Source organism: Rathayibacter sp. AY1C2, assembly GCF_002931195.1.
Taxonomy (GTDB): domain Bacteria; phylum Actinomycetota; class Actinomycetes; order Actinomycetales; family Microbacteriaceae; genus Rathayibacter.
Genome location: NZ_PSWG01000006.1, coordinates 55,713 through 113,383 on the forward strand (window position 1 = coordinate 55,713; position 57,671 = coordinate 113,383).

Consider the following 57,671-nt stretch of genomic DNA (forward strand, 5'->3'; position numbering starts at 1 on the left):
TCGACGGCATGGTCAAGGGCATCCCGATCGTCGGCACCTGGATCTCGTTCCTGCTCTTCGGCGGCGAGTTCCCGGGCACCGACATCGTCGGCCGCCTCTACACGCTGCACATCCTGCTGCTGCCGGCGCTGGTGCTCGCGTTCATCGCCCTGCACCTCGTGTTCGTGGTCGTCCACAAGCACACCCAGTTCCCCGGTGCGGGCAAGACCGAGCAGAACGTCGTCGGCTACCCGGTGCTGCCGGTCTACGCCGCGAAGGCCGGTGGATTCTTCTTCATCGTCTTCGGCGTCGTCGTCCTCATCGCCTCGCTGTTCACGATCAACCCGATCTGGAACTACGGCCCGTACGACCCCTCGCCCGTCTCCGCGGGAACCCAGCCCGACTGGTACATCGGGTTCGCCGACGGCGCCCTGCGCCTCGTCCCGCCGGGACTCGAGTGGGCCATCCCGGGCATCGGAACCCTGTCGTTCAACATCCTGATCCCGCTCGTCGGTCTCGGACTGTTCATCGCCGTGGTCATGCTCTACCCGTTCCTCGAGGCGTGGATCACCGGTGACAAGCGCGAGCACCACCTGCTCGACCGTCCGCGCAACGCCGCGACCCGCACCGCGATCGGCGCCGCCGGAGTCAGCTTCTACGCCGTCCTCTGGGCCGCCGCCTCGTCCGACCTCATCGCGACGCACTTCCACCTCACGATGGAGGGCGTGATCCACAGCCTGCAGTTCCTGCTCATCGCGGGTCCGTTCATCGCGTACTTCATCACCAAGCGCATCTGCCTGGCGCTGCAGAAGAAGGACCGCGAAATCGCGCTGCACGGCTTCGAGTCCGGCCGCATCGTCCGCCTCCCCGGCGGCGAGTTCATCGAGGTGCACCAGCAGCTCGACGAGTACGAGCGCTGGAAGCTCGTCGGTCAGGACGAGTACGAGCCCCTGATGATCCGTCCGGACTCGCGTGGCCGCATCACCGCCCCGCAGCGCGTCCGCGCCGGCCTCTCCCGCTGGTTCTTCGAGGACCGGATCACCCCCGTCACCCAGAAGGAGCTCGAGAGCTCGCACAGCGAGCACTGATCCTCCCCCGAAGGGCCCGGACGTTCATTCGTCCGGGCCCTTCGTCGTTCCCGCAGCGGGGCGGCGCCTGTCCTCCGGCGCGGTTGGAGGTCGGCGGTGGACCGAGAGCCGGTGAGACCGGATCACAGCGCCTCGACGGCGACAAGCCGGCAGGAACGTGAGGCGATCCTCCGGACGGCGAGGCCCCCGCTCCGCGGATCACGAGATGCCATCTGACCGCCGAGCTGGAGACGTCCGCCTCCCTCGGATCACCGAGTGATTCAGCCTGTCTCCGTTGTCGCGGCGTCGTCGTCCGGTGAAGTCCCCGTCCCCGTCCACGTCGAGACACTCGGCATCGGTTCGAGGGCACCCGTCCCCAGCAGGCCTATCAGGACTGCCCTCCCCCCACTCACGGTCGAACCCTCTGTGATCGGCGACGGCGACGCTCGCCGGTGCGACCGAGGAGGCGACCTCCGGACATCGACGACCGTCGCTGCAGCGGCGTCTCAGGCTCCCTGTCGTCGCGCCGACCGGCACACAACCCGTTAGCAAGTACCGAGGAGCTCCACGAGCTGCAGGGGCGCGCGCGGTTCCGTCGGGGTGCAGGCTCCACTGGGTTCAGAACGGTGTGCAAGAGGCCCGCAGGGCGGCGCAGGCGCCAGAACAGGCGCAGCAGCCCCAGTACAGCCGCAGGCGCAGCAGTATCCGCGATCCGTAGCGCGCCACCGCCGTCGGCACGCCGACAGGCGCACAGGAGAGCCGCCACAGGCGTAGCCCGCTCACCCGCGACCGGAGCAGGAGCCGTCGCAGCGCAGACCCGTAGGGGTGATGACGCGGGCCGACGCTCCTGCTCGGCGCCGCCCGCTGCACTCCCCTGCGAGCTTCCACGTCGCGGGCCGTCGGGATGTGCCCCGACGAGTTCCTCCGCGCAGGACGCCTCGGTGTCCCGCCAGCATGACACCGCGAGAGATCCAGCTCACCTCGTCATCCCTCACTGAGCGGTCCCGGCCCTCACCGGGAGGTCCCGGCTCTCACCGGGAGGCCCGATCCGCCACCGATCGGCGAGTGCCGCCCCTGCACGAAGCCGAATGGCCGAGCCGACCGGGCCCCGACCGCGCGTCGCTTCCTCCTGGATAAGCGAAAGGGCCGGGTGCACAGAGCCGAAGCCCTCGTGCACCCGGCCCTCGGCCGTGCGATGCGCCCTAGCGGGCGAAGTATCCGCGGTAGTACTCGTACACCCAGCCGGCGATGGCGACCAGGAAGAGCCCGACGGCGATGTAGGTGATCCAGAACCCCACGGCAAGGCCGAGGAATCCGAGAGCCGCGGAACCGCCCAGGATCAGCGGCCACCAGCTCCACGGGCTGAAGAAGCCCAGCTCGGGGTCTCCGTCGTCGATGTCCGCATCGAGGCGGTCCTCGGGGAGCTCAGCACCCTGCGCCTTGTGGACGCGGCCGACGTAGAACGCGATGAACGCGCCCAGCACGGCCGAGAGGCCGATGCCGACGGTGCCGACCCACTCCACCTGGCCCGTGTCGAGCAGCGACCACACGATGTACGTGATGTCGGCGAGGAGGAAGAAGCCCGCGAGGAGCCAGAAGAGATTGACGTTGGCGCGCATGGCCCTACTTCACCGTGCCTTCGGACTTGTCGTACGTGGGGGCGTCCGGAGCGTCCTTCGCCGGACCGATTCCGACGGGGATGCCGGCCTCGGGGTGGTTGAGGTCGAACGCCGGGGCCTCGCTGCGGATGCGCGGGATCGAGGTGAAGTTGTGGCGGGGCGGCGGGCACGAGGTGGCCCACTCGAGCGACCGGGAGAAGCCCCACGGGTCGTTCACCGTCACCTTGGGCGCCTTGCGGGCGGTGATGTACACGTTCAGGAAGAACGGGATCAGCGACACCGCGAGGATCATCGCTCCGACCGTCGACACCTGGTTCATCCAGGTGAAGCCGTCCTCGGGCAGGTAGCTGGCGTAGCGGCGCGGCATGCCGACGACGCCCAGCCAGTGCTGGATGAGGAAGGTGGTGTGGAAGCCGATGAACAGCAGCCAGAAGTGCCACTTGCCCAGCGTCTCGTTCAGCATCTTGCCGGTCCACTTGGGCCACCAGAAGTAGAAGCCCGAGAACATCGCGAAGACGACGGTTCCGAACACGACGTAGTGGAAGTGCGCCACCACGAAGTACGAGTCCGAGACGTGGAAGTCGAGCGGGGGCGACGCGAGGATCACGCCGGTGAGTCCACCGAAGGTGAAGGTGATCAGGAAGCCGATCGCCCAGATCATCGGGGTCTCGAAGGTCACCGATCCGCGCCACATGGTGCCGACCCAGTTGAAGATCTTCACGCCGGTCGGAACCGCGATGAGCATGGTCATCAGCGAGAAGAACGGCAGCAGGACCGATCCGGTGACGTACATGTGGTGCGCCCACACCGTCACGGAGAGGGCGGCGATCGCGATGGTCGCGTAGATCAGCGTCTTGTAGCCGAAGATCGGCTTGCGGCTGAAGACCGGGAAGACCTCGGACACGATGCCGAAGAACGGCAGCGCGATGATGTACACCTCGGGGTGGCCGAAGAACCAGAACAGGTGCTGCCAGAGCAGGACACCGCCGTTGGCCGCATCGTAGATGTGGGCGTCGAACACCCGGTCGGCGCCGAGGGCGAACATCGCGGCGGCGAGCACCGGGAACGCGAGCAGCACGAGGATCGACGTCACCAGGATGTTCCAGGTGAAGATCGGCATCCGGAACATCGTCATGCCGGGGGCGCGCATCGTGATGATCGTCGTGATGAAGTTCACCGCGCCGAGGATCGTGCCGAAGCCCGAGAGCGCGAGGCCGAAGACCCAGAGATTGCCGCCGAGCCCTGGCGAGAACGTCGTGCTCGACAGTGGCGCGTACGCGAACCAGCCGAACGACGCCGCACCCTGCGGGGTGACGAATCCGGCGACCGCGATGAGCGAGCCGAAGCTGTAGAGCCAGTACGCGAAGGCGTTGAGGCGGGGGAACGCGACGTCGGGGGCGCCGATCTGCAGCGGCATCAGGACGTTGGCGAACCCGGCGAAGAGCGGCGTCGCGAACATCAGCAGCATGATCGTGCCGTGCATCGTGAACAGCTGGTTGTACTGCTCGCGCGTCTCGACCACGTTCAGGCCGGGCTCGAACAGCTGGGCGCGGATGACGAGTGCCATCACGCCGGCGATGCAGAAGTAGATGAACGACGTGATCAGGTACATGTACCCGATGACCTTGTGGTCGGTCGACGTCATCCAGCGGACGAGGACGTTCGCCTTGCGCTGGACCGGCGGAGTGCCGGCGGTGCGCGTCGGGCGGGGTGCCGTAGCGGTGCTCATGCTCCCTTACTCCTCGTTCTCGCGGGCCGGCGCGCCGGTTCCGGGAAGGTTCGAATTGCGGTTGTACTCGGCGCCGAGCTGACCGGTCTGGCCCGCGTCGCGCAGCGACTGGATGTAGTCGTCGTACTCGCCCTGCGAGACGACCTTGACGTTGAAGAGCATCGCGGAGTGGTACTCGCCGCAGAGCTCGGCGCACTTGCCCGCGTAAGTCCCCTCCTTGAGAGGCGTGACGTACATGTAGTTCGTCTTGCCGGGGATCATGTCCTTCTTGTAGAGGAAGTCGACGACCCAGAAGGAGTGGATCACGTCGCGCGCGTCGAGCTGGATCTTGATCTTCTGTCCGACGGGCAGGTAGAGCGTGGGGATCTCGGACTCGACGAGCGAGCCGGCGGCGTCTCCGCCCTCCTGGTACTGGCCCTGGATACCGGCGGAGTAGACGTCCTCGTCGACGTAGTTGAAGTCCCACGCCCACTGCTTGCCGTACACCTGGATGGTCTCGTCCGGGTCGTCGTAGGGCTGCTCGATAGCGGCCTGGTCGCGCGCGGTGAAGGCGAAGAAGCCGATCACGAGGATCAGCGGCACGATCGTGTAGAAGATCTCGATCGGCATGTTGTAGCGCAGCTGGACCGGCAGGCCGGTCTGCCCCTTGCGACGGCGGTAGACGACCACCGCCCAGATGGTGAGACCCCACGTGACGACGCCGACGGCGAGCAGGACGATCCAGGAGGTGACCCAGAGTCCGATGACGCGGTCGACGTGGTTCGTCGTGCCGGGTTCGGTGGGGAGCCAGCCCTGGAGCTGCTCTTGCGTGCAGCCCGCGAGGACGAGGGCGAGGGCTCCTGCGACGGGGGCAGCGACCCATCTGCGGATTCGGCGATTGAAGCGCACCGGTGACCTTTCGGAAGACTGGGGACCAGTTCACACGAAACTGTATTAGACCGGCTCCAGCCTACCCTTCCGCTCCGGCGGCCCGGTGCACGACGACCCGCTCTTGACGTCCCGGCCGAGTGGTGCAGTCATGACGAACGGCGCCCGACGGGCCACCGGGGTGGACTGTCGGACGCCGTTCGGAGGCGCTGCGGCCCGGGGCCGCGCGGCGTCAGTGGAAGCTGTCGCCGCAGGCGCAGCTGCCGCCCGCGTTGGGGTTGTCGATGGTGAAGCCCTGCTTCTGGATGGTGTCCTCGAAGTCGATCGAGGCGCCGTCGAGGTAGGGGACGCTCATCTTGTCGACGACGAGGCCGACGCCCTCGAACTCCACCGCGGCGTCGCCGTCGAGGGTGCGCTCGTCGAAGTAGAGCTGGTAGATGAGGCCGGAGCAGCCGCCGGGCTGCACCGCGACGCGCAGGCGCAGGTCGTCGCGGCCCTCCTGCTCGAGCAGGCTCTTGACCTTGGCGGCGGCGGTCGGGGTCATCGAGACGCCGTGGGCCGCGCTGGGCGGGGTGGCGAGGGGGGTCGCCGTCTGGTCGGTCAGTGTGTCTGACATGTCACTCCTCAGGGGACGGGCGGAACGGTCGTCGTGCCTTCCGGGATTCTACGGCTGCAACCCGGGTGGTCACCCGGGTATTCCACGACCGGTGGTCAGTCGCGGTGAGCGGCGGCGCGGAGCAGGAACAGCGCCTCGGTCTGCGCGGCGCGCTTGAAGACGCCCAGGTGAAGCGACTCGTTGGGGCTGTGCGCGCGCGAGTCGGGGTCCTCCACACCGGTGACGAGGATCTGAGCCTCGGGGAACTCGCGCACGAGGTCGGCGATGAACGGGATGCTCCCGCCGATCCCGGTCTCGAGGGGCTCGCGTCCCCACGCGTCGGCCATCGCGCCCTTCACCAGGTCCACGGCCCAGCCGCTCGCGTCGACCAGGAAGGGGCTGCCGGTGTCGACGTCCTCGACCGCGAGGTGTGCGCCGAACGGGGAGTTCGCCCGCAGGTGGCTCTCGATCGCGGCGAAGGCCTCCTCCGCGTCCTGGCCGGGGGCGATGCGGGCGCTGATCTTCACGCGCACGGACGGGACGAGGGTGTTGGAGGCGTCGACGACGCTGGGCGCGTCGATCCCGGTGACCGTGACGGCCGGCTTCGACCACAGGCGCGAGAGGATCGCGCCGGTGCCGATCGGCGAGACCCCGTCGAGCAGCCCGGAGTCGCGGCGGAGGTCCTCCTCGGTCGTCTCGGGCACCGCTCCGTCGTGCTCGGTGAGGCCGGCGACGGCGACCGAGCCGTCCTCGTTCCAGAGCGTCGCGAGCAGTCGGACCGCCGCGAGCATCGCGTCCGGGACCGCTCCGCCGAGCATGCCCGAGTGCGAGGCGTGCGCGAGAGTGCTGACGGTGAGGGTGAAGGTGACGTTGCCGCGCAGGCCCACCGTCAGCGAGGGGGTGTCGACGTCCCAGTTGTCGCTGTCGGCGACGATGATCGCATCCGCGCGGAGGGCGTCGTGGTGCTCGCGGAGGAAGGTGGGGAACGAGCGCGACCCGAACTCCTCCTCCCCCTCGATGAAGAGGACGAGCCCGAGGTCGTGGTCCTCGCCCGCGACCTCGCGGAGTGCGCGCACCGCGGCGAGGTGGGACACGACTCCCGCCTTGTCGTCGGCGGCACCGCGCCCGTACAGGCGGTCGCCGCGCACGGTCGGCTCGAACGGAGGCGTCTCCCACGCCGACTCGGCGCCCTGCGGCTGCACGTCGTGGTGGGCGTAGAGGAGGACGGTCGGCGCTCCGTTGCGGGCGGCGCGGGTGGCCAGGACGGCAGGCTGGCCGAGCACGTCGGTGCCGTCGATCGTGGCGCTGTGGATCGCGACGTCATCGAAGACGCCCGTCTCGCGCGCGAGCTCGGCGATGGCCTCGGCGCTGGCGGCCACGCGGGTCGCGTCGAAGCCGTCCCACGAGACGGACGGGATCCGCACGAGCTGCCCGAGCTGGGCGAGCGAGCGCGGCAGATCGTCGCGGACGGCGGCGAGGACGGCCTCCTCGTCGGAGGAGAGTGCGGGCGGAGTCGGAGCGTCGTGAGCCATGGAGGTAATCTTAAGAGACCCCCGATTCCAAGGACGTTCCCCGTGGCCAAGCACCCGATCGCAACCGACACGCCCGACGACGCCGGCTCCCCCGGCCCCGGGAAGGGCCGGCCGACGCCGACCCGGCGCGAGCAGGAGCTGGCCCGCAAGCGTCCGCTGGTCGTCACCGACCGCAAGCAGGCCGCCCGCGACGCCCGCGAGAAGGCCGCCGTGTCACGCGAGCAGGCCCGCATCGGCCTGGCCGCCGGCGACCAGCGCTACCTGCCGCTGCGCGACAAGGGTCCTCAGCGCAAGTTCGTGCGCGACTGGGTCGACGCACGCTTCAGCCTCGGCGAGTTCCTCATCCCGGTGATGGTCGTCGTCCTGCTGCTGAGCTTCTTCCCGCAGCCGGAGCTGCAGTACGCGACGCTCGTCATCCTCTGGGTGTTCTTCCTCCTCGCGGTGATCGACTGCATCCTCCTCGGCATGCGGATGCGCCGGAAGCTCGCCGAGCGCTACGGCGCCGACAAGGTCGAGAAGGGCATCCGCTGGTACGCCGCGATGCGCGCCCTCCAGCTGCGCGTCATGCGACTGCCGAAGCCCCAGGTCAAGCGCCGCGCCTTCCCCGAGTAGTCGGACGGCGGACCACGAAGGGCCCCTGCGGTCGCGCCTCGCGCGGCTCCGGGGCCCTTCGTCGTGCACGGCGGGTCAGGAGGCGCGGGCCAGTCCCCGGTTGATGTCCCGAGCCCACAGGGGCCCGCGGTAGATGAAGGCGGTGTAGCCCTGGACGAGGGTGGCGCCCGCGTCGAGGCGCTCGCGCACGTCCTCGGCCGTCTCGACTCCTCCGACGGAGATCACGCAGAAAGCCGCGGGGACCACGCCCCGGATCACGCGGAGCACCTCGAGCGAGCGCGCGGCCAGCGGGGCACCGGAGAGGCCGCCGGCGCCGGCCGCCTCGACCACGGCACGATCGGTCGAGAGGCCCTCCCGGGAGAGCGTCGTGTTGGTCGCGATGATCCCGTCCAGACTCAGGCGGACGGCGAGCTCGGCGACCCGGCCGACCTCGTCGTCGGAGAGGTCGGGGGCGATCTTGACCAGCAGGGGCGTCGTGTCGGCGGCGTCCTTGACGGCCGCGAGGAGCGGCTCGAGGCGGTCGATCTCCTGCAGGCCGCGGAGCCCGGGGGTGTTCGGCGAGCTGACGTTCACGACGAGGTAGTCGGCGAGCGGCGCGAGAAGGCGCGTGCTGATCAGGTAGTCCTCGATCGCGTCGTCCACCTCGACCACCCGGCTCTTGCCGATGTTGACGCCGATCACGGGGCGGCGGCGCGCGCTGCGCAGCCGGATCAGCCGCAGCGCCGCGGCCTCGGCCCCGTGGTTGTTGAAGCCCATCCGGTTGACGACGGCGCGGTCCGCGATCAGCCGGAAGAGGCGCGGCCGGTCGTTGCCCGGCTGCGCCCGCGCGGTCAGGGTCCCGACCTCGACGTGTCCGAAGCCGAGCGCACCGAAGCCCAGGACCGCGGTGGCGTCCTTGTCGAAGCCGGCCGCGACGCCGAACGGGGTCTCGAAGCGGAGCCCGAGCGTCTCGACCGCGGGCGTTCCGCGCGGGACGGTGGTCCGGCGCAGGACCGGAGCGAGGGCTCCGAGGGCCCGGATCACCGGGAAGCTCAGGTGGTGCGCCCGCTCCGGGTCGAGGCGGCGCAGGACGGTGCGGAACAGGAGCGGGTACACCCGGGCCTCAGATCTCGTCGGCGCTGTGGGGCACGGAGGTGCGCTCGGCGCGGAGCAGGGTGATCGCAGACTCGAAGTCGTCCAGCGAGTCGAACGCCTGGTAGACGCTCGCGAAGCGGAGGTAGGCCACCTCGTCGAGCTCGCGCAGCGGCGGCAGGATGGCGAGGCCGATGTCGTTCGCGTCGATCTGCGACGCGCCCGTGGAGCGGATGCTCTCCTCCACCCGCTGCGCGAGGACGGCGAGATCGGTGTCGGTGACGGGCCGGCCCTGGCAGGCCTTCCGGACGCCGCTGACGATCTTCTCGCGGCTGAACGGCTCCACGACTCCGCTGCGCTTGATCACGACGAGGCTCGCGGTCTCGGTCGTCGAGAAGCGCCGGCCGCACGACGGGCACTGCCGGCGGCGGCGGATCGAGAGGCCGTCGTCGCTCGTGCGCGAGTCGATCACTCGGGAGTCGGGGTGCCGGCAGAAGGGGCAGAACATCGAGGGCCTCTCGGTCTCAGGCGAAGCGGGCGTCGACGGCGTCGCCGTGGGCGGGCAGCGCCTCGGCGTCGCTGAGAGCGCGGATGTGCGGGGCGACGCGCTCGAGCGCACCGCGGTCGTACGAGATCAGCTGCTGCGGCCGGAGGAAGGTGTAGGCGCCGAGCCCGGAGGAGAAGCGCGCCTGCCCCAGCGTCGGGAGCACGTGGTTGGAGCCGGCGAGGTAGTCGCCCAGGCTCACCGGGGTGGTCGGACCGAGGAAGATCGCGCCGGCGTCGTGGATCCGCTTGGCCGTCGCGACGGGGTCGGCCGTGTGCAGCTCGAGGTGCTCGGGGCCGTAGGCGTCGCTGAACGCGCAGGCGAGCTCGAGGTCGTCGACGATCACGAGCGCGGACTGCGGGCCGTCTAGTGCGATGGCCACGCGCTCCGCGTGGTGGGTGGCAGCGGCCTGGGCGGCGACCTCGCGCTCGACGGCGGCGGCGAGCTCGGCGCTGTCGGTGACCAGGACCGCGGAGGCGGCCTCGTCGTGCTCGGCCTGGCTGACCAGGTCGGCGGCGACAAGGCGCGGGTCGGCGGAGTCGTCGGCGATCACGAGGATCTCGGTCGGGCCCGCCTCGGAGTCGATGCCGACCTGGCCGAGCACCTGGCGCTTCGCGGTGGTGACCCAGACGTTGCCCGGCCCGGTGATGATGCTGACGGGATTCAGCCCGATCGAGTCGACGCCGTAGGCCAGTGCGGCGACGGCTCCGGCGCCCCCGACCGCGTAGACCTCGTCGATGCCGAGCAGAGCGGCCGCCGCGAGGATCGTGGGGTGGACGGAGCCGCCGAACGCCTTCTGCGGCGGCGAGACCAGGGCGATGGAGGCGACTCCGGCGGCCTGCGCGGGCACGGCGTTCATGACGACGCTCGACGGGTAGACCGCCTTGCCGCCGGGGACGTACAGCCCGGCGCGGGCGACGGGCTGCCAGCGCTGGGTGACCGTGGCGCCGTCGTCGAGCTCGGTGGTGCGGGGCGGGGGGATCTGTGCGGCGCTGGCGCGGCGGACGCGCGCGATCGCCTCCTCGAGTGCGCTGCGGATGGCCGGATCGAGGCGGTCGAGCGCCTCGGCGATCTGCTCGGCGGGCACGCGGAGGTGCGGGGGGCGCACGCCGTCCAGCCGCTCCGCCTGGTCGAGGAGCGCCTCCGCGCCGCGTTCTCGGACGTCGGCGATCAGCTCGGCGACGACGGGCCCGACGGAGGCGGACGTGCCCGGATTGCGGGGCACGAGGGCGAGGAGCTCGGCGGAGGAGGGACGACGGCCGCGGAGGTCGAGAGTCTGGATCATGGCCGCCCCAGTCTACGCGCCGCCCTCCCCCGCTCCCTCGCCGCGCGCTCCCCCGCCCGGACCCCGTCCCGCCCGACCCTCGCCCGGTCTCGATCCGCCGCTCCGCGGCTACTCGACCAGCATCTACGGGCGCTCGCCCGGTCTCGATACGCCGCCGCGCGGCTACTCGACCACCAGGAGGACACCGGCGGCCGCAGGCTCGCCCTCCGATCCGCCACCCTCTCGCCCGACCCTCCGAGGCGAACCGGCGATCCTCGTTCGAGTGGATCGCCGTAGCCGTACGCACGACGCTCTTGAGAACCCGGCCACCCTGCCCAGCCGACCGCGCCGAGCCGGGCAGGGACCGGCTCGCCACAGACACCGCGAACCGGCGATCCGCGTGTCAGCGGATCGTCGTAGCCGTACGCACGACGCTCTCACCGACCCGGCCACCCTCCCCAGCCGACCGCGCCGAGCCGGTCGGGGACCGGCTCGCCACAGACACCGCGAACCGGCGATCCGCGTGCCAGCGGATCGTCGTAGCTGGACGCATGACGCTCTCACGAACCCGGCCACCCTCCCCAGCCGACCGCGCCGAGCCGGTCGGGGACCGGCTCGCCACAGGCACCGCGAACCGGCGATCCGCGTGCCAGCGGATCGTCGTAGCTGGACGCATGACGCTCTCACGAACCCGGCCACCCTCCCCAGCTGACCGCGCCGAGCCGGGCAGGGACCGGCTCGGAATTCAATACAGACAGTTCGGCCCCAGCAGGCTCTTCAGCTCGCCGAAGAGGTCCGGGGTGATGCGCACGGGGAACGGCACCTCGAACACGCGGGCCGTGTCGCCCTTGATGAGCTTCAGCCGCACCTCGGTCTGGCCGGAGTGGCGGATGAGCACGTCGCTGAGCTGCGAGACCGTGTCGGTGGTCGCGCGCGACTCGGGCATCGAGACGGTGAGCGGTCCCGAGTCGCCGTCCTGGCTCATCTCGGGGGCGAACAGGCTGAACGCGTGCAGGTTCATCCCGTCGTCGCGCATGCTGACGCGGCCTCTGACGACGACGATGGAGTCGTTCGTGAGCGCCGGGGCGAACTCCTGGTACGCCTTCCCCATGAACATGCAGGTGATCTCGCCGCCGAAGTCCTCGACCTGGATCATCCCGTACTGGTTGCCGGAGGCCTTGGCCATGCGGTGCTGGACGCTCGTGACGAGGCCCGCGACGACCACGGTCTCGCCGTCGGCGATCGTCTCCGAGATCAGCAGGTCGGCGATCGTGGTGCTGTAGTGCTTGGCGAGCTCGGTCTCGAGTCCGGCGAGCGGATGGTCGGACACGTAGAGCCCGAGCATGTCGCGCTCGAAGGCGAGCTTGTCGCGCTTGGCCCATTCGGGCCGCTCGGGCACCTGGATCGCGGCCTGCGGCTCGTCCCAGAGGCTGTCGAAGTCGAAGCCGACCTGGCCGTTCGCCTCGTTGCGCTTCTCCCCCACCGCCGCCTCGACGGCGTCCTCGTGCACCTCGACCAGGGCGCGGCGCGTCGAGCCGAGCGAGTCGAAGGCGCCGGCCTTGATCAGCGACTCGATGGTGCGCTTGTTGGTCACCTGCAGCGGCACCTTGCGGAGGAAGTCGTGGAACGTCTCGAAGCGGCCCTTCTCCTCGCGCGCGGCCCGGATGCCCTCGACGACGTTCATGCCGACGTTGCGGACGGCGCCGAGGCCGAAGCGGATGTCGGTGCCGACTGCGGTGAAGAAGCCGATCGACTCGTTGACGTCCGGCGGGAGCACCTTGATCCCCATCCGCCGGCACTCGTTGAGGTAGGCGGCCATCTTGTCCTTGGAGTCGCCGACGCTGGTGAGCAGCGCGGCCATGTACTCCGCGGGGTAGTGCGCCTTGAGGTACGCCGTCCAGTAGGAGACGACGCCGTACGCCGCCGAGTGCGCCTTGTTGAAGGCGTAGTCGGAGAAGGGCAGCAGGATGTCCCAGAGGGTCTTGACGGCCTCCATCGAGTAGCCGTTGGCGATCATGCCGCCCGAGAAGCCCTCGAACTGCTTGTCCAGCTCGGACTTCTTCTTCTTGCCCATCGCGCGCCGCAGCAGGTCGGCCTGTGCGAGCGTGAAGCCCGCGAGCTTCTGCGCGATCGACATGACCTGCTCCTGGTACACGATCAGGCCGTAGGTCCCTCCGAGCACCTCCGAGAGCGGCTCCTCGAGCTCCGGATGGATAGGGGTGATCTCCTGCACGCCGTTCTTCCGCAGCGCGTAGTTGGTGTGGGAGTCGGCGCCCATCGGGCCCGGCCGGTAGAGCGCGAGGACCGCGGAGATGTCCTCGAAGTTGTCGGGCTTCATCAGTCGGAGAAGGCCGCGCATCGGGCCGCCGTCGAGCTGGAACACGCCGAGCGTGTCGCCGCGGGCGAGGAGGTCGTAGGCGGCCTGGTCGTCGAGCTCGAGGTCCTCGAGCACGAGGTCCTGTCCGCGGTTGGCGCGGATGTTGTCGAGGGCGTCGTCGATGATCGTGAGGTTCCGCAGCCCCAGGAAGTCCATCTTGATCAGCCCGAGCGACTCGCACGCGGGGTAGTCGAACTGCGTGACGATCTGGCCGTCCTGCTCCCGCTTCATGATCGGGATGATGTCCAGCAGCGGATCGCTGGACATGATGACGCCGGCCGCGTGCACGCCCCACTGGCGCTTGAGGTTCTCGAGTCCGAGCGCGGTGTCGAAGACCAGCTTGGCCTGCGGGTCCTCGGCGATGACGTTGCGCACGTCGAGCGCTTCCTTGTAGCGCGCGTGGGCGGGGTCGTTGATGCCGCTGAGCGGGATGTCCTTGCCCATGATCGCGGGCGGCATGGCCTTCGTCAGCTTCTCGCCCATCCCGAACGGGAAGCCGAGGACGCGCGAGGCGTCCTTGAGAGCCTGCTTCGCCTTGATGGTGCCGTAGGTGACGATCTGCGCGACGCGCTCGTCGCCGTACTTCTCGGTGACGTAGCGGATGACCTCGCCGCGGCGACGGTCGTCGAAGTCGACGTCGAAGTCGGGCATGGAGACGCGGTCGGGGTTGAGGAAGCGCTCGAAGATCAGGCCGTGGCGCAGCGGATCGAGGTCGGTGATCTTCATCGCGTAGGCCGCCATCGAGCCGGCACCGGAGCCGCGGCCGGGACCGACGCGGATCCCGTTGCGCTTGGACCAGTTGATGAAGTCGGCGACGACGAGGAAGTAGCCGGGGAAGCCCATCTGCAGGATGACGCGGGTCTCGTAGTCCGCCCGGTCGCGCACCTCCTGGGAGATGCCGTCCGGGTAGCGCTCGCGCAGTCCGGCCTCGACCTCCTTCACGAACCAGGTGTCCTCCGTCTCGCCCTCCGGCACCGGGAAGCGGGGCATGTAGTTCGCCGAGGTGTCGAACTGGACGTCGCAGCGCTCCGCGATGAGGAGCGTGTTGTCGCAGGCCTCGGGGTGGTCGCGGAAGACCTGGCGCATCTCGCGCGGCGACTTGAGGTAGAACTCGTCCGCGTCGAACTTGAAGCGCTTGGGGTCGTCGAGGGTGGTTCCGGACTGCACGCAGAGCAGCGCCGCGTGCGAGGTCGCGTCGTGCGCGTGCGTGTAGTGCAGGTCGTTGGTGGCGACCAAAGGGAGGTCGAGGTCCTTCGCGAGCCGGATGACGTCGCCGATCACCCGCCGCTCGATGTCGAGGCCGTGATCCATGATCTCGGCGAAGAAGTTCTCCTTGCCGAAGATGTCGCGGTAGTCGGCGGCCGCCTGGCGGGCCTCCTTGTACTGGCCGAGGCGCAGGCGCGTCTGGACCTCGCCGCTCGGGCAGCCCGTGGTGCCGATCAGGCCCTCGGAGTACTGCGAGAGGATCTCGCGGTCCATGCGCGGCTTGAAGTAGTAGCCCTCGATCGACGCGCGCGAGGAGAGGCGGAAGAGGTTGTGCATGCCCGTCGTGGTCGAGCTGAGCAGCGTCATGTGGGTGTACGCGCCGGAGCCGGACACGTCGTCCCCTCCGCCGTCGCCCCAGCGGATGCGGGTCTTGTCGGAGCGGTGCGTCCCCGGGGTGAGGTAGGCCTCGGTGCCGATGATCGGCTTGATCCCCGCCGCCGTCGCGGTGCGCCAGAAGTCGAAGGCGCCGAACACGTTCCCGTGGTCGGTCACGGCGATGGCCGGCATGCCCTCCTCGACCGCCGCGTCGATCAGCGGCTTCACTCGCGCTGCACCGTCGAGCATCGAGTACTCGCTGTGCACGTGGAGGTGGACGAAGGAATCGTTACTCGGCAAGGATGCGCCTCCGGCGGACTGCGGGCAGGGGAGGGATGGCCGGCGACCCGGGAGGGCCCGTGGACACGGCGGGAAGAAGTCTAACCGCGCCGGACGCGGGTCCGGCCGGGAGAGCGCGGATCACTCCCCGCGCAGCACCTCGAGGGCGTGCACCAGGTCGTCGGGGTACGACGCCTCGAACTGCACCCACTCCCCCGAGCCCGGGTGGGTGAAGCCGAGCCGGACCGCGTCGAGCCACTGGCGGGTGAGGCCGAGCCGCTTCGAGAGGGTCGGATCGGCGCCGTACATCGCGTCGCCGACGCACGGGTGGCGCTGGGCGGCCATGTGCACGCGGATCTGGTGGGTGCGGCCGGTCTCGAGGTGGATCTCGAGGAGGGAGGCGAACGGGAAGGCCTCGATCGTCTCGTAGTGGGTCACCGAGGGCTTGCCGTCGGCGCGGACCGCGAACTTCCAGTCCGAGGACGGGTGGCGGCCGAGCGGGGCGTCGATCGTCCCGGCGAGCGGGTCGGGGTGGCCCTGCACGACCGCGTGGTAGACCTTCTCGACCGTGCGGTCGTGGAACGCGCGCTTGAGGTGCGTGTAGGCGCGCTCGGACTTCGCGACGACCATGAGGCCGCTCGTGCCGGCGTCGAGCCGGTGCACGATGCCCGCGCGCTCGGCCGCACCGGAGGTCGACACGGTGAAGCCCGCGGCGGCGAGGGCGCCGAGCACCGTCGGTCCCTCCCAGCCCACGGCGGGGTGCGCGGCCACTCCGACGGGCTTGTCGATCACCACGATGTCGTCGTCGTCGTGCACGATGCCGAGGCCGGGGACCGCCATCGGCACGATCCGCGGCTCCTCGCGCGGGCTCCACTCGACGCTCAGCCAGGTGCCGGCGTGCACGCGGTCGCTCTTGTCGAGGACCCGTCCGTCGGCGCTCACTCCGCCCGCCTCGGCGACCTCGGCCGCGAAGGTGCGCGAGAAGCCGAGCAGCTTCGCGACGGCCGCGTCAACGCGGAGGCCGTCGAGCCCGTCCGGGACCGGCAGCTCTCGGGACTGCGCCATCAGCGTCCGCCGGGGCGGTCGGCGTCGCGGGCCGCCTCCTCGACGGAGGAGGCCGCTGCGGGGGCGCCCGCTCCGGGGGCGGCGAGAGCGCCGTCCTCGGAGACGACCTGCTCCTGCTCGTCGCGGCCCGCGCGCTCGCGGGTGCCGTCGAGGCCGACGCCCCGCACGCTCAGGAGGACGAACAGCGCCATCGCCGTGCAGATCGCGATGTCGGCGACGTTGTAGATCGCCGGGAGCAGCCACGGCGTGAAGAGGAAGTCGACGACGTGTCCGAGCCCGAAGGAGGGCTCTCGGAACAGCCGGTCGAAGAGGTTGCCGAGGGTGCCGCCGAGCAGCAGGCCGAAGAAGACGCCCCACGCGGTGGAGCGGATCCGGCGCGAGAACCAGATCACGGCGACGACGACGCACGCCGCGATGATCGAGAAGATCCAGGTCGACCCGCTCGCGAGGGAGAAGGCGGCACCCGGGTTCTTCACGTAGTGCAGGATCAGGACGTCGCCGAGGACGTGGACGTCCTCGCCCAGGGTCAGGTTCGTCGTGACCAGGAACTTCGCGGTCTGATCGATCGCGAAGACCGCGAGCGCGACGAGGCCGAGGGTGACGAGCACCCTCGGCCTGACGTCCGCTGCGGCGGGACTACGCCCCAAAGCCCGACAGCGAGGACTCCGTCGACGCCGGCTGGGTGTCGAGGTCGCGGAGCTGGCCCTCGATGTAGCTCTTCAGCTTCTGGCGGTACTCGCGCTCGAAGGTGCGGAGCTCGTCGATGCGGTGCTCGACCGTCGCGCGCTCCTCCTCGAGCTTCGCGACCTGCTGGCGCTGCTTGGCCTCGGCCTCGGCGACGATGCGGGCGGCCGTGGCACGGCCCTCGGCGACGAGAGCGTCGCGCTTCTCGGCACCCTCGCGCACGTGCTCCTCGTGGAGGCGGCGGGCGAGCTGCAGGAGTCCGCTGGAGCTCTCGGCCTCGTCGACCGGAGCCGACTGCGAGGAGCTGACGGGAGCGACGACCGGTGCGGGAGCCGGGGTGGGCTCGGGCTCGGGCTCGGGCTGCGGCTCCGGCTCGGGTGCCTCGTCGACCACCGGGGCGGGAGCAGGAGTGCTCTCGCGCGGGGCGTCGGAGACTCGGGCGTCCGAGGGGCGGCTGTCGCCGGAGGAGAGGCGCTGACGAAGCTCCTCGTTCTCCTGGTTCAGGCGGCGGAGCTCCACGACGACCTCGTCGAGGAAGTCGTCGACCTCGTCCTGGTCGTATCCCTCACGGAACTTGGTCGGCTGGAACCGCTTGTTGACAACGTCTTCGGGAGTGAGCGCCATGGCTTTCCACCTTCGATTTCAAGTAGGTACACGTTTAACAACGCGCGACTAAAGCTAGCAACTTCAGGCGCACGGCGCAGTGCTGACACCGCGGGGAACGTCCGGACGTGCCAACGATACAGGGACGGTCAGGCGCGCTGGAGCCACGTGGCGATGTACATGCCCACGATGACGCAGAGCATGGTGAGGCTCCAGCCGAAATCGAGCGCGATCGGACCGATCGAGACCGGCTTGATCAGGCGTCGGAAGAAGCCGATCGGCGGGTCCGTGACGGTGTAGACGCCCTCCGCGGCGACGAGGCCGGCACCGCGGGGGCGCCAGTCGCGTCGGATCACGCGGACGAGGTCGAGCACGAACCGCGCCCACATCGCGAAGAAGTAGAGCAGCAGCACGAAGTACAGGACGCTCCCGAGGAGCGAGACGACGGAGGTCACCGGGGGCCAGGGCTCCCCGGGATCAGGACTTCGCGAAGAACGACGCGTCGGCGTCGCTCTCGGCGGAGGCGGAGTCGCCGGCGACGGTGATGTGCGACGGCGAGAGCAGGAAGACCTTGCTCGTCACGCGCTCGATGCGGCCGTAGAGGCCCTGCGAGAGTCCGCTCGCGAAGTCGATGAGGCGGCGGGCGTCCGCATCGCTCATCTGCGAGAGGTTGATGATCACGGGGATGCCGTCGCGGAAGTTCTCCGCGATGACCTGCGCGTCGCGGTACTGCTTCGGGTGGACGGTGAGGATCTCGTTCATCTCGGCGGGTGCCGTCGCCTTCGGGGTCTGGGGGGTGGGCTTGCGGAGCGGGGTGACCGTCGCGCGGGGCTGCTGCACCGGCTCGACGGGAGGGACGGGCTGCACCGGGGAGACCGGTGCGCGGTGGGCCGTCGCCGGGGCCGCCTCGACGGGCTCTGCGCGCTCGTACTCGACCTCTTCGTCGGCGAGTCCGAGGTAGACCATCGTCTTCTTCAGCGGGTTGGCCATGGGGTGTCCTCCGTGTCGTGTGTGCTCCCACAGGTGGGTCACCACGAGGTTAGGTGCGGGCGGGGCGTTCTCCGGTGATTGCCGATCCGATTCGCAGGTGTGTCGCACCCTCCGCGATCGCCTCGGCGAAGTCGTTCGACATGCCCGCCGAGATCGCCGTGGCGGAGGGCTCGACGGCGCGCACGCGGTCGGAGATCGACCGGAGCCGGGCGAAAGCCGGACGGGGCTCCTCGTCCAGCGGAGCGACCGCCATCACGCCGCGCAGCGTGAGGCCGGGCGCCCGGGCGAGAGCCTCGGCGAGGGGCTCGACGTCGGCGGGCGACGCTCCCCCGCGGTCGGGATCCTCGGTGAGGTTGACCTGCAGGAACACGTCGAGCGGCTCCTCCCCCGCCTCGAGCAGCGGGACGAGCGCGAGCCGGTCGACGGAGTGGACCGCGTCGGCGTAGCGGCGCACCTGGCGCGCCTTCTTGCTCTGGAGCTGCCCGATGAAGTGCCAGCGCGCAGCGGTCCCCGCCAGCTCGGCCGACTTCTCCTGCGCCTCCTGGTGCCGGTTCTCGCCGAAGTCGACGACGCCCAGCTCGAGGAGGTCGCGGAGCAGCGACACGGGGTGGAACTTGGTCACCACGATGGTCGTGACCGAGGACGCCTCGCGACCGGCCGAGCGGGTCGCGTCGGCGACCCGCTCGGAGACCTCGGCCCAGCGCGCGGCCAGCTCCGGATCCGGCACGACTACTTGAGGAAGTCGGGGATGTCCAGGTCGCTGTCGTCGTCGTCGAAGGACGGGTCGGCGACAGGGGCCGGGGCGGCGACGGGGGTGCTCGACCAGATCGAGCCGGCCGCAGGGGCGGCGGCGGGAGCCGGGACGGGCTCGGCGGCCGACTCGCTCGCCGAGCTCTGCTGCTGGCGCGGCTGGGCGATCGCGGCCTGAGCGGTCCCGCCCGGCTCTCCGCCGTCGAAGCCCGCGGCGATGACGGTGACGCGCACCTCGTCGCCGAGCGTGTCGTCGATCACGGCACCGAAGATGATGTTCGCCTCGGCGTGCACCGCCTCCTGGACGAGGCGCGCCGCGTCGTTGATCTCGAAGATGCCGAGGTTCGAGCCGCCCTGGATCGAGAGGAGCACGCCGTGCGCGCCGTCGATGCTGGCCTCGAGCAGAGGTGAGGCGACGGCCAGCTCGGCCGCCTTGATCGCGCGATCGGCGCCGCGCGACGAGCCGATGCCCATCAGCGCCGAGCCCGCGCCCTGCATGACCGACTTCACGTCGGCGAAGTCGAGGTTGATCAGGCCGGGCGTGGTGATCAGGTCGGTGATGCCCTGGACGCCGGCGAGGAGCACCTGGTCGGCGGTCGCGAAGGCCTCGAGCATCGAGATGCCGCGGTCGCTGATCTCGAGCAGGCGGTCGTTCGGAACGACGATGAGCGTGTCGACCTCGTTCTTCAGCGTCGCGACGCCGGCCTCGGCCTGCGTCTGCCGACGGCGTCCCTCGAACCCGAAGGGCTTGGTCACGACGCCGATGGTGAGGGCGCCGATCGACTTTGCGATCCGCGCGACGACGGGCGCGCCGCCGGTGCCGGTACCGCCGCCCTCGCCCGCGGTGACGAAGACCATGTCGGCCCCCGCGAGGACCTCCTCGATCTCCTCGGCGTGGTCCTCGGCGGCGCGGCGGCCGACCTCGGGGTCGGCGCCGGCGCCGAGTCCGCGGGTCAGCTCGCGGCCCACGTCGAGCTTGACGTCGGCGTCGCTGAGCAGGAGCGCCTGGGCGTCCGTGTTGATCGCGATGAATTCGACACCGCGCAGGCCGAGCTCGATCATGCGGTTGACGGCGTTGACGCCGCCACCGCCGATGCCGACGACCTTGATCACGGCGAGGTAGTTCTGGTTTGAAGTCACGTCTCCGGCCTCCGGGCTGAACCTTAAACCTGTAGTTGAGGCTTAAAGTTATGCTGAGTATGCATTTGGGGTTCGGCTCCGACGGTAGGCGGAGTCCGGTCGCGCTCCCAGCAGACACGCCCGCAACGCTCGAAAGAACGCGCGGATCCGCCGCCGGTCAGGACCGGGGCGCCACGACGGCGGCCTGGGGCGAGGACACGTCGTAGGTGCCGACGACGGCGGGGTCGGTCGCGGCCATCAGCTTCTCGAGCACGACGGCCTTGAGCGCCGACTCGTCCGACCCGCCCCAGACGACTTCCGTGCCGTTCTGCAGGGTGAGCGAGACGTCGTCGCCGGTCGTGGCCGTGGCGGCCGTCACCTGCGGAGCGAGCGACGCGGGCAGGGAGCGCAGCACCCGCGCGGTCGCGCGGAAGCCGGCTCCCGAGGCGTCGCCGGACGCGGTGGTGAGGACCGGGTAGCCGGGCTGCGCCGAGTCCGCCGTCTCGATGACGACTCCGGCCGCGTCCACGAGCTCGAAGCGGCCCCCCGCCGCGATCACGCCGAGGGGCGTGCGCTCGACGATCGACACCACGAGGGTGCTCGGCGGCCGGGTCTGCACCGAGTAGCTCTGGATGAGCGGGGACGCGCCCAGCACGCGGCCGACCTCGTCCCGGTCCACCAGGGTGAGCGGGACGCCGAGCTGGTCGTCGAGCTCGCTCTGCAGGGCGGCGGCGTCGACGCGCTGGGTGCCCGAGATCTCGATCGTGCGCACGGCCATGAGCGGCGAGAAGGCCGCGACTCCGACGATCAGGGCGAGGGCGACGAGCGACCCGGCCACGACCAGGGCGATCAGGCGGCGCCGACGCGCGCGCTTCGTGAAGCGGCGGACCTCCCCCCGCTCGTAGCGCCTCCGCTCGCGGGCGGCCCGGGAGACGGCCCGGTTCTCGGCACCGGGCAGACGCAGGCCCGAGAGGGTGCGGCGGACCGCGCCCGCGCGCGACGGAGTGCGCTCGGCCGGCTCCGGGTCCACGCGGATCGCGGAGACGATCCGGATCGGCTCGGTGTCCGGCTCCGGCTCGCCGCCGCGCGTGGGGACGCTCCGACCGGGCGCCGGAGGGCGTCCGCCGTCGGGCCGCTTCACGGCCGCTCCCCCGCTTCGGGCGCGAGGACCGCGGTCATCGTGCGACCGGCGCGGCCTCGCTCGCGCCGAGCGACTCGAGCACCTGCGGGATGATCCGGTAGACGTCGCCGCAGCCGAGGGTGATGACGAAGTCGCCCTCGCGCGCGATGCCGGCCGTGAGGCGGGCCGCCTCCGCCCAGTCCGGGACGAACGAGACGTGCGACGGGTCGGCGAACTTCTCGCTGACCAGCGCTCCGGTCACTCCGGGCTCCGGATCCTCGCGCGCCCCGTAGACGTCGAGGACGATCGTCTCGTCGGCGTAGCGCTCGAGCGTCTCGGCGAACTCGCGGGCGAAGAGGCGGGTGCGGCTGTAGAGGTGCGGCTGGTGCACGGCGATGATGCGGCCCTCGCCGACCACGGTGCGCGCGGCGGAGAGGGCGGCGGCCACCTCGGTGGGGTGGTGGGCGTAGTCGTCGTAGACGCTGACTCCGCGGACCGCTCCGTGCAGCTCGAAGCGGCGCTCCGTGCCTCCGAACGCCGACACGGCCTCGAGCGAGGCGGCCGGATCGAAGCCCAGGCCCACCAGCACTGCGAACGCGCCGGCCGCGTTGATCGCGTTGTGCCGGCCGGGGATGCGGAGGCGGGCCGAGTAGCGCCTGCCCTCGTACTCGACCGAGAAGCCGACGGGGCCGACGAGGTCGAGGTCGACGACGCGGACGTCCGCCCCCTCGGCCTCGCCGAAGGTCAGCACCCGTCCGCCGTCCAGCCGCTCGGTGACGCGGACGGCGCCGGGGTCGTCGGAGGAGATGACGACGAGCTCGCTCGCGGAGGAGGCGAAGGTGACGAAGGCCTCCTCGAACGCCTCCAGCGATCCGTAGTGGTCGAGGTGGTCCGGATCGACGTTCGTGATGAGGGCGACCGCGGTGTCGTAGAGGAGGAAGCTGCCGTCCGACTCGTCGGCCTCGACGACGAAGACTTCGCCGGAGCCGGCGGCGGAGGAGGTGCCGAGGCTCTCGATGATGCCGCCGTTGACGAAGCTGGGGTCGGCGTCGACGCCGAGCAGGCCGGTGACGATCATGCCGGTCGACGTGGTCTTGCCGTGCGCTCCGGCCACCGCGACCAGGCGCTTGCCGCGCACCAGCCAGGCGAGGGCCTGCGAGCGGTGCAGCACGGGCAGGCCGCGCTCCTTCGCGAGCAGGTACTCCGGATTGTCGGGCCACAGGGCGGAGGTGACGACGACCGCCTCGGCGTCCCCGAGGTTCGCCGCGTCGTGGCCGATGGCGACCGGGACGCCGAGCTCCCGCAGCTGCTCGATGGGGTGGGACTCGCGGACGTCCGACCCGGTGACCCGGTGCCCGGCGTGGTGGAACAGCCGGGCGATCCCGCTCATCCCGGAGCCGCCGATGCCGATGAAGTGGACCGAGCCGAGCTCGTCGGGGACGGTGATGCCGAGGTCGGGCTTGATCACGGGGCTCTCGCTTTCGGGTGGGTCGCGGCGGGCGGGAGGGGCCTCCCGCGGTGCGCCGGATCAGTGTAGACGGTGGGCGGGAGTGCTCTCACGAGCCGCGCGGAGCAGGCTCAGCGCGGAGCGGAGAGGGTCGACTCGATCAGGTCGACGAGCCGCCCGGAGCCGTCGCGGACTCCCACGCGGGCGGCCCGGCGCGCCATCTCGTCGCGACGGGCGGTGTCGCCCAGGAGCGGTACGAGCTCCCGCTGGACCCAGCCGGGGAGGAAGGCGGCGTCCTCGACGAGGACCGCTCCCCCGGCGTCGACGACGCCGCGCGCGTTGTAGCGCTGCTCGCCGTTGCCGACCGGGTACGGGACGTAGACCGCGGGCAGGCCGAGGCCTGTCAGCTCGCTGACGGTCGCCGCCCCCGCGCGGGAGACGGCCACGTCCGCGGCGGACAGCGCGAGGTCCATCCGGTCGCAGTAGGCGAGGAGGTGGTAGCCGGCCACCCCCGGGTCCGTGATCTCGGCGCGGTCGCCCGTGATGTGGAGGACCTGGAAGCCGGTGGCGACGAGATCCCGGGCGGCGGCGTGCACCGTCGCGTTGATCCGTCGAGCGCCGAGGGAGCCGCCGGTCACCAGGAGGGTCTGCCGGGACGGGTCGAGGCCCAGCGCCGCCATCGCCTCGTCGCGGCGCGCGGCCCGGTCGAGCTCGGCGATCTCGCGGCGCAGCGGCATGCCGACCACCCGCGCGTGCGGCAGGGGCGTGCCCTCGAAGGCCACGCCGACCGAGCGGGTCGCGCGCGCGCCGAGGCGGTTGGCGAGCCCGGGGCGCGCGTTGGCCTCGTGGACGGTGAAGGGGACGCCGGCGCGGCGGGCCGCCAGGTAGGCGGGTGCTGCCGCGTACCCTCCGAAGCCGACCACCGCGTCGATCCGCCGGTCGCGGATCGTCCGGACGATGCCGGCGATGGTCGCACGGAAGGCTCCGGGGAACCGCAGCGCCGCCGCGTTCGGACGGCGCGGGAACGGCAGCCGCGGGATCACCGAGAGCTCGTAGCCGCGGAGGGGGACGAGGCGGGCCTCGAGCCCCTCGGCGGTGCCGAGCACGAGCACCTCGTCGTCCGGGTTCCGCCTGCGGATCTCATCGGCCGTCGCGAGCAGCGGATTGACGTGGCCGGCGGTGCCGCCGCCGGCGAGGAGGTAGCGGGTCACTCCGCCGCCGCCTTCCTGCGGCGCAGCACGCCCGCGCCGGGCAGGGGCGCGGTCTGGGTGCGGGCGAAGGAGAGGACGACGCCGATGGCGAGGAGCGAGCTGAGCAGGGCGGTGCCTCCGGAGGAGATCAGCGGCAGCGGGACTCCCAGCACCGGGAGCACCCCCAGGACCACGCCGATGTTGACGAACGCCTGGCCGATCAGCCAGACCATGATCGCGCCGGTGCTGATCCGCACGAACGGATCGGAGGACGCGTGGATGACGCGGAAGAAGGCGACCGCGAGGACCACGAACAGCGCCAGGACGACGATCGCTCCGATCAGCCCGAGCTCCTCGCCGATGATGGCGAAGATGTAGTCGTTGTCCGCGGCGGGCAGCCAGGACCACTTGGCCTTGGAGTTGCCGAGGCCCACGCCGAAGATCCCGCCGGAGGCCATCGCCCAGGTGCCGTGCACCGGCTGCCAGCACGAGTTCTGGTACTCCTCGACGTTGGAGCAGTCGCCGAGGAAGGACATGATCCGGGTGAGGCGGTTGTCGCTGGAGACGGCGAACAGCACCGCTCCGATCGCGCCGACCACCACGATCGGCACGAGGACCTTCATCTGGACGTTCGCGTAGAAGAGTGCGGCGAGGACGATGCCCGCCATGATCACGACCGTGCCCAGGTCGCCTCCGATGAGGACCAGTCCGATCGCTGCGCCGCCGACGATCAGGACGGGGATGAGCGCGTCCTTCCAGTCCTTCGGCGACCGGTAGCGGCGGGCGAGCAGGAGCCCCAGCCAGAGGGCGAGCGCGAGCTTGATGATCTCGGAGGGCTGCATGCTGAAGGCGCCGAGTCGGATCCAGTTGCGGTTCCCGCCGACGGAGTCGCCGAGCGGCGTGAAGAGCACGAGGCACTGGAGGACGCAGCCGGCGATGAGCAGGATCGGCGTCACGCGCTTCCACACGCCGAGGGGCAGCCGCGAGACCACCAGCATCATCGGGATTCCGAGGAGGGCGAATCCGCCCTGGCGCAGGAAGCCGCCGAAGGAGTCGTCGCTCGACACGTAGGAGGTGACCGACGAGGAGGAGAGCACCATCGTCAGTCCGAACAGCACAAGGAAGAGCGTGGTGCCGAAGAGGAGGTAGAAGTTCGGCGAGTGGGAGGCGAAGACCTTCGACAGGACGATCCGCGCGGAGCGGGCCCCGCTCCGGTCCTTCCCGCGCGGCTCAGTGCGCGAGCGGCCCGCGGGGCGGCTCGTCGTCGGAGCGGTCATCGGCTCCCCCTCCCAGGTGTGTCGCCACGGCGGCCGCGAAGGAGCGGCCCCGAGCCGCGTAGTCGAGGAACTGGTCCATCGAGGCCGCGGCGGGTGCGAGCAGGACGACGTCCCCCGAGCGGGCGAGCGTCGCGGCGGCCTCGACGGCCGCCTGCATCACCGCACCAGTGTCGTCCGGCACCGCCTCGCTCACGGGGAGGGCGGGCGCGTGTCGCCGGAATGCCGCGAGCAGCGCCGAGCGGTCGGCGCCGATCACCACGGCGCCCCGCAGGCGGCCGACGTGCGCGGCCACGAGGGCGTCCACGTCGACGCCCTTGAGCAGGCCGCCGACGACCCAGACGACCGACGGGTACGCGCGCAGCGAGGCGTCGGCGGCGTGCGGGTTCGTGGCCTTGGAGTCGTTCACCCAGGTCACCCCGTCGTGCTCGGCGACGACCTGGATGCGGTGGGCGTCGAGCTCGAAGGACGCCAGCGCGGTGCGGACGGCCGTGACCTCGATCCCGCACGCTCGGGAGAGCGCTGCCGCGGCGAGCACGTTCTGGACGATGTGCGGAGCGGCGAGGTTCCGTGCGGCGAGCTCGTCCACGGTGGTGATCTCGAGGGCACTGGTGCGGCGGTCCTCGAGGAAGGCGCGGTCGCAGAGGATGCCGTCGACGATCCCGAAGTCGCTCGGGCCGGGCACGCCGAGGCCGAACCCGATCGCCCGGGCGCCCTCCACCACCTCGGCGTCGAGCACCATCTGCTCGGTCGCCGCGTCGGCGCGGTTGTACACGCAGGCGACGCGGGTGCCGGCGTAGACCTTGCCCTTGGCCGCGCGGTAGGCGTCGAACGAGCCGTGCCAGTCGAGGTGGTCGTCGGCGATGTTGAGGCACGCGCTCGCGATCGGCTCGATCGCGCCCAGGTAGTGCAGCTGGTAGCTCGAGAGCTCCACGACGAGGACGTCGAAGCCCTGCGGGTCGCGGACCGCGTCGAGCACGGGCACGCCGATGTTGCCGCAGGGGGCGGCGCGGAGGCCGCCGGCCACGAGCATCGTCGCCGTGAGCTGGACGGTCGTGGTCTTCCCGTTGGTGCCGGTGACGGCCACCCAGTCCGCCGGAGTGCCGTCGGCGCGCACGACCTTGTCGCGGACGCGCCAGGCGAGCTCGACGTCGCCCCATACGGGGATCCCGGACTCCGCCGCCCACACGAGGATCGGGTGAGTCGGCCGGAAGCCGGGCGACACCACGACCAGCTCCGGTGCGAACGCGTGCAGCTCCTCCGGAGCGGAGTCGAGGCGGTCGGCCCGGTGCAGGCGGGCGCCGATCACCTCGAGGAGGCGCTCGCGCTCCTCGTCGGCGCGGTCGGCGAGGACCAGCACCTCGGAGCCGAGCTCGGTCAGGGTATCGGCCACCGAGAACCCGGTGACGCCCAGGCCCAGCACGGCGACGCGCAGGCCGCGCCAGTCCGAGTGCCAGCTGCGGAGGGAGTCGGGACGGGCGGGATCGGTCATGCCAGCGACAGCCATTCCAGGTAGAAGAGCCCGACTCCGGCGGCGACGAAGATGCCGGCGATGATCCAGAACCGGACCACGACGGTGATCTCGGCCCAGCCCTTGAGCTCGAAGTGGTGGTGGAGCGGGCTCATCAGGAAGATGCGCTTGCCCCGGGTCAGCTTGAAGTAGATCCGCTGGAGGATGACCGAGCCGGTCACGATGACGAACAGGCCGCCGATGAGGATGACCAGCAGCTCGGTGCGGGTGAGGATCGCCAGGGCCGCGAGCGCGCCGCCGAGGCCGAGCGAGCCGGTGTCGCCCATGAAGATCTGCGCCGGCGAGGTGTTCCACCAGAGGAAGCCCACCAGGGCACCGGAGACGGCCGCCGCGATGATGGCCAGGTCGAACGGGTCGCTCACCTGGTAGCACTTGTCGACGACCTCGGGGTTGAGGTGCTGGTCGAAGCACCACTGGTTCGACTGCCAGAACCCGATGATGACGTAGGAGCCGATCGCGAGGATCGAGGACCCGGTCGCGAGTCCGTCGAGCCCGTCGGCGACGTTCACGCCGTTCGACGTGCTGGTGACGATGATGCAGATCCACAGCACGAACAGGCCGATGCCGATCCAGCCGAGGGAGGCGAAGTCGAACGGCAAGTCGCGGATGAACGAGATCGAGGTGGACGCGGGGGTGAGCCCGTTGGAGTCGCGGACCATGATCGCGATCACCGCGAAGGCAGCGGCGACGATGACCTGGCCGGCGATCTTCGCCCAGCCGCCGAGGCCGAGGCTGCGCTGGTTGCGGGTCTTCAGGAAGTCGTCGACGAAGCCGACGAGTCCGAGCCCGACCATCATGAAGAGCACCAGCAGGGCCGACGGCGCGATCGCCCGGTTGCCGAACAGCATCCCGAGGAAGTAGCCGACCACGGTGCCGATGATGATGACGATGCCGCCCATCGTCGCCGTGCCGTGCTTGACGTGGTGCGACTTCGGTCCGTCCTCGCGGATGAACTGGCCCCACTGCAGGCGGTGGAAGAGGCGGATGAACAGGGGCGTCATCAGGAGCGTGAAGGCTCCGGAGAACGCGCCGGACAGGAGGAGTGCCCTCATCGGTGACGCTCCCCGAGACGGTCGGCGAGGAAGCGCAGCCCCGCGGAGTTGGACGACTTGACCAGCACGGTGTCGTCGGGTCGCAGGTAGTCCTCGAGGAGGTCGAACGCCTCGTCGGAGGTCTCCGCGAAGACGGACTCGCCGCTCCACGACCCCTCGCGCTCGGCCGCGACGTGAATCCGGCGGGCGCCTCGGCCCACCACCACGATCTGGGAGATGTTGAGGCGCACGGCCAGAAGGCCCACGCGCTCGTGCTCCTCGTCGGCCCACTCGCCGAGCTCGCTCATCTCTCCCAGGACGGCGACGGTGCGCCCCCCGGGCTTCGCGATCTGGGCGAGGGTGCGCAGGGCGGCCGCGGTGGAGTCGGGACTCGCGTTGTACGCGTCGTTGATGACGCGGACGTCCTCGCCGCCCAGGACCTCCATGCGGCCGCGCTCGGCGAGGGTGACGGTCGCGAGAGCCTCGACGATCGCGGGCAGCGCCACTCCGACAGAGAGCGCGGCGGCGGTCGCCGCGAGGGCGTTCATCACGTGGTGCTCGCCGAGGACGCGCAGCAGGACCTCGGCGCGAGCGGCCTCGCGGCCCTCCCCCGCCGAGACCTCGATGGCGAAGCGGGTGCCGTCGGCGGTCGCGTCGATGTCGACGGCGCGGACGTCCGCGCTCTCGCCGCGGCCGAACCAGAGGACCCGGGCGGCGGTGCGGCCCGCCATCGAGGCGACCCGGCCGTCGTCGGCGTTCAGCACGGCGACGTCGTCGGCGGTGAGGTCGGCGACCATCTCTGTCTTGGCCTCGAGCGTGCGCTCGATCCCGCCGAACTCGCCGGCGTGCGCGAGGCCCACGGCGAGGACGACGCCGACGTCGGGCCTGGCCATCCGGACGAGGCGGCGGATCTCGCCGACCGCGCTCGCGCCCATCTCGGCGACGAGGAAGCGCGTCGACTCGGACACCTGGAGCATCGTGATCGGCGCGCCGACCTCGTTGTTGAAGGATCCGCGCGGAGCGACCGTCTCGCCGACCCGCTCGAGGACGGTGCGGAGGAGGTTCTTGGTCGTCGTCTTGCCGTTCGAGCCGGTGACGCCGATGACGGTGAGCCCGCCCTTCGCGCGGACGCGCCGGACGACCTCGGTCGCCAGCGCGCCGAGCGCCTCCACGGAGTCGTCGACGAGGACCTGCGGCACGTCGAGGTCGAGCGGGCGCTCCACGATGAGGAGCGCGGCACCGCGCTCGAGAGCGGCGGGAGCGAAGAGGTGGCCGTCGGTGTGCTCGCCGCGCTTGGCGACGAAGATGCCGCCGGGCGCGATCTCGCGGGAGTCGGTCTCGGTCGCTCCGTCGATCACGGTGGCGGCCGTGGCGGACGAGCCGGCCAAGTGGAGGCGTCCGGAGACGGCCTCGGCGATCTCGGTGAGGGTGAGGGCGATCATCTACAGCCAGCCCGCCTCGCGCAGCGCGTGACGGACGTCGTCTCTGGCCGAATACGGCATGTGCACTCCTGCGATCTCCTGGTGGTCCTCATGGCCGGGCCCGGCGTAGAGGATCGAGTCCCCTTCGCGCGCGAGGGCGACGGCGGCGCGCACGGCAGCGCGCGGGTCGGCGATCTCGTGGATCTCCCGGTCGGGCACGGCGGCCCGGGCGCCCTGGAGGAGCGCGGCGCGGATGGCGGCCGGATCCTCCCAGCGCGGGTGGAAGTCGGTGACGACCACGACGTCGGCGAGGCGGGCGGCGATGGCGCCCATATCGCTCCGCTTGGTCGTGTCGCGGTCCCCGTCCGCCCCGAACACCATGAACAGGCGGCCGGGCGTGATGGTCCGCAGCGCCTCGAGCGCGTTCTGGAACGCGTCGGGGGTGTGGCCGTAGTCGACGTAGACGCGCGGTCCGCGCTCCCCCGAGACGAGCTCGGCGCGGCCCGGGATGTAGACGTCGAGACGGCTGTCCTCGAGCGCGTGCGCGACGGCGTCCAGGTCGAAGCCCGACTCCACCAGCATCACGATCGCCAGCGCCGCGTTGGACGCCATGTACCAGCCGATCAGCGAGACGGTGACGACGACGGAGCGGTTCTCGGGCCCCTCCAGGCGGAAGGTGGTGCTGTCGGGCGTCGCGTCCAGCACCGTCATCGACCAGTCGGCGGGCGTCGTCGGGGCGACTCCGACGACCGGCGAGCCGGCGAGCGTCGCGACGGGGATGCGGCTGCGCTCGGCGAGCTCGCGCCCCCAGGCGCTGTCGACCGTGACGACGCCGCGGCGTGCGCGCTCCGGCTCGAAGAGGTCCGCCTTGGCCTCGAAGTACTCGCGCAGATCGGAGTAGTCGTCGAGGTGGTCGTGGCTGAGGTTCGTGAAGCCGACGACGTCGAAGACGAGGCCGTCGATCCGGTGCCGCGTGATCGCCTGCGCCGACACCTCGATGGAGACCGCGCGGACGGCGGACTCGCGCATCCGCGCGAGCAGGCCGTGCAGCTCGCTCGCCTCGGGAGTGGTCAGCGAGCTGACCACGGCGACGTCGCCGATCCGGCGCTCGGCGGTGGAGCTGAGGCCGGAGACGACTCCGAGCCGGCGCAGCAGCGCGTCGAGGATGTAGACGACGCTCGTCTTGCCGTTGGTCCCCGTCACGCCGAAGAGCGTCGGGACGTCCTCGCGGGTGCGGTGGATCCACGCGGCGACGTCGCCGAGGGCGGCCCGCGGGTCGGGGGTCACCAGCACGGGCAGGCCGCTGTCGGCGGCGAGCTCCGCTCCGGCGGGATCGGTCAGCACGGCGACGGCTCCGGACGCCGCGGCGGCGGACGCGAAGGCCGCGCCATGGGCACGGCGTCCTGCGACACCGACGTAGAGGTCTCCGGACTCGACCTGGTTCGAGTCCAGCGTGACTCCGCTCACCTCGACGCCCTCGAGGCCGCGGACCGGGCCGAGGGAGAACTCGGCCACGAGCTGCGAGAGGCTCCGCGGCACGGGGTGCTCGGGGCGGAGGGAGGACTGCGGGCGAGGGTCGTGCACTGCCCGCTCTTTCTCTCGTTCTGGTGCGTGGATCGTGGTCCCGGCGGGGCTCACCACGTCGTCGGGTACTCGACGGGCGGCACCGTGGACGGCTCCACCCGGTTGGTCTTGAGCACCTGGGTCATGACCTGCTGGAAGACGGGAGCCGTCGCCTGGGACGTATTCATCTTAACCGGATCGGCGATGGTGACCGTCACGACGTACTCCGGGTCCTCCGCAGGCGCGAGCCCGGCGAGTGAGACGGTGTAGCTCTTCGAGTAGCCGCCCTTCCCGTCGGGCTGCTGCGCGGTACCGGTCTTGGTGGCGATGTTGTAGCCGTCGACGTGGATGTCGTTCGCCAGCCAGCCCTCGTTGTAGTGCGTCTGCAGCATGTCGACGACCTGCTTCGCGGCCGAGCTCGACACCACCTGGGTGCCCGTCGCATCGGGGACGTCCACGACGGAGCCGTCGGCCGTGGTGCAGCCGTCGATCAGCCGCGACGGGAGCCGCACTCCGCCGTTGCCGAGCGTCTGGTAGATGCTCGCGACCTGCACCGCGGTCGCCGAGACGCCCTGGCCGAACATCGTCGTGTAGTTCGTCTGGTTGTCCCAGTCCTGGTAGTCGGCGAGCAGGCCGCCCTCCTCGCCGGGGAAGCCGCTCGTGGTGGGCGTGCCGAGACCGAACTTCTGCAGGTAGTCGTAGCGGGTCTGGGCCGACAGGCGGGAGCCGAGCATCGAGATGCCGACGTTCGACGAGTCCTTGAGGATGCCGGTCAGCGTGTAGTTCGTCGGGGTGTGCGCGAAGTCGTCGCTGAACGAGGCGCCGTCCTTCTCGAAGGAGTCCGGGACGACGACCTGGGTCGTCGGGCCCGCCTGGCCCTGGTCGATCAGCATCGCGGCCGTCATCGGCTTGAAGGTCGAGCCCGGCTCGAACGGCGCGCGGAAGGCGCGCGAGCTGCGGTCGGCGGAGGCGCTCGCCTCGACGTTGTTGGGGTCGACGGTCGGCGTCTCGGCCACGGCGAGCAGCTTGCCGGTCTTGACCTCCTGCACCACGACGATCCCGTAGCTGCCGCCGACCTCGGCGACGCGCTGCGAGAGGACCTGCTGGGAGTAGTACTGGAGGTCGGAGTCGATGGTGAGCTTCAGCGTCCCGCCGTCGACGGCCGGGGTCTCCGAGACGGTGCTGCCCGGGATCCGGACGTAGTCGGCGCTGCGCTCGTAGCTCTCGGACCCGTTCTGCCCCGCGAGGCAGGTGTTCTCCGCGTACTCCATGCCCTCCTGGGCCGCTCCGTCCGCCCCGACGTAGCCGACGAGGTTGCCGGCCACCGCGCCGTTGGGGTAGCTGCGTCCCTGCTGGGTCTCGAAGTAGGTCCACGGGATGTCGAGCGCGACGAGCTTCTGGTAGGCCTCGAGGTCGAGCCCCTCCGAGAGGATCAGGTAGTTGGCCTTCGCGTCCTTCGCGAGCGCGGCGTCCACCGCTCCGGTGATCTGCTCGACCGACTGCCCGGTGATCGCGCCGATCTCGGAGGCGGCCTGCTGCACGCTGACCATGACCTTCTGGTCCTCGCCCAGCTCGCGCGGGAACTCGGCCACGTTCTTCGGCGAGGTCGTCAGCCGGTAGCGCGTGGTGGTGTCCGCGAGCACCGTCCCGGAGCGGTCCACGATGGGGCCGCGCTGGCCGTAGGTGACGACGCTGTTCGACTGGTTCTGGGCGGCCGCATCGGTGAGCTCGTTCGCCCGCACGATCTGGATGTCCACCAGCTTGCCGATGAAGAGTCCGACGACGGCGACGATGATGACGAACGTGACGGCCGTGCGGCGTCTGCTCGAGCGGTGGTGTCTCACTGCGGCGGTGTCCTTCTTGCTCCGGGCGGGCGGGCCGCCGTTCGTCGGGTCCGGATGGTCGTCGTGCGCCCCGCGGGGCGGGTGCCCGCACGGAGGCGGACCGCGACGCCGTGCGTCAGTGCGTGATGGGCGCGGGCAGCTCGCCCTGCAACGGTACGGCCGCGCCGTCGACAGCCGGGGAGGACGCGCTCGCGCCGGGCTGGAGAGCCGGGACGAGGGCGTTGGGCACGAGCGGCGCGGAGGCGGTGCCCGCGACTTCGCTCGACGCGGCGGAGGAGGGGTCGCCCAGCACGGCGCCGTCCGAGAGGCGGAGGTAGACCGGCGCGGTGTTGGCGACCATGCCCAGGCCCTGCGCGGCGGTGGCGAGGTTCTGCGGCGAGCTCAGCGTGTCGACGGCGTCCTGCTTCTCCGCGTTGCTGCGGGTGAGCGACTTCTGCTCGGTCTGCAGCGCCGAGATCTGGTAGGCCCCCTGCGAGAGGCCGACGCTCACCAGGAGCTGGACGACGATGATCGCGAAGAGGCCGGCGACGGCGACGATCCCGTAGACGAGCTTCGGGCGTGACTGCGCCTGACCGGCCGGGACGGCCTCGATGCGGGGGCGGGGCGCCTCCTCCTCGGGGCGTGCTCGGCGGGCGGTGTCGATGACGGCGGGGTCGATGACGGCGGTGGCGCTCATGCGGTGCTCCTGATCCTCTCGGCCGCGCGCAGACGCACGGGTGTCGCTCGGGGGTTGCGGGCCTTCTCGTCGTCGGAGGCGAGCTCGGCTCCGCGGATGACGAGTCGGAACTCGGGTCGATGCTCCGGCAGCTCCATCGGGAGGCCGGCCGGGGCGGTGGAGGAGGACGCGGCCTGGAGCGCGCGCTTGACGATCCGGTCCTCGAGCGACTGGTACGCCTCGACGACGATCCGCCCGCCCTCGTTGATCCGGCCCAGGGCGGCGGGGATCGCCCGCTCGAGGACGGACAGCTCCTGGTTGACCTCGATCCGCAGCGCCTGGAAGACGCGCTTGGCGGGGTGGCCGTTCCGCTGGATCGCGACCGGGGTCGCCGCCTGGATGATCTCGACGAGACGGCCGGAGCGCTCCAGCGGAGCCTCGCGACGGGCCTCCACGATCTTCTTGGCGTAGCGCGCGGCGAGGCGCTCCTCGCCGTACTCGTGGAAGATGCGGCGCAGGGCGGTCTCGTCGTAGTCGGCGAGGATGCTCGCCGCCGTGAGCGGGGCGGTCGAGTCCATCCGCATGTCGAGCGGCGCGTCCTTGGAGTAGGAGAACCCGCGCTCGGTCTCGTCGAGCTGGAGCGAGGAGACGCCGAGGTCGAAGAGCGCACCGTCGATCGTGTCGATGCCCAGCTCGTCGAGCACGTCTGGCAGCTCGTCGTAGACGGCGTGCACGAGGTCGATCCTGGAGGCGTGGGCGGAGAGCCGCTCCCCCGCGAGCTGCAGCGCCTCGGGGTCGCGGTCCAGGCCCACGAGGTGCAGGCCGGGGAAGCGCTCGAGCAGCGCGAGCGAGTGCCCGCCCATGCCGAGCGTCGCGTCGACGACGACCGCCCCGTCGCGCTCCAGCGCCGGAGCCAGGAGCTCGACGCAGCGCTCGAGCAGCACCGGGAGGTGCCGCTCCTCGGTCGGGCGCGGAGCGCCCTTCGGAGTGTTCTCTGCCATGGCGGTCCCGCCGTTCCCGTTCCTGTCGTCCGATCCCCATCCACCTCGCGTCCGGACACCGGGGAAGGTGCGTCCGGGCGCCGAGTGGCTGGGAGTCGCGCGACAGGACCTAGAACAGGCCTGGGATCACCTCCTCCTGGGTGTCGGAGAACACGGACTCCTGCTCCTGCAGGTAGGTCTCCCAGGCGCCCTGCGCCCAGATCTCGGCGCGGTTGCCCGCTCCGATGACGGTGAGGTCGCGGTCGAGGCCGGCGTAGGCGCGCAGCGGAGCCGGGAGGGTCACGCGGTTCTGCTTGTCCGGCGTCTCGGCGCTCGCGCCCGAGAGGAACACCCGGAGGAAGTCCCGCGCCTGCTTGCTGGTCACCGGCGCCTGCCGGATCTTCTCGTGCATCACCTCGAACTCGGCCTGGCTGAACACGTACAGGCACCGCTCCTGGCCGCGCGTGACGACGACTCCGGAGGAGAGCTCGTCGCGGAACTTGGCGGGGAGGATCACGCGGCCCTTCTCGTCGAGCTTGGGGGAATAGGTGCCGAGGAACACGGACTGCCCCCCACTTCTTCCGGCCAAGGATGGTGTGTCCTCCACAGTACTCCACTTCCCCCCACTCACAACCCCGGCGCGGCGCGGGGCGCGCCGGAGAGGCCCCGGTCATCCGCGTGTTTCCGCAGAATCGCGACAGTGGGGCGAAGTGGAGGGGGAATGCCGCGGGAGGGAGGCCGCGGGCACGAAAAAAGGGCCGATCCGTGAGGATCGACCCTGTGGTGGAGCGAAGGGGAGGCTAGCCGCGCCCGTCTCCGCGGTTGTCCCACCTGTCGTTCAGACGGTCCATGAAGCCGGACCCCTGGCGGTTGCCCGAGCGGGGCTTCGACGGACGGCCGACGTCGGGCAGGCCGGGCTCGGAGGAGCCGCCGGCGGCCGGGCGCATGGCCACGATCACGCCGCCGAGCATGAAGGCGAACCCGAGGATGCCGACGAGGGGCTGGCGCACGACCACTCCCGCGACGAGCACGGCGAGACCGAGGATGCCGAGGAGGATGCCGAGCACGAGGGCCCGGTAGTTGGTGCCGCCGCGTCCCTTGCCGACCGCCGCCACGAAATCGGCGTCGTTCTGGTAGAGGTTCCGCTCCATCTCATCGAGGAGCCGTTGCTCGTGTTCCGAAAGCGGCATCGTGACCCCTTCAGGGTGCGGCGTCGACCCTTTCGGGGATCGGCACCGGAATAGGCGGCGTCTGGGCTCGACCGGTCGGGCGGCGCTTCAGTGTAGACCGAGCCCGACGCAGGCACCAGGCACCTTCGGTGCATAGGCTGGTCGGGTGAACCACAGCTCTCGACTGGTCGATCGCGTCCAGCTCCGAATCGATGAATTCCTCACCGGGCGCACGCCAATTCTGCGCTCCATAGGAGAGGACGTCTCCGCCCTCGGCGACCTTTCGCGGGACTTTCTCAGCGGGGGCAAGCGGTTCCGCGCGCGCTTCTGCGAGGCAGGCTGGAACGCGGTGTCGAGCACCTCGAGCGAGGCCCATCCGAGCGGCTCCGATCCGATCGCGAGGGTGGGCGCCGGGCTGGAGCTGTTCCACGCCGCCGCCCTCGTCCACGACGACGTGATCGACAACTCGGACACCCGCCGCGGCGCTCCCGCGGCCCACCGGCGCTTCTCCTCCTTCCACGCCGACGGCGGCTGGACCGGCGACCGCGACGAGTTCGGCCGCTCCTCCGCGATCCTCCTCGGCGACCTCCTCCTGGTCTGGTCGGACGAGATCTTCGCCGCGGCGGAGTGGTCGCTCGGGGATCGAGTCGCAGCCGAGCGCGCGCGCGCGGAGTTCAACCTGATGCGCACCGAGGTCACGCTGGGCCAGTACCTCGACATCCTCGAGGAGAGCGCATGGGTGCAGCACCCCGAGCACGAGCACCTGCAGCGGGCGGAGCGGGTGGTGGTCTACAAGAGCGCGAAGTACAGCATCGAGGCGCCGCTGGTGATCGGCGGCTCCCTCGCCGGCGGCGACGACGCGCAGCTGGACGCCCTGCGCCGCTTCGGGCTCCCGGTCGGGATCGCCTTCCAGCTGCGCGACGACGTCCTCGGGGTCTTCGGCGACCCGGCGGTGACGGGCAAGCCGGCCGGCGACGATCTGCGGGAGGGCAAGCGCACCGTGCTGCTCGGCCTCGCCCGCGGCGCGTGCTCGCCGGGCGAGCGGGCCGAGCTCGACGCGGTCGTGGGCCGGAGCGACGCCGACGCGGCGTCCATCGCGCGGGCGCAGGATATCATCGCGGGCAGCGGCGCCCTCGAGCGGCTCGAGGAGCGCATCGACCAGGAGGTGGCCGCGGCGATCGCGGTCCTCCCCGACGCGCCGCTCCGCACGGAGGGCGTGGCTGAGCTGCGCGAGCTGGCCGCCCAGGTCACGGTCCGCACCTCCTAGGAGCGGACCGGCGGGATCAGGCCAGGGCCTGGGCGACCCGCCGGACCTCGGCCTTGCGGCCGGCGCGGAGGGCGACGATCGGGCTCGTGCCCAGGCTCTCCTCGACCGTCAGCATCCAGTCGACCGCCTCGTCGTCGGTGAAGCCGGAGTCGGCGAGCAGGATCGCGGTGCCGCGGATCTCGCTCATCGGCTCCCCGTCGCGGAGGAAGAGGGCGGGGACCTTCAGCACGCCGTCGCGGCGGGTGCCGAGCAGGTGGCGCTCCTCGAGGAGGCGGCGGACCCGGCCGGCGCCGAGCCCGGTCAGCTCCACGAGGTCGGGGACGGTCAGCCACTCGAGCTCGGAATCGGTCGAGGTGGCGGGGGAAGCGGACGAGTCGGTCACGCGTCAAGACTGCCACGAGCCCGGAGGGCCGCCAACTGCGGGCGCCCCGGAGAAGGAGTCGGGCCCGTCCTGCGCCGCCCGGGCGTCGCTCACCGGTTCCCCCGGGGGTCTTGCCTAGACTCGTCGCGTGACCACCAGCCAGCTCGACCCTCTCCTCGGCCGTCTCGTCGACGGCCGGTACGAGGTGCGCTCGAGGATCGCCCGCGGCGGCATGGCGACGGTCTACCTCGCGCACGACCAGCGCCTCGAGCGCCGCGTGGCGATGAAGGTCATGCACGGCCACCTCTCCGACGACGCGACGTTCAAGAACCGCTTCGTCCAGGAGGCGCGCTCCGCCGCTCGTCTCGCCCACCCGAACGTGGTCAGCGTCTTCGACCAGGGCCAGGACTCGGACATGGCCTACCTGGTGATGGAGTACCTCCCCGGGATCACTCTGCGCGACCTGCTCAAGGAGCGCGGCCGGCTGACCGCCCAGCAGGTCGTCGACATCATGCACTCCGTGCTCTCGGGTCTCGCCGCCGCGCACCGCGCCGGGATCCTCCACCGCGACCTCAAGCCCGAGAACGTGCTCCTCGCCGACGACGGCCGGATCAAGATCGGCGACTTCGGCCTCGCGCGCGCCGCCTCCGCCAACACCGCCTCCGGTCAGGCCCTCCTCGGCACGATCGCCTACCTCTCCCCCGAGCTGGTCACGCGGGGCACCGCCGACACCCGCAGCGACATCTACGCCATCGGGATCATGATCTACGAGATGCTCACCGGAGAGCAGCCCTTCACGGGCGAGCAGCCGATGCAGATCGCGTACCAGCACGCGAACGACTCCGTCCCGTACCCCAGCGCGACGGTCGCCTCCGTCCCCACCTCGCTCGACGAGCTCGTCCTCTGGGCGACCGAGCGCGACCCGGACATGCGGCCCCGCGACGCCGGTGTCATGCTCGCGCAGCTGCTCGAGGCCGAGCGGCTCATGGGCATCACACCGAGCGACCGCCGCGGCGACACGCAGGCGGTCACCCCGCTCCCGGCGCCCGTCGCCGATCCGGCGCCCGCGACGGCCGTCTTCGATACGGCGGAGCCCGGGCAGACCTCGGTCTTCGACCCGGCGCCGGCCCCCGGAGCGGTGCTCGTGGTCGACGAGGACGACGACACCGTCGCCCGGCTCGCGAGCAGGCGCCGCGTCCGACGGCGCCGCGGCGTCCTGCTCACGGTGGTCGTCCTCCTCCTGGCGCTCATCGGCGGCGGGACGGCCTGGTGGTTCGGCGAGGGACCCGGCGCGATCGTGTCGATCCCGGACGTCGTCAGCCAGTCGCAGCAGGACGCGACGGCCCAGCTGCAGGCGCAGGGCTTCGAGGTGCAGCCGCAGGAGACGCCCGACCTCACCGTGCCCGCGGGGACGGTGGTGAGCTCCGATCCGCCCGGCGGGCAGGGGGTGCACAAGGGCTCCGTCATCACGCTGACCGTCTCGAGCGGGCCGCGCCAGCTGCCGGTCCCGTCGCTCGCCGGCCTCTCGGAGGCCGACGCTGCCGCCGCGGTGACGGGCGGCTCCTTCACCGTCGGCGACGTCTCGAAGATCTTCGACGCCGACGTCGACGCCGGTGTGGTCGTCTCCGCCTCGCTGCCGGACGGATCGGCGCTGCCCGAGACGATGTCCGAGACCAGCACCATCGCGATGGTGGTGAGCCTCGGACCGATCCCGAACGTCGTCGGCCTCTCGATCGACGACGCGACGGCGAAGGCGGAGGCGGCCGGTCTCGCCCTCGACCGCAGCGGCGAGGACTGGAGCGACACCGTGGCCGCGGGCGTCGTCCTCACGCAGGCGAACCCGGAGGCGCCCGCCGTGACCGGCGACACCGTCTCGGTCGTCGTGTCGAAGGGGCCCGAGCCCGTCGCCGTGCCGAACGTCGTGGGGATGAACCGCGACGAGGCGAAGGCGGCCCTCGAGGCGGCGGACCTGTCGTGGAGCTACTCCCTGACGACGCTCGGCCCGCTGATCGACGCGGCGCCGAACGAGCTGACCAAGGTCACGAACCAGTCCAACAAGGCCGGCGATCTCGTGCAGCGCGGCACGACGATCCAGCTGTCGATCACCATCACGACCTGACGCCGCCGGTCGAGCCCCTCGGCGGGGACTCGACCGGCGGTCGGGGTCGGATCAGATCGCGAGGCCCCGGAGCTCCTCCGCCACGAGGAACGCGAGCTCGAGCGACTGCATGTGGTTGAGGCGCGGGTCGCAGACCGACTCGTACCGGGTGGCGAGCGTCGCCTCGTCGATGTGCTCCGAGCCGCCGAGGCACTCGGTGACGTCGTCGCCTGTGAGCTCGACGTGGATGCCGCCCGGGTGCGTCCCCGCGGCGCGGTGCGCCTCGAAGAAGCCCTTGACCTCGTCGACCACGTCGTCGAAGCGACGGGTCTTGTAGCCGGTCGGCGTCGTCAGCCCGTTGCCGTGCATCGGATCGGTCACCCACAGCGGCAGGGCGTCGCTCCGCTTGACGGCCTCGAGCAGCGGCGGGAGGGCGTCGCGGATCCTCCCGGCACCCATGCGGGTGATGAAGGTGAGGCGCCCGGGCTCCCGCTCGGGGTCGAGCTTGTCGATCAGCTCGAGCATCGTCTCGGGCGTGGTCGACGGGCCGAGCTTCACGCCGATCGGGTTGCGCACCCGCGACAGGAAGTCGACGTGCGCGCCGTCGAGCTCGCGGGTGCGCTCGCCGATCCAGATGAAGTGGCTGGAGGTGTTGTACGGCGTGCCGGTCCGCGAGTCGATGCGCGTCATGGGGCGCTCGTAGTCCATCAGCAGGCCCTCGTGGCCGGTGTAGAACTCGGTGCGCTTCATGCCCTCGAAGTCGGCCCCGCACGCCACCATGAACTTGACCGCGCGGTCGATCTCGCGGGCCAGCTGCTCGTAGCGCTGGTTCTGCGGGTTCTCGGTGAAGCCCTTGTTCCAGTAGTGGACGAGGCGCAGGTCGGCGAATCCGCCCTGCGTGAAGGCGCGGATGAGGTTCAGCGTCGAGGCGGCGGTGTGGTAGCCCTGAACGATGCGGCGCGGGTCCGCGGCGCGGGACTCCGGGGTGAAGTCGTAGCCGTTGACGATGTCGCCGCGGTAGGCGGGCAGGGTCACGTCGCCGCGGGTCTCGAGATCGCTCGAGCGCGGCTTCGCGAACTGGCCGGCCATCCGGCCCATCTTGATGACGGGCATGCTCGCGCCGTAGGTCAGGACGACGGCCATCTGCAGCACGGTCTTGACGCGGTTCCGGATCTGCTCGGCGGTCGCTCCGGCGAAGGTCTCGGCGCAGTCGCCGCCCTGCAGGAGGAACGCCTCGCCGCGGGCCGCGGCTCCGAGACGCTCGCGCAGCTGGTCCACCTCGCCGGCGAACACCAGCGGAGGGAGCGCGGCCACCTCGGCGGACGCCGCTCGCACGGCCTCCGCATCGGGCCACTGCGGCTGCTGCTTGATCTCGAGCTCGCGCCAATAGTCCAGGCCGGCGACCACGGAGGGGGCGGCGAGGACGTACGGTTCGTTCGGATCGATGACCACGAGGGTGTTCCCGGTTCTGACGGGCGCCAGCGGCGCGCGGAGGGCCGCCGTCCGGACGGACGGCAGCGGTTGACGAGCTTATCGCCTGGCAGGGCGCTCGGCCGGGAGGGGGCCCCGGCGTCGAGCGGGCGCTCAGCGGGTGAGGGCCGCGCGCTTCTCCTTGACCGAGGTCGCGTAGACGTCGAGGTACTCCTGGCCGCTCAGGGCGAGGAGCTCGTACATGATCTCGTCGGTGATCGAGCGGAGGATGAACCGGTCGCCCTCCATGCCCTCGAAGCGGCTGAAGTCGAGCGGCTCCCCGAAGACGATGCCGATGCGGCCCAGCTTCGGCAGGCGCTTGCCGATGGGCATGATGCGCGCGGTGTCGATCATGGCGACCGGGATGACGGGCACGCGGGCCTCGAGGACCATGCGCGCGACACCGGTGCGGCCGCGGTACATGCGGCCATCGGGGCTGCGCGTGCCCTCGGGATAGATGCCCAGGGCGTGGCCGCCCGCGAGGACGCGGAGGCCCGTGTTGAGCGAGGCCTCCGACGCCTTGCCACCGGAGCGGTCGATGGGCAGCATCCCCGTGGCGGTGAAGAACGTCCGCGTCGCCCAGCCCTTGAGGCCCTTGCCGGTGAAGTAGTCGCTCTTGGCGAGGAAGACCATGTTCCGCTCGATCACCAGCGGGAGGATCACGGAGTCGATGAAGGAGAGGTGGTTGCTCGCGAGGATCACGCCGCCGTTCTGCGGCACCTTGTCGGCACCGACCACCCACGGCCGGAAGATCGTCTTCAGGAGCGGGCCCGCGACGATGTGCTTCATGAACCAGTAGAACATCGGGCTCCTCGGCGGTGCGGCGGATCGGGTGCGGCGGGTGCCGCTAGAGGGAGCTCGCGTGCAGGCGCGCCAGGTCGGCGGCCCCCACGACTCCGGCGTCGTTGACGAGCTCCGCGATGCGGAACTCGGGCTCGGGGTGGTAGCCCCGGGCGGGGAGGTTGTCGAGGTAGGCCTGGCGGATGGGGTCCAGCAGGAGGTCGCCCGCCTGCGCCACTCCGCCGCCGATGACGAACATCTGCGGGTCGAGGACGGCGCTCAGGCTGGCCGCCGCCTCGCCCAGCCAGTGGCCGAGCTGTCGCAGCGCCGCGAGGGCGCCGAGGTCGCCGGCGGTGATCAGCTCGGAGATGAGGTGGCCGTTCAGCTCGCCGCCGTTGCGGGCGCGGGCGTCGGCGATGCCCTGGCCGATCCCGCCCGCGTCGGCCAGCTCGCCGGCGAAGCGCTGGAGCGCCCGGCCCGAGCCGTACTGCTCGATGCAGCCGCGGGCGCCGCAGCCGCAGGGCAGGCCTCCGGGGACGACGCGCATGTGCCCGATCTCGGCCGCCGCGCCGAAGCCGCCGCGCAGGAGCCGGTCGTTGATGACGATCGCGCCACCCACTCCGGTTCCGATGGTGAGCATCAGCATGTCGCTGACGAGGCGGCCCGAGCCGTAGCGGAACTCGGCCCAGCCGGCGGCGTTCGCATCGTTCTCGATGATGATCGGCAGGTCGATGCGGGCCGAGAGCTTCTCGCGGAAGGGCTCGTTGCGCCAGTTGATATTCGGGGCATAGTAGACGATCGACTGCGAGGCGTCGATGAAGCCGGCGGCGGCGACTCCGACCGCGGAGACGTCTCCCGGGAGCAGACCGGAGCGCAGATGCTCGACCATCTCGACCACGACGTCGACGATCAGCTCGGGGTGCCCGGCGGGCGTGGGCCGACGGTCCTCGCGGAGGATCCCCCCGAACTCGTCGACCAGGGCTCCGGCGATCTTCGTGCCGCCGATGTCGATCCCGATCGCGTGCACGCGAACCGCCTTCCCGTCGCCACCGGCGCGGCAGCGTCGGCGGGCCGCCCTGAGCGGCGGCCAGGACGAGTGTAGTGACCGCGAGCGCTCCGATGCGGCTCAGCGGCGAGACCCGGCGACGCGTGTCGGCCCTCCTCGCGGAGCCACCGCTGGATCGTTACCCTGAACGGATCCACAGCTTGCGCCGCGCCGGTAGGGTGGAGACGACGTTCATTCAGGTACCGAAGGAGTTGCCGTGGACCAGTTCGATTCCCCCCTGGTGGTTCCGGCCGATCCCCAGGCCAATACGACCGCCCTCCTGCTGGACCGCGTCCGCGAGACGCCCGATCGCCCGCTCTTCGCGTTGCCCGAGGGCGAGGGCTGGCGCGATGTGACGGCGCAGGAGTTCCTCGACCAGGTCACGGCCCTCGCGAAGGGCTTCGTCGCCGTCGGCCTCGAGCCGGGCGAGAAGGTCGGGCTGATCTGCAAGACGCGCTACGAGTGGACGCTGATCGACTTCGCCGTCTGGTTCGCCGGCGGGGTCCTCGTCCCGGTGTACGAGACCTCCTCTCCCGCACAGGTGCAGTGGAACCTCGCCGACTCCGGCGCGCACGCCGTGATCGTCGAGACTCCCGAGCACTTCGCCCGCTTCGACGAGATCCGCGCCGACCTTCCCGAGGTCCGCCTCGCCTGGCAGATCGGGCTGGGCGATCTGGACAAGCTCGTCGCCCGCGGCATCGACGTGCCGGATGCCGAGATCGAGCGCCGCCGCTCGCTGGCGACCGGCACCGACATCGCGACGATCATCTACACCTCCGGCTCCACCGGCCGCCCCAAGGGCTGCATCATCCGGCACTCGAACTTCGTCGAGCTCAGCCGCAACTCGGCGGTCGCCCTGACGGAGCTGATCCACCAGCCCGGCGCGTCGACGCTGCTGTTCATCACCACGGCGCACGTGTTCGCCCGCTTCATCGCGATCCTCTGCGTGCACGGCGGGGTGAAGGTGGGGCACCAGGCCGACACCAGGCAGCTGCTCCCCTCGCTCGCGTCCTTCAAGCCGACGTTCCTCCTGGCCGTGCCGCGCGTGTTCGAGAAGGTCTACAACTCCGCGGAGCAGAAGGCCGAGGCCGGGGGGAAGGGGAAGATCTTCCGCCGCGCGGCCGACGTCGCCGTCGCCCACTCGATGGCGCTCGAGGCGGGCTCGGTGCCGCTCGCGCTGAAGCTGCAGTTCCTCCTCTTCGACCGGCTCGTGTACTCGAAGCTGCGCACCGCCATGGGCGGGAACGTCCGCTTCGCCGTGTCCGGCTCGGCGCCGCTGGGAGACCGGCTCGGGCACTTCTTCCACAGCCTCGGCATCAAGATCCTCGAGGGCTACGGCCTCACGGAGACGACGGCGCCCGCCACGGTCAACCGCACCGAGCGGTTCAAGATCGGCTCGGTGGGCCCGGCGATGCCCGGGGTCTCGATCCGGATCGCGGGCGACGGCGAGATCCAGGTGCGCGGCATCGACGTCTTCGGCGGCTACTGGAACAACGAGGCGGCGACGGCCGAGTCGTTCGACGGCGAGTGGTTTCGCACGGGCGACCTCGGAACCCTGGATGAGGACGGGTACCTGCGCGTCACCGGGCGGAAGAAGGAGATCATCGTCACCGCCGGCGGCAAGAACGTCGCTCCGGCGGCGCTGGAGGATCCGATCCGCGCGAACCCGCTGGTCGGCCAGGTCGTCGTCGTCGGCGACCAGCGCCCGTTCATCGCCGCACTGGTCACGCTCGACGCCGAGATGCTGCCGACGTGGCTCGCGAACAACGGGCAGGACAAGGGCCTCTCACTCGAGGACGCGGCCGTGAACCCGGTCGTTCTGGCCGAGGTGCAGCGGGCCGTCGACGCGGCGAACGAACGCGTCTCCCGTGCAGAGTCGATCCGGAAGTTCGTGATCCTCCCGACCGAGTTCACGGAGGCGAGCGGTCACCTGACTCCGAAGATGAGCATCAAGCGCAACGTCATCCTCGCCGACTTCGCCGACACCATCGCCGCCGTCTACTCCGCCGCCCCCGCCACCGAGGGCATCTCCCTCCGCTGACCCCGCGCTCTCCCCGCGTCACCAGCAGGCCGTCCCGATCGCAGCCGCCTCCGGGACAGCGCGCCCAGCTCTATCCCGTCGGCGGAACGCCCGACGCTCTCCTCGACGCGCCCCTGTCGCGGTGCCGACCGCGCCGGGCCGGGCAGGGACCGGCTCCCCCTCAACACAGCCGTATCCGGGAAAGCGCGTACCAGCGCTTTCCCGTCGGCGGAACGCACGACGCTCCATGGAACGCGCCCACCTCGAAAAGCCGACCGCGCGGAGCCGGGCAGGGACCGGCTCCCCCTCGACACAGCCGTATTTGGTGAAGCGCGTGCCAGCGCTTCACCGTCGGCGGAACGCCCGACGCTCCATGGAACGCGCCCACCTCGAGCGGCCGACTGCGTGGAGCCGGGCAAGGACCGGCTCCCCACCAACACAGCCGTATCCGGGAAAGCGCGTACCAGCGCTTTCCCGTCGGCGAAACGTACGACGCTCCACGGAACGCGCCCATCTTGAGCGGCCGACTGCGCGGAGCCGGGCAAGGACCGGCTCCCCACCAACACAGCCGTATCCGGGAAAGCGCGTCCCAGCGCTTTCCCGTCGGCGGAACGCACGACGCTCCATGGAACGCGCCCACCTCGAAAAGCCGACCGCGCCGGGCCGGGCAGGGACCGGCCCGGAATCGAACTCAGAACCAGTCGGATTCCCGGACGGCCTTCATGGCGGCGCGGCGGTCGTCCTGGGAGAGGCGGTCGAGGTAGAGGCGTCCGTCGAGGTGGTCGCATTCGTGCTGGAGGGCCTGGGCCATGAGGCCGTCGCCTTCGAGGAGGACCTCGTTGCCGTCGAGGTCGGTGCCGCGGACCTTCGCGTGCGGGTAGCGGATCGCGGGGTACCAGAGGTTCGGGACGGAGAGGCAGCCCTCGTCGACCGGTCGCGGGTCTCCGCTGAGCTCGATGATCTCGGGGTTGAGGATGTACCCGATGACGCCGTCGACGTTGTAGCTGAAGGCGCGGAGGTTGACGCCGATCTGGGGGGCTGCGACGCCGGCGCGTCCGGGCGGGCGGACGCTGTCGACGAGGTCCTCGACGAGGCCGCGGACGCCGGCGTCGACCGTCTCGATGGTCGTGGACGGGGTCTTCAGCACCGGGTCCCCGAAGATGCGGATCTGGCGTTCGGTCATGTGGTGCGCTCCCTCAGGGCCTCCTCCGCGCTCAGGAGGGCGTTCTCGACGACTTCGCTCGCTGCGGGGTGCGGCCAGTACTGGCTGCGGGCGAGTCCGCGGATGCCGGTGCCGGCGCTGGCGGCCTGGACGAGCGGCTGAATGAGGATACTGGCCTGCGGCCCGATGATGTGCGCGCCGAGGAGGGCGCCGTCGAGTCCGACGACCAGGAGGCAGGCGCTGGAGTCGTCCTCGAGCGCCCAGCCGAAGGCGGTGGAGCCGTACTCCTGGGTGACGGTGACGACGTCCAGGCCCTGGTCTCGCGCTTCGGCCGCGGTGAGCCCGAAGTGGGCGATCTGCGGGTGGGCGAAGATCGCGCCGGGCACCGGCGAGAGGGTGTCGGAGAGCATCTCGCCCGGGTGCAGGAGGTTGTGCGCCACGAGGCGCGCCTCGTGGTTGGCGACGTGCTTGAGCTGCCAGCGGGACGACACGTCGCCGAGGGCGAAGAGGCCGGGCACGGGGTGTCCGCCGGAGAGGACGCGCTGCTCGGGGTCGACGCTGATCCGGCCGTCCTCGTGCAGATCGATCCCGACGGAGGCGGCGGCGACCGTGTCGCTGTTGGGGTCGCGGCCGAGCGCGACGAGCAGCAGATCGGTCTCGACCGTCGTGCCGTCGCTGAGGGCGACGCGGAGCCCGTCAGGGCGGGCGTCGACGCTCTCGGCGCTCACTCCGGTGAGCACCGTGTACCGCTCGGCGGCGATCCCGGTGAACCGGCGCGAGACGTCCTCGTCGAGGGCGCGGAGGAGGCGGTCGCCGCGGACGGCGACGGTCACGGCCGTGCCGAAGGAGGAGAAGACGTGGGCGAACTCGACGGCCACGGCGCCGCCGCCGAGGATCAGCATCCGCGCGGGGAGCTCGTCGAGCCGCATGACCGAGGACGAGTCCTGGATGCGGGGGTCCGGCTCGTACGCGGCGAGGAGCGGCCTGGGCCGCGAGCCGGCGGCCACGACCACCTGCGGAGCACTGATGCGGGCACCGCTGGCGCTGACGAGGACGTGCGGTCGGTCGCCGTCTCCGAGCGACTCGAAGCCGAAGCTCTCGCGGAGGACGGTCACGTTCGGGGAGCGCTGATCGCGGTACTCGAAACCGCCCTCGCTGATCGCGTCGATCCGGCCGAAGACCCGGTCGCGCACCTCGGCCCACTCGGGGCGGCGGAGGCGGGAGTGGACGCCGATCGGGGCGCCCTGGTCGACGTCGGTGACCACGTCGGCGACATGGACGAACATCTTGGTCGGGATGCAGCCGGCGTTGAGGCAGGTGCCGCCGAACCACTCGCCGTCGTCGAGGATCGCGACCCGCAGGCCGTCGAACTCCGGACCGACGATCGAGTTGCCGGAGCCGGCCCCGACGACGATCAGGTCGAAGGAGTCGGTGGTCGCGTCGGGTCCGTCGGTGCGGTCCTGGAACGCGGCGGACGCCGCCTCGGAGCCCCGGGGCTCAGACACGTCGGACCGGCATGCCCTCGACCACGAGCGCGGCGAGCAGGCGTGCGGCGTCCTTCGTGCCCTCGCGCAGCTGCTCCCACTTCACCACGGAGCCGGCGGCGAGCACCGGGTCGTAGGGGATGCGGACGATGTCGCGGACGCGGGAGCGGAAGTGCGACTCGATCTCCTCCAGCTTCACCAGGCTCGTGCCCTGAGTCGCCGTGTTGAGCGCGACGACCGCGTTGCGCACCAGGGCGCCGTAGCCGTTCGCGTCCAGCCAGGTGAGGGTCTCGGAGGCCAGGCGGGCCTCGTCGACGCTGCCGCCCGAGACGATCACCACCGTGTCGGCGCGCTGCAGCGTGGGCCGCATCACCGAGTGCACGATGCCCGTGCCGCAGTCGGTGAGCATGATCGAGTAGAAGCGCTCGACCAGATCGGCGACCACGTTGTAGTCGTCCTCGTCGAAGGCCTCGGAGAGCTGCGGGTCGGTGTCGGAGGCGAGGACGTCGAGGCGGGTCTCGTCGCGGGAGACCATCGTCGAGAACTCGGTGAATCCGGTCACGCCGGCCGCGCGGTTCACGACGTCGCGGACGGTCGCCCGCGTCTGCTTGGGGACGCGCTCGGCCAGGGTGCCGCGGTCGGGGTTCGCGTCGACCGCGATGATGCGGTCCTCGCGCGCGTCGGCGAGGGCCATGCCCAGGAGCGTCGTGACCGTGGTCTTGCCGACGCCGCCCTTGCGGGTCATGACCGGGACGAAGCGGGTGCCGCCCTCGAACTGCCGGCCGATCCGCTCGTCCATCGCCTTCCACGCCTTCACCTTCGCGGAGTCGCCGAGGTTGACCGTGTGGAAGGTCAGGCCGTAGAGGAAGCGGTGCCAGCCGCCCGTGGGAGCGGGACGGGTCTTGCGGTTGACCTCCAGGAGCCTGTCCGGGGTGAGCATCGACGCCGACTCGGGGACGGCGGCGCTCGGCGCGGACGGGGCGGGAGCGGCGCTCGAGGACTCGGCGCGGAGGCGGTCGCGGCGCGTGGGGACGGCGGCGGGCTCCCCCGCGGACTCGGACGCCGCGGGCTTCTCGGCGGACTCCGCTCGGGCGGGGATCCCCGCCGAGACCGGTCCGTTCGCGCCGGACGGGTGAGCGGGAGCCGGTGAGGGGGTCGGAGCAGGACTCGGCTCCGGGGGCACGAGAGCGTGCGAGCGCGAGGGCGGCAGGCCGAGGCGGCCGACGTCGATCGCGTCCTCGTCCTCGACCGGAGCGGGGGCGGTGGAGCGGCGCCGCGGGCCGGGCGGGGTGATCCGCACGCCGTCGGGCAGGAGGGTCGGAGCGGTGTCGCTCGCTCGCGGGGAGTACTGACCCGATTCCCGAGCCGCGTCCATGGCGGTCCGCGGCGTGGGACCGGTGCCGGTGTCGGGCTGTTCGTCATTGCGCTCATCCATGCGAACGAGCCTCCTTCCGCTCAGGACGAGTGTACCGGCGGGCCCGGATCGCGCCGGGCGGCTTGGTCGGAGCGCGCTCCGACTGCTAGTGCTGCCCGCTTCCGGAGGCGGCGCGGACGGCGCGTGCAGCGAACGGTTAGGTTCTGCCGCCCGGAGGAACGTAAAGTAGTCAGCCATGCATGTACTCAGCGTGAGCTCCCTCAAGGGCGGCGTCGGCAAGACCACGGTGACGCTCGGCCTTGCATCCGCGGCGTTCTCGAAGGGCCTGCGAACGCTGGTCGTCGACCTCGACCCCCAGTCCGACGTGTCGACCGGAATGGACATCAACGTCGCCGGCCACCTCAACATCGCCGACGTCCTGACGTCGCCGAAGGAGAAGATCGTCCGCTCGGCGATCGCCCCCTCCGGCTGGACCAAGGAGCACCACGGCACGATCGACGTGCTGATCGGAAGCCCCTCCGCGATCAACTTCGACGGGCCGCACCCCAGCATCCGCGACATCTGGAAGCTCGAGGAGGCCCTCGCGAGCGTCGAGGCCGACTACGACCTCGTGCTGATCGACTGCGCCCCCTCGCTCAACGCCCTGACCCGCACGGCCTGGGCCGCGAGCGACCGCGTCGCCGTCGTCACGGAGCCGGGCCTGTTCTCGGTGGCCGCCGCCGACCGGGCGCTCCGGGCGATCGAGGAGATCCGCCGCGGACTCAGCCCGCGCCTCCAGCCGCTGGGCATCATCGTCAATCGCGCCCGCGTCCAGTCGCTGGAGCACCAGTTCCGGATCAAAGAGCTGCGCGACATGTTCGGGCCGCTCGTCCTCAGCCCGCAGCTCCCGGAGCGCACCTCCCTCCAGCAGGCGCAGGGCGCGGCGAAGCCCGTCCACGTCTGGCCCGGGGAGAGCGCCCAGGAGATGGCGCACAACTTCGACCTGCTGCTCGACCGCGTCATCCGCACCGGACGCATCGGCGAGCAGGTCCCCGCCTCGACCTAGGGCCGGCGGGCCCGCCGGACTTCTCCGGCTCGAGGTCTCGGGACGCGGGCGATGCTCGATGCTCGAGGAGTGCCAGGGACGGCGCCGGCGGACGCTCGGCGTCGAAGCTCAGCGCGGACTCTCGATGCGTGGGAGGAGCGCGCTACTCGATCAGCATGACCGCACACGAGCGGAGCCCGTTGAGAGATCAGCACGGCGGGACGCGAGCGGAGCCCGTCGTCGGATCCGCAGGGCGGGACACGGACGGAGCCCGTCATCGGACCAGCAGGGTGAGCGGGCGTGATCGGCGGGGAACTCGCGTCCGGCGGACGGTTCACGCGGGCGGGGCCCGCCACTCGACCAGCATGGTGAGACTCGGGTGGCGCCCGTTGCTCGCACAGCACGGCTGCAGGCGGGTCCGCTCCTGACCAGTTGAGCGCGCGGAGGAGACCCGGGAGTCCCCGGAGCAGCGGCCGACCCGCGAGGGGTGGGCGGTCAGCCGACGCGGCGGGAGGCGCGGCGCTGGGCGAGCTCGTCGCCCGGGTCGACCGACTGGTGGTCGAGCTCGACGAGGCTCGACTCGACCTCGCGGAGGACCTTGCCGACGGCGATGCCGAAGACGCCCTGGCCGCGGCTGAGCAGGTCGATGACCTCGTCGTTCGAGGTGCAGAGGTAGACGCTCGCGCCGTCGCTCATCAGGGTCGTCTGCGCGAGGTCGTCGACCCCGGACTCGCGGAGCTGGTTGACCGCCGTGCGGATCTGCTGGAGCGAGATCCCGGTGTCGAGCAGGCGCTTGACCAGCTTCAGCACGAGGATGTCGCGGAAGCCGTAGAGGCGCTGCGTGCCGGAGCCGGACGCGCCGCGCACGGTGGGCTCGACGAGCTCGGTCCGCGCCCAGTAGTCGAGCTGACGGTAGGTGATCCCCGCGGCGCGCGCCGCGACGGCCCCGCGGTAGCCCGCGTCGGCGTCGAGCTCGGGCAGTCCGTCGGTGAACAGGACGAGGTCGCGCTGGCCGCTGACGTCGCGGCTGACTTCTCTCATCCCTGTGCCTCTCGGATCCGGACGCCGGATCCTCCGAACGCGCTCCCTACCGTACCGACCGGCGCAGGCCGAGTAAACGACATCGGCCTCGGCGCCGCGGCGTGTCGCACGGGCCGCCCGTCGGCCGGCGGCGCGGCCCTCACGAGCGGGCGATCCGCGAGAGGGCGCTGCGCACCATCGCCCCGCGGATCGTGCCCAGCTGGGTCGCGAGCCCCACCGCGTTCTCGGCAGCACCGGCGGAGCCGGACGCCTCTCCGCGGCGGGCGCTGGAGGCGACGACGCTCTCGATGAGCGACATCTCGCGCTCGACGGCGACGCGGAGCGGTCGGAGGTGACGGGGCTCGATACCCGATCGGCCGAGGTCGACGAGCGCCTTGAGCGTCGTCACGGCCTCGTCCCCGAACACGTCGCCGCCCCGCACGAGCCCGGCGGCGATGGCCTCCTGGACGAGAGCGGGCGTGGCACCGGACTCGGCCGCGAGGCCCTCGCGGGTCAAGCGCGTGGCGGGGCCGAGGAGCGAGGCGCTCGGACCCCCGACACCGGCCGGCAGGGCGGGCTCGCGCCCGGCGTCGATGTCGTCGAGGTACCCGCGGATGACCTTGAGGGGGAGGTAGTGGTCGCGCTGCAGCGCGAGGATCATCCGGAGCCGCTCGACGTCGGAGCCCGAGAACTTGCGGTAGCCGGAGTCGGTGCGGGCCGGCGAGACGAGCCCCTGCTCCTCGAGGAAGCGCAGCTTGGACGGGGTGACGTCCGGGAATTCAGTGGTCAGCCTGGCCAGCACCTGCCCGATGCTCAGCAGAGCGGCGGAGCCGGTGGGGAGGGCGCGCGCGGAGGAGCGGCCCACGGCTCACGCGTCCGGAGCGGCGACGAGGTCGGCGCGGGACGCGTAGAAGGTGAGTCGGAACTTGCCGACCTGCACCTCGGAGCCGTCGGTGAGGATCGCGGACTCGATCCGGACCCCGTCGAAGTAGGTGCCGTTCAGGGAGCCGAGGTCGTGGACCTCGAACGCTGTGCCCCGGCGGACGAACTCGGCGTGCCGGCGCGAGACCGTGACGTCGTCGAGGAAGATGCCCGCATCGGGGTGACGGCCGACCGTCGTGGAGTCGGTGTCGAGGAGGAAGCGGGCGCCGGTGTTCGGTCCGCGGCGCACGACCAGCAGCGCGGATCCCGAGGGCAGAGCCCCGACGGCCTCGGCCTCCTCGCGGGACGCGCGGTTGTCGAGAGCGGCGAGCTGGGCGCCGATGTCGTCGGTGAACGTCAGAGTCGTCTCCGTCGACGGCTCACCGGGAACGGAATTGTGCTGGGCGGATGATGCTCCACCGACGGGCTCGACCAAGACGTACCTCCTATCAGGTCAGCGTATCCGAATCGTGACCCTCGTCGGACCCCTGAGCACCTGTGCGGACCCCCAGGACGAGGTCCCGCGTCTGGACGGCGTAGACGATCCCGGCCCACCAGTAGAGGAACGCGCCCCACAGCGCGAAGGCCCAGGCGATGGGGAGCGAGGCGGGCGCGAGAGCCGGGAACGCCTGCCCCAGCATGATCAGCGGGAGCGCGTAGAAGAGGCAGAAGGTCGCGAATTTCCCCAGGTGGTGCACGGGAAGCGGTCCGTAGCCGTTGTTCGCCAGGACGACCGCCAGGACCACGAGCATCAGGTCGCGGGCGAGCAGCACGGCGACCAGCCACCAGGGCACCAGTCCGCGGGCCGCGAGGCCCAGCACGGTGGCGAAGATGTAGAGGCGGTCGGCGGCCGGATCGAGGACGCGGCCGAGGCGCGTCATCTGGTCGAAGCGGCGCGCGATCCAGCCGTCGAGGTAGTCGGTGAGGCTCGAGACGACGAGAGTCAGGAGCGCGAGCGCGTCCTCGCCGAGGACCACGAGCACGAGGAACACCGGCACCAGCGCGAGACGCACCATGCTGAGGACGTTCGGGACCGTCCAGATCCGGTCCTCACCGGTGCGCGCCATGCGCCCAGCCTAGGCGGGGCGCACGGCGGCGTGGTCAGCGCTTGTCGCGCCAGACCCGCTCGAACGGCAGGCGCCAGGCGTGCGGCGCGATCAGCTGGTGGATGGCGTTCGGCCCCCAGGAGCCGGGCGCGTAGAGACGGACGGGCGGCGGATCCTGCAGGAGCGGCGCGGAGACCTCCCAGAGCCGCTCGATGCCCTCCGCGGTGGTGAACAGCGTGTGGTCTCCGCGCATCGCGTCGAGGATCAGGCGCTCGTAGGCCTCGAGCGCGTCGCCCGCGCGGTCGGTCTCCTGGAGCGCGAACTGCATGCTCAGCTTGTCGAGCCGCATGCCGGGACCGGGGCGCTTCCCGTAGAACGAGAGCGAGACCTTCGAGGCGTCCGCCAGGTCGAAGGTGAGGTGGTCCGGGCCGTGGGCACCGACTCCGGAGCCCTGCGGGAACATGCTCTTCGGGGGCTCGCGGAACGCGATCGAGATGATGCGCTGGCCCTCGGCCATCCGCTTGCCGGTGCGGAGGTAGAACGGCACTCCCGCCCAGCGCCAGTTGTCGATCTCGCACTTCAGCGCGACGAAGGTGTCGGTCTCGGAGTCGGCGGCGACGCCCGGCTCGTCGCGGTAGCCGATGTACTGGCCGCGCACCACGTTCTCGGGGTTCAGCGGACGCATCGAGCGGAAGACCTTGTTCTTCTCCTCGCTGATGGCCTGGGGCTCCAGCGCGGTCGGCGGCTCCATCGCCATGAACGCCAGCACCTGGAAGAGGTGGGTGACGACCATGTCCTTGTAGGCGCCGGTGGACTCGTAGAACTCGGCGCGACGGTCAAGCGTGAGGCGCTCGGGGATGTCGATCTGGACGTGATCGATGAAGTTGCGGTTCCAGATGGGCTCGAAGAGGCCGTTGGCGAAGCGGAAGGCGAGGATGTTCTGCGCCGGCTCCTTGCCGAGGAAGTGGTCGATCCGGAAGATCTGCTCCTCGCTGAAGGTCTCGTGGAGCTCCGCGTTGAGGACGACCGCGCTCTCGAGGTCGACGCCGAACGGCTTCTCCATGATGATCCGCGAGCGCTCGACCAGCCCGGCCTCGGCGAGCATCCGCACGACGGAGAGAGCTGCCCTGGGCGGGACGCTGAGGTAGTGCAGCCGGCTCACGTCCGGGCCGAGGACCGCCTCGGCGTCGGTCACGGCGGCGGCCAGCGCGGCCGGACCGGCGGACTGCGGGACGTAGCGGAGCTTGGACGCGAACTCGTCCCACTGCGCCGGCGTCAGGGAGCGGCTCCCGAACTCGTCGTAGGCCAGCTTCGCGAAGGCGCGGAACGAGGCGTCGTCGTGCTCCTCGAGCGAGGTGCCGACGATCTGCAGGTCCGGTGCGAGGGAGGAGAGCGCGAGGTGGGCCATCCCCGGGATGAGCTTGCGCCGGGCCAGGTCGCCGACGGCGCCGAACAGCACGACGACATGGGGTGCCGCCTGCTCGGTCTGGACGGCGGGAGCGGGGGGTGCGGTTGTCACGGTCACCCCTCGATCATTCCAGTTCGGATAGTGACGCAGGCGTCATGTGCTCGATACGCACCGCCGCTAAGGTCTCTCCCGTGCATCCGTTCTCCGACGCGTCCGCCGCGACCGCAGCACCCGCCTCCGCCACCGCCCCCTCCTCCGCCGACGGGACGACCGCGCCTCCGCTCGACGAGAGGATCCGCGCCGACGTCCACCTGCTGGGCGAGCTGCTCGGCCAGGTGCTCCGCGAGTCGGGCGAGCCCTCCCTCTACGAGGACGTGGAGCGCCTGCGCGCGCTCACGATCAGCGCCTACGACAGCGGCGACGCCGCCGGGACCGCGGAGGCGGAGGAGTTCGTCGCCTCGCTCACGCTCGAGCGCGCCGAGGAGGTCGCCCGGGCGTTCACCTGCTACTTCCACCTCGTCAACGTGGCGGAGGAGTTCCACCGCGTCCGCGTGCTGCGCCGGCGCGAGGCCGACGCCGGCGCGCAGTCGCCCGAGGACTCGATCCTCGCCTCGATGCGCCGGCTGACCGGGGAGCTCGGGGAGGACGAGGCGTTCGCGCGCCTGTCCCGACTGGAGTTCCGCCCGGTCCTCACGGCGCACCCGACCGAGGCGCGCCGCCGCGCAGTGGCCTCGACCATCCGCCGCATCAGCGACCTGCTCGAGCAGCGCGACGACCCGCGCATGGGCGGCGTCGTGCTGGTGGAGATCCGCCGCAAGCTGCTGGCCGAGGTCGACACGCTGTGGCGCACCGCTCCGCTGCGCGAGTCCAAGCCCACTCCCCTCGACGAGGTGCGCACCGCGATGAGCGTCTTCGACGAGTCGCTGTTCTCGGTGCTCCCCCGCGTCTACCGCCGCCTCGACGACGCTCTGCTCGGCGAGGGCTCGGGCACCCGGGCTCCGGTCGCACCGGCCTTCGTCCGCCTGGGCACCTGGATCGGCGGCGACCGCGACGGCAATCCCTTCGTCACCGCCGAGACGACCCTCGCTGCGGTGGACATCGCCTCCGAGCACGTCCTCATGGGCCTCGAGCGGGTCGCCCGCCGCGTGGGCCGCGCGCTGACCCTCGACGCGTCGACCACTCCCCCGTCGGCCGCCGTCGAGGCGCTCTGGGCCTCCTGCGTCGAGCGGGCTCCCGAGCTCGCCGCCGACATCGCCGAGCGCTCGCCCAACGAGGCGCACCGCCGCGTCCTGCTCTTCGCGGCCGAGCGCCTGGCGGCGACCCGCTCCGAGGGGCCGCTGGCCTACTCCGCCGCCGCCGAGCTGCTGGGCGAGCTGCGCACCCTCCAGGAGTCCCTGGTCGAGGCCGAGGACGTCCGCGCCGCCTACGGCGACCTCCAGGACTTCGTCTGGCAGCTCGAGACCTTCGGCTTCCACCTGGCCGAGATCGAGGTGCGCCAGCACTCGAAGGTGCACCGCGAGACGATCGCCGCGATCCGCGTCGGCGAGGAGCTCGACGAGCGCGGCCTCGAGGTCCTGTCGGTGTTCCGGGCGATCGCGAAGGTCCAGGAGCGCTTCGGCACCGACGCGGCGAGGCGGTACATCGTCTCCTTCACGCAGTCGGCCGACGACCTGCGGACGGTCTTCGAACTGGCCGAGGCGGCGACCGACGGCAAGCCGCCGATCATCGACGCGGTCCCGCTCTTCGAGACCTTCGCCGACCTCGACGCCTCGACCGACATCCTCGCCGAGATGATCCGCCTCCCCCAGGTGCAGGCGCGCCTCGCGGCCACCGGCAACCGGCTCGAGGTGATGCTCGGCTACTCCGACTCGTCGAAGGACGTCGGACCGGTCTCGGCGACGCTCGCGCTCTACGACGCGCAGGCGCGCATCGCGCAGTGGGCGGCCGACGAGGGCATCGTGCTCACGCTGTTCCACGGGCGCGGCGGAGCGCTCGGCCGCGGCGGCGGGCCGGCCAACCGGGCCGTCCTCGCGCAGCCGCCCGGATCGGTGGACGGCCGCTTCAAGCTGACGGAGCAGGGCGAGGTCATCTTCGCCCGCTACGGCAACCCGGACATCGCCACCCGGCACATCGAGCAGGTGGCGGGAGCGACGCTGCTCGCCTCCTCCCCCGCGGTCGGCGAGCGCAACGCGGGCGCCGCGGAGCGCTTCGCCGAGGTGGCGGCGACGATGGACCGCGAGTCGCGCCGCCGCTTCTTCGAGCTCGTGAAGGCCGACGGCTTCGCGCCGTGGTTCGCCCGGGTCACCCCGCAGGAGGAGGTGGGCCTGCTCGCCCTCGGCTCGCGTCCGGCCCGCCGCGGCCTCTCCGTCGAGTCGCTCGAGGACCTGCGAGCGATCCCGTGGGTCTTCGCCTGGACCCAGGCCCGCGTCAACCTGACCGGCTGGTTCGGGCTGGGCAGCGCGCTCGAGGCCGTCGGCGACCTCGACCTGCTCCGCGAGGCCTACGCCTCCTGGCCGCTGTTCACGACGATGGTCGACAACGTCGAGATGTCGCTCGCGAAGACCGACGAGGGCATCGCCCGCCGGTACCTCGCCCTCGACTCCCGCGACGACCTCGCCGGACTCGTGCTCGACGAGATGGCGCTCACCCGCCGGTGGGTGCTCTCGATCACCGGCGAGGAGAGCCTGCTCACGGGCCACCGCGTGCTCGGCCGTGCCGTGCGCCTGCGCACCCCGTACGTCAACGCGCTCTCGCTCCTGCAGCTGCGCGCACTGAAGGCGCTCCGCACCGACCCGGGCGGATCCGGGACGGAGCAGAACCAGCGGCTGCTCCTGCTCGCGGTCAACGGAGTCGCGGCGGGGCTGCAGAACACCGGCTGATCCCGGCTCGGAACGACGGAACCCCCGGCGGCCTCACGGCTGCCGGGGGTTCTCGTGCGTCTGCGGGCGCCTCCCGCCTGCGGAGCGGATCGAAGCGCCGCGCGGATCAGGCCTGCGGAGCGGCGCCGGCCTCCTGAGCGGCCTTCGCATCCTCGTACTGGCGGCGCACCTCGACCATGTCGAGGCCGCGGACCTGCTCGATCAGGTTGTCGAGCGCGGGGGCGGGCAGGGCGCCGGGCTGAGCCATCAGCGGGATGCCGTCGCGGTACACCACGAGGGTGGGGATGGAGGAGATGCCGTAGCTCGCCGCGAGCTGCTGCTGGTCCTCCGTGTCGACCTTCGCGAACGTGATGTCGGCGTTCTTCTCGCTCGTGGCCTCGAAGACCGGAGCGAACTGCTTGCACGGGCCGCACCAGTCGGCCCAGAAGTCGATGAGGACGATGCCGTCGGCGATCGTCTGGTCGTGGGAGTCGAGGGTCATCGCAGTCGTAGCCATGGGGGATGCAACCGGGTGCCCCCGCGGCCTATTCCCGGGCGGGATCGAGGAGGTCGAGCAGCGAGCGCGGACCGACCACGGCGGCCCCGAGCGCCTCGACGCGGGCGGCCAGTCCCCGGTCGGCCGTGACGACGACCGCGGTCTCGAGCGCGCCGACCAGCTCGACGATCGCGTCGTCGCCCGAGCCGTCGGCCGCGTGGACCGTGAGCCGCTCCGTGAGAGCGCCCGCCTCCGGACGGGCGGCGCGCGCCACTCCCTCGAGC

Annotated in this window: 50 protein-coding genes (2 of these 50 cut by a window edge); 7 read left to right on the plus strand and 43 right to left on the minus strand. The window is 71.3% G+C overall.

All coding sequences use genetic code 11. The features are described 5' to 3' along the window. Positions 1-1,067, plus strand: partial view of a ubiquinol-cytochrome c reductase cytochrome b subunit gene (locus C5C55_RS06575; protein ID WP_104224650.1) — the 3' portion only. The gene continues 589 nt to the left of window position 1, outside the view; the window shows 1,067 of its 1,656 coding nt (coding positions 590-1,656); its start codon lies off the left edge, out of view; it ends in the stop codon at positions 1,065-1,067. 1,181 nt (positions 1,068-2,248) lie between these two features. Here the strand turns inward: C5C55_RS06575 and C5C55_RS06580 are convergent. The 5 genes from C5C55_RS06580 to C5C55_RS06600 all read right to left on the minus strand — a co-directional run bounded on the left by C5C55_RS06580 (position 2,249) and on the right by C5C55_RS06600 (position 7,388). After that, positions 2,249-2,665 carry a cytochrome c oxidase subunit 4 gene (locus tag C5C55_RS06580; protein WP_104224651.1) on the minus strand — a complete coding sequence of 139 codons (417 nt, stop codon included), beginning with the start codon at positions 2,663-2,665 and terminating at the stop codon, positions 2,249-2,251. Between the two features lie 4 nt (positions 2,666-2,669). Beyond that, a complete protein-coding gene (gene ctaD / locus C5C55_RS06585; RefSeq protein ID WP_104224652.1) occupies positions 2,670-4,394 on the minus strand; it encodes a cytochrome c oxidase subunit I in 1,725 nt (574 codons plus the stop codon). A gap of 6 nt (positions 4,395-4,400) precedes the next feature. Beyond that, a complete protein-coding gene (gene coxB, locus C5C55_RS06590) occupies positions 4,401-5,282 on the minus strand; it encodes a cytochrome c oxidase subunit II (RefSeq protein ID WP_104224653.1) in 882 nt (293 codons plus the stop codon). 211 nt (positions 5,283-5,493) lie between these two features. Beyond that, positions 5,494-5,877, minus strand: coding sequence for an iron-sulfur cluster insertion protein ErpA (gene erpA / locus C5C55_RS06595; protein ID WP_104224654.1), 384 nt, complete (start codon positions 5,875-5,877; stop codon positions 5,494-5,496). A gap of 95 nt (positions 5,878-5,972) precedes the next feature. Then, entirely contained in the window at positions 5,973-7,388 is a 1,416-nt protein-coding gene (locus tag C5C55_RS06600; RefSeq protein ID WP_104233338.1) for a dipeptidase, read from the minus strand. Positions 7,389-7,430: 42 nt separating this feature from the next. Between C5C55_RS06600 and C5C55_RS06605 the strand changes: the two genes are divergently transcribed. Continuing rightward, positions 7,431-8,000, plus strand: a complete 570-nt coding sequence (locus C5C55_RS06605) for a DUF3043 domain-containing protein (protein WP_181067792.1) — start codon at positions 7,431-7,433, stop codon at positions 7,998-8,000. A 75-nt stretch (positions 8,001-8,075) separates the two neighbouring features. Here C5C55_RS06605 and C5C55_RS06610 read toward each other — a convergent pair whose 3' ends face one another. From C5C55_RS06610 to C5C55_RS06725, 24 genes are all read right to left on the minus strand, one after another. Then, a complete protein-coding gene (locus C5C55_RS06610) occupies positions 8,076-9,095 on the minus strand; it encodes a quinone-dependent dihydroorotate dehydrogenase (RefSeq protein WP_104233339.1) in 1,020 nt (339 codons plus the stop codon). A 7-nt stretch (positions 9,096-9,102) separates the two neighbouring features. Continuing rightward, positions 9,103-9,579 carry a transcriptional regulator NrdR gene (nrdR, locus tag C5C55_RS06615; RefSeq protein WP_104224657.1) on the minus strand — a complete coding sequence of 159 codons (477 nt, stop codon included), beginning with the start codon at positions 9,577-9,579 and terminating at the stop codon, positions 9,103-9,105. Between the two features lie 16 nt (positions 9,580-9,595). Then, entirely contained in the window at positions 9,596-10,900 is a 1,305-nt protein-coding gene (gene hisD, locus C5C55_RS06620; protein WP_104233340.1) for a histidinol dehydrogenase, read from the minus strand. Positions 10,901-11,624: 724 nt separating this feature from the next. Further along, a complete protein-coding gene (gene dnaE, locus C5C55_RS06625; RefSeq protein WP_244229655.1) occupies positions 11,625-15,086 on the minus strand; it encodes a DNA polymerase III subunit alpha in 3,462 nt (1,153 codons plus the stop codon). Between the two features lie 171 nt (positions 15,087-15,257). Continuing rightward, positions 15,258-16,181 (minus strand): RluA family pseudouridine synthase, encoded by a 924-nt coding sequence (locus C5C55_RS06630; protein ID WP_104233341.1) that lies wholly within the window; start codon positions 16,179-16,181, stop codon positions 15,258-15,260. Further along, positions 16,181-16,789: a signal peptidase II gene (gene lspA / locus C5C55_RS06635; RefSeq protein WP_104233342.1), complete on the minus strand. Its 609-nt coding sequence runs from the start codon at positions 16,787-16,789 to the stop codon at positions 16,181-16,183. Before lspA ends, C5C55_RS06630 begins: the two co-directional genes overlap by 1 nt. Before the next feature lie 28 nt (positions 16,790-16,817). Continuing rightward, entirely contained in the window at positions 16,818-17,489 is a 672-nt protein-coding gene (locus C5C55_RS06640; RefSeq protein ID WP_104233343.1) for a DivIVA domain-containing protein, read from the minus strand. 128 nt (positions 17,490-17,617) lie between these two features. Beyond that, positions 17,618-17,923, minus strand: a complete 306-nt coding sequence (locus tag C5C55_RS06645; protein ID WP_258059242.1) for a YggT family protein — start codon at positions 17,921-17,923, stop codon at positions 17,618-17,620. 22 nt (positions 17,924-17,945) lie between these two features. After that, positions 17,946-18,458 (minus strand): cell division protein SepF, encoded by a 513-nt coding sequence (locus C5C55_RS06650; RefSeq protein WP_104222599.1) that lies wholly within the window; start codon positions 18,456-18,458, stop codon positions 17,946-17,948. A 49-nt stretch (positions 18,459-18,507) separates the two neighbouring features. Further along, entirely contained in the window at positions 18,508-19,185 is a 678-nt protein-coding gene (locus tag C5C55_RS06655; RefSeq protein ID WP_104233344.1) for a YggS family pyridoxal phosphate-dependent enzyme, read from the minus strand. Positions 19,186-19,187: 2 nt separating this feature from the next. Further along, the gene (gene ftsZ / locus C5C55_RS06660; protein ID WP_104222597.1) at positions 19,188-20,348 is read right to left on the minus strand and encodes a cell division protein FtsZ; all 1,161 of its coding nucleotides are present in this window, start codon (positions 20,346-20,348) and stop codon (positions 19,188-19,190) included. Positions 20,349-20,505: 157 nt separating this feature from the next. After that, entirely contained in the window at positions 20,506-21,468 is a 963-nt protein-coding gene (locus C5C55_RS06665) for a cell division protein FtsQ/DivIB (protein ID WP_104233345.1), read from the minus strand. A gap of 34 nt (positions 21,469-21,502) precedes the next feature. Next, positions 21,503-22,915: a UDP-N-acetylmuramate--L-alanine ligase gene (gene murC / locus C5C55_RS06670; RefSeq protein ID WP_104233346.1), complete on the minus strand. Its 1,413-nt coding sequence runs from the start codon at positions 22,913-22,915 to the stop codon at positions 21,503-21,505. Positions 22,916-23,025: 110 nt separating this feature from the next. After that, positions 23,026-24,105 (minus strand): glycosyltransferase, encoded by a 1,080-nt coding sequence (locus tag C5C55_RS06675; RefSeq protein ID WP_104233347.1) that lies wholly within the window; start codon positions 24,103-24,105, stop codon positions 23,026-23,028. Beyond that, complete coding sequence (ftsW, locus tag C5C55_RS06680; protein WP_104222593.1) at positions 24,102-25,361, minus strand: putative lipid II flippase FtsW; 1,260 nt, start codon at positions 25,359-25,361, stop codon at positions 24,102-24,104. Before ftsW ends, C5C55_RS06675 begins: the two co-directional genes overlap by 4 nt. Beyond that, complete coding sequence (murD, locus tag C5C55_RS06685) at positions 25,315-26,850, minus strand: UDP-N-acetylmuramoyl-L-alanine--D-glutamate ligase (RefSeq protein ID WP_104225371.1); 1,536 nt, start codon at positions 26,848-26,850, stop codon at positions 25,315-25,317. The genes ftsW and murD overlap by 47 nt, the downstream gene beginning before the upstream one ends. Next, on the minus strand, positions 26,847-27,941 hold the full coding sequence (gene mraY / locus C5C55_RS06690) for a phospho-N-acetylmuramoyl-pentapeptide-transferase (RefSeq protein ID WP_104222591.1): 1,095 nt from the start codon (positions 27,939-27,941) through the stop codon (positions 26,847-26,849). The genes murD and mraY overlap by 4 nt, the downstream gene beginning before the upstream one ends. Beyond that, positions 27,938-29,362, minus strand: a complete 1,425-nt coding sequence (murF, locus tag C5C55_RS06695; protein WP_104233348.1) for a UDP-N-acetylmuramoyl-tripeptide--D-alanyl-D-alanine ligase — start codon at positions 29,360-29,362, stop codon at positions 27,938-27,940. The genes mraY and murF overlap by 4 nt, the downstream gene beginning before the upstream one ends. After that, the gene (locus tag C5C55_RS06700; protein WP_104233349.1) at positions 29,363-30,925 is read right to left on the minus strand and encodes a Mur ligase family protein; all 1,563 of its coding nucleotides are present in this window, start codon (positions 30,923-30,925) and stop codon (positions 29,363-29,365) included. Between the two features lie 50 nt (positions 30,926-30,975). Further along, positions 30,976-32,748 (minus strand): penicillin-binding protein 2, encoded by a 1,773-nt coding sequence (locus C5C55_RS06705; protein ID WP_258072507.1) that lies wholly within the window; start codon positions 32,746-32,748, stop codon positions 30,976-30,978. A 115-nt stretch (positions 32,749-32,863) separates the two neighbouring features. Then, positions 32,864-33,424 (minus strand): hypothetical protein, encoded by a 561-nt coding sequence (locus C5C55_RS06710; protein WP_104222588.1) that lies wholly within the window; start codon positions 33,422-33,424, stop codon positions 32,864-32,866. Beyond that, positions 33,421-34,404 (minus strand): 16S rRNA (cytosine(1402)-N(4))-methyltransferase RsmH, encoded by a 984-nt coding sequence (rsmH, locus tag C5C55_RS06715; RefSeq protein WP_104225374.1) that lies wholly within the window; start codon positions 34,402-34,404, stop codon positions 33,421-33,423. Before rsmH ends, C5C55_RS06710 begins: the two co-directional genes overlap by 4 nt. Before the next feature lie 109 nt (positions 34,405-34,513). Beyond that, complete coding sequence (gene mraZ / locus C5C55_RS06720) at positions 34,514-34,945, minus strand: division/cell wall cluster transcriptional repressor MraZ (RefSeq protein ID WP_104222586.1); 432 nt, start codon at positions 34,943-34,945, stop codon at positions 34,514-34,516. Positions 34,946-35,183: 238 nt separating this feature from the next. Then, positions 35,184-35,573, minus strand: a complete 390-nt coding sequence (locus tag C5C55_RS06725; protein ID WP_104233350.1) for a DUF3040 domain-containing protein — start codon at positions 35,571-35,573, stop codon at positions 35,184-35,186. A 145-nt stretch (positions 35,574-35,718) separates the two neighbouring features. Between C5C55_RS06725 and C5C55_RS06730 the strand changes: the two genes are divergently transcribed. Beyond that, positions 35,719-36,819 (plus strand): polyprenyl synthetase family protein, encoded by a 1,101-nt coding sequence (locus C5C55_RS06730; RefSeq protein ID WP_104233351.1) that lies wholly within the window; start codon positions 35,719-35,721, stop codon positions 36,817-36,819. A 16-nt stretch (positions 36,820-36,835) separates the two neighbouring features. Here C5C55_RS06730 and C5C55_RS06735 read toward each other — a convergent pair whose 3' ends face one another. Continuing rightward, complete coding sequence (locus C5C55_RS06735; protein WP_104222583.1) at positions 36,836-37,201, minus strand: Rv2175c family DNA-binding protein; 366 nt, start codon at positions 37,199-37,201, stop codon at positions 36,836-36,838. A gap of 127 nt (positions 37,202-37,328) precedes the next feature. Here C5C55_RS06735 and pknB point away from each other — a divergent pair, with 127 nt between their 5' ends. Beyond that, positions 37,329-39,299: a Stk1 family PASTA domain-containing Ser/Thr kinase gene (pknB, locus tag C5C55_RS06740; RefSeq protein WP_104222582.1), complete on the plus strand. Its 1,971-nt coding sequence runs from the start codon at positions 37,329-37,331 to the stop codon at positions 39,297-39,299. A 51-nt stretch (positions 39,300-39,350) separates the two neighbouring features. Here pknB and C5C55_RS06745 read toward each other — a convergent pair whose 3' ends face one another. The 3 genes from C5C55_RS06745 to C5C55_RS06755 form a co-directional block, all read right to left on the minus strand. Then, complete coding sequence (locus C5C55_RS06745) at positions 39,351-40,685, minus strand: class II 3-deoxy-7-phosphoheptulonate synthase (RefSeq protein ID WP_104233401.1); 1,335 nt, start codon at positions 40,683-40,685, stop codon at positions 39,351-39,353. A 177-nt stretch (positions 40,686-40,862) separates the two neighbouring features. Next, positions 40,863-41,552, minus strand: coding sequence for a 1-acyl-sn-glycerol-3-phosphate acyltransferase (locus tag C5C55_RS06750; RefSeq protein ID WP_104222581.1), 690 nt, complete (start codon positions 41,550-41,552; stop codon positions 40,863-40,865). A gap of 43 nt (positions 41,553-41,595) precedes the next feature. Continuing rightward, complete coding sequence (locus C5C55_RS06755; protein ID WP_104222580.1) at positions 41,596-42,555, minus strand: ROK family glucokinase; 960 nt, start codon at positions 42,553-42,555, stop codon at positions 41,596-41,598. Between the two features lie 235 nt (positions 42,556-42,790). On the opposite strand from C5C55_RS06755, the gene C5C55_RS06760 reads away from it, so the two are divergent. Next, positions 42,791-44,614, plus strand: coding sequence for a long-chain fatty acid--CoA ligase (locus C5C55_RS06760; RefSeq protein WP_104233352.1), 1,824 nt, complete (start codon positions 42,791-42,793; stop codon positions 44,612-44,614). A 670-nt stretch (positions 44,615-45,284) separates the two neighbouring features. Here C5C55_RS06760 and def read toward each other — a convergent pair. Genes def through C5C55_RS06775 form a run of 3 tightly spaced genes read right to left on the minus strand, consistent with a single transcriptional unit; the run spans position 45,285 to position 48,674 of the window. Further along, on the minus strand, positions 45,285-45,776 hold the full coding sequence (gene def, locus C5C55_RS06765; RefSeq protein ID WP_104233353.1) for a peptide deformylase: 492 nt from the start codon (positions 45,774-45,776) through the stop codon (positions 45,285-45,287). Next, the gene (locus C5C55_RS06770) at positions 45,773-47,260 is read right to left on the minus strand and encodes a mycothione reductase (RefSeq protein ID WP_104233354.1); all 1,488 of its coding nucleotides are present in this window, start codon (positions 47,258-47,260) and stop codon (positions 45,773-45,775) included. The genes def and C5C55_RS06770 overlap by 4 nt, the downstream gene beginning before the upstream one ends. Continuing rightward, positions 47,253-48,674 (minus strand): MinD/ParA family protein, encoded by a 1,422-nt coding sequence (locus tag C5C55_RS06775; RefSeq protein WP_258059940.1) that lies wholly within the window; start codon positions 48,672-48,674, stop codon positions 47,253-47,255. Before C5C55_RS06775 ends, C5C55_RS06770 begins: the two co-directional genes overlap by 8 nt. Positions 48,675-48,849: 175 nt before the next feature. On the opposite strand from C5C55_RS06775, the gene C5C55_RS06780 reads away from it, so the two are divergent. Further along, on the plus strand, positions 48,850-49,659 hold the full coding sequence (locus C5C55_RS06780) for a ParA family protein (RefSeq protein WP_104233355.1): 810 nt from the start codon (positions 48,850-48,852) through the stop codon (positions 49,657-49,659). A gap of 474 nt (positions 49,660-50,133) precedes the next feature. Here the strand turns inward: C5C55_RS06780 and C5C55_RS06785 are convergent, their stop codons facing one another. From C5C55_RS06785 to zwf, 5 genes are all read right to left on the minus strand, one after another. Then, positions 50,134-50,679 (minus strand): MerR family transcriptional regulator, encoded by a 546-nt coding sequence (locus C5C55_RS06785; RefSeq protein WP_104222575.1) that lies wholly within the window; start codon positions 50,677-50,679, stop codon positions 50,134-50,136. Positions 50,680-50,818: 139 nt separating this feature from the next. Next, on the minus strand, positions 50,819-51,523 hold the full coding sequence (locus C5C55_RS06790; RefSeq protein WP_104225380.1) for a MerR family transcriptional regulator: 705 nt from the start codon (positions 51,521-51,523) through the stop codon (positions 50,819-50,821). 3 nt (positions 51,524-51,526) lie between these two features. Then, the gene (locus tag C5C55_RS06795) at positions 51,527-52,015 is read right to left on the minus strand and encodes an FHA domain-containing protein (protein WP_104222573.1); all 489 of its coding nucleotides are present in this window, start codon (positions 52,013-52,015) and stop codon (positions 51,527-51,529) included. Between the two features lie 13 nt (positions 52,016-52,028). After that, positions 52,029-52,646 carry a CDP-alcohol phosphatidyltransferase family protein gene (locus tag C5C55_RS06800; protein WP_104222572.1) on the minus strand — a complete coding sequence of 206 codons (618 nt, stop codon included), beginning with the start codon at positions 52,644-52,646 and terminating at the stop codon, positions 52,029-52,031. A 34-nt stretch (positions 52,647-52,680) separates the two neighbouring features. Beyond that, a complete protein-coding gene (gene zwf / locus C5C55_RS06805; protein ID WP_104225448.1) occupies positions 52,681-54,144 on the minus strand; it encodes a glucose-6-phosphate dehydrogenase in 1,464 nt (487 codons plus the stop codon). A 44-nt stretch (positions 54,145-54,188) separates the two neighbouring features. Between zwf and C5C55_RS06810 the strand changes: the two genes are divergently transcribed. Then, positions 54,189-56,912: a phosphoenolpyruvate carboxylase gene (locus C5C55_RS06810; protein WP_104233356.1), complete on the plus strand. Its 2,724-nt coding sequence runs from the start codon at positions 54,189-54,191 to the stop codon at positions 56,910-56,912. 106 nt (positions 56,913-57,018) lie between these two features. Here the strand turns inward: C5C55_RS06810 and trxA are convergent, their stop codons facing one another. Next, positions 57,019-57,408 carry a thioredoxin gene (gene trxA, locus C5C55_RS06815; protein ID WP_104233357.1) on the minus strand — a complete coding sequence of 130 codons (390 nt, stop codon included), beginning with the start codon at positions 57,406-57,408 and terminating at the stop codon, positions 57,019-57,021. A 28-nt stretch (positions 57,409-57,436) separates the two neighbouring features. After that, positions 57,437-57,671 carry the final stretch of an NUDIX domain-containing protein gene (locus tag C5C55_RS06820; RefSeq protein ID WP_104233358.1) on the minus strand. Its footprint extends 683 nt past the window's final position, so only the last 235 of its 918 coding nucleotides appear in the window; its start codon lies off the right edge, out of view; it ends in the stop codon at positions 57,437-57,439.

Bases quoted from the DNA above. Each gene is read 5' to 3' on its own strand.
- C5C55_RS06580 (WP_104224651.1), bottom strand. From the start codon at position 2,665: ATGCGCGCCAACGTCAATCTCTTCTGGCTCCTCGCGGGCTTCTTCCTC.
- ctaD (WP_104224652.1), bottom strand. From the start codon at position 4,394: ATGAGCACCGCTACGGCACCCCGCCCGACGCGCACCGCCGGCACTCCG.
- erpA (WP_104224654.1), bottom strand. From the start codon at position 5,877: ATGTCAGACACACTGACCGACCAGACGGCGACCCCCCTCGCCACCCCG.
- C5C55_RS06600 (WP_104233338.1), bottom strand. From the start codon at position 7,388: ATGGCTCACGACGCTCCGACTCCGCCCGCACTCTCCTCCGACGAGGAG.
- nrdR (WP_104224657.1), bottom strand. From the start codon at position 9,579: ATGTTCTGCCCCTTCTGCCGGCACCCCGACTCCCGAGTGATCGACTCG.
- hisD (WP_104233340.1), bottom strand. From the start codon at position 10,900: ATGATCCAGACTCTCGACCTCCGCGGCCGTCGTCCCTCCTCCGCCGAG.
- dnaE (WP_244229655.1), bottom strand. From the start codon at position 15,086: ATGCTCGACGGTGCAGCGCGAGTGAAGCCGCTGATCGACGCGGCGGTC.
- C5C55_RS06630 (WP_104233341.1), bottom strand. From the start codon at position 16,181: ATGGCGCAGTCCCGAGAGCTGCCGGTCCCGGACGGGCTCGACGGCCTC.
- C5C55_RS06640 (WP_104233343.1), bottom strand. From the start codon at position 17,489: ATGGCGCTCACTCCCGAAGACGTTGTCAACAAGCGGTTCCAGCCGACC.
- C5C55_RS06650 (WP_104222599.1), bottom strand. From the start codon at position 18,458: ATGGCCAACCCGCTGAAGAAGACGATGGTCTACCTCGGACTCGCCGAC.
- ftsW (WP_104222593.1), bottom strand. From the start codon at position 25,361: ATGACCGCTCCGACGACGAGCCGCCCCGCGGGCCGCTCGCGCACTGAG.
- murD (WP_104225371.1), bottom strand. From the start codon at position 26,850: ATGACCGATCCCGCCCGTCCCGACTCCCTCCGCAGCTGGCACTCGGAC.
- mraY (WP_104222591.1), bottom strand. From the start codon at position 27,941: ATGAGGGCACTCCTCCTGTCCGGCGCGTTCTCCGGAGCCTTCACGCTC.
- murF (WP_104233348.1), bottom strand. From the start codon at position 29,362: ATGATCGCCCTCACCCTCACCGAGATCGCCGAGGCCGTCTCCGGACGC.
- C5C55_RS06710 (WP_104222588.1), bottom strand. From the start codon at position 33,424: ATGAGCGCCACCGCCGTCATCGACCCCGCCGTCATCGACACCGCCCGC.
- rsmH (WP_104225374.1), bottom strand. From the start codon at position 34,404: ATGGCAGAGAACACTCCGAAGGGCGCTCCGCGCCCGACCGAGGAGCGG.
- C5C55_RS06725 (WP_104233350.1), bottom strand. From the start codon at position 35,573: ATGCCGCTTTCGGAACACGAGCAACGGCTCCTCGATGAGATGGAGCGG.
- C5C55_RS06750 (WP_104222581.1), bottom strand. From the start codon at position 41,552: ATGTTCTACTGGTTCATGAAGCACATCGTCGCGGGCCCGCTCCTGAAG.
- def (WP_104233353.1), bottom strand. From the start codon at position 45,776: ATGACCGAACGCCAGATCCGCATCTTCGGGGACCCGGTGCTGAAGACC.
- C5C55_RS06775 (WP_258059940.1), bottom strand. From the start codon at position 48,674: ATGGATGAGCGCAATGACGAACAGCCCGACACCGGCACCGGTCCCACG.
- C5C55_RS06780 (WP_104233355.1), top strand. From the start codon at position 48,850: ATGCATGTACTCAGCGTGAGCTCCCTCAAGGGCGGCGTCGGCAAGACC.
- C5C55_RS06785 (WP_104222575.1), bottom strand. From the start codon at position 50,679: ATGAGAGAAGTCAGCCGCGACGTCAGCGGCCAGCGCGACCTCGTCCTG.
- C5C55_RS06800 (WP_104222572.1), bottom strand. From the start codon at position 52,646: ATGGCGCGCACCGGTGAGGACCGGATCTGGACGGTCCCGAACGTCCTC.
- C5C55_RS06810 (WP_104233356.1), top strand. From the start codon at position 54,189: ATGTGCTCGATACGCACCGCCGCTAAGGTCTCTCCCGTGCATCCGTTC.
- trxA (WP_104233357.1), bottom strand. From the start codon at position 57,408: ATGGCTACGACTGCGATGACCCTCGACTCCCACGACCAGACGATCGCC.